Source organism: Rhodopseudomonas palustris, assembly GCF_013415845.1.
In the GTDB taxonomy this organism is placed as follows: domain Bacteria; phylum Pseudomonadota; class Alphaproteobacteria; order Rhizobiales; family Xanthobacteraceae; genus Rhodopseudomonas; species Rhodopseudomonas palustris_F.
Genome location: NZ_CP058907.1, coordinates 4,966,080 through 5,022,706 on the forward strand (window position 1 = coordinate 4,966,080; position 56,627 = coordinate 5,022,706).

The 56,627-nt window shown below is 63.7% G+C and carries 52 protein-coding genes, 2 tRNA genes and 1 pseudogene (2 of these 55 cut by a window edge); 24 read left to right on the forward strand and 31 right to left on the reverse strand.

Annotated features, from left to right (window positions below; translation table 11 throughout):
• The 5 genes from HZF03_RS22745 to HZF03_RS22765 form a co-directional block, all read left to right on the forward strand.
• Positions 1–1,369 carry the 3' portion of a hypothetical protein gene (locus tag HZF03_RS22745; protein ID WP_119017755.1) on the forward strand. 2 nt of this gene lie to the left of the window's left edge, so only the last 1,369 of its 1,371 coding nucleotides appear in the window; the start codon is cut by the window's left edge — 1 of its three bases falls inside, at position 1; it ends in the stop codon at positions 1,367–1,369.
• The gene (locus HZF03_RS22750) at positions 1,369–2,295 is read left to right on the forward strand and encodes a DNA adenine methylase (protein WP_119017756.1); all 927 of its coding nucleotides are present in this window, start codon (positions 1,369–1,371) and stop codon (positions 2,293–2,295) included. The genes HZF03_RS22745 and HZF03_RS22750 overlap by 1 nt, the downstream gene beginning before the upstream one ends.
• 259 nt (positions 2,296–2,554) lie before the next feature.
• Positions 2,555–3,277, forward strand: coding sequence for a recombinase family protein (locus HZF03_RS22755; protein WP_119017757.1), 723 nt, complete (start codon positions 2,555–2,557; stop codon positions 3,275–3,277).
• A 1,142-nt stretch (positions 3,278–4,419) separates the two neighbouring features.
• Positions 4,420–5,172, forward strand: a complete 753-nt coding sequence (locus tag HZF03_RS22760) for a hypothetical protein (protein ID WP_234832183.1) — start codon at positions 4,420–4,422, stop codon at positions 5,170–5,172.
• A 130-nt stretch (positions 5,173–5,302) separates the two neighbouring features.
• Positions 5,303–6,589 carry a hypothetical protein gene (locus tag HZF03_RS22765; protein ID WP_234832184.1) on the forward strand — a complete coding sequence of 429 codons (1,287 nt, stop codon included), beginning with the start codon at positions 5,303–5,305 and terminating at the stop codon, positions 6,587–6,589.
• Between the two features lie 798 nt (positions 6,590–7,387).
• On the opposite strand, the gene HZF03_RS22770 is transcribed toward HZF03_RS22765, so the two are convergent.
• Positions 7,388–7,624, reverse strand: a complete 237-nt coding sequence (locus HZF03_RS22770; protein WP_119017760.1) for a helix-turn-helix domain-containing protein — start codon at positions 7,622–7,624, stop codon at positions 7,388–7,390.
• A 100-nt stretch (positions 7,625–7,724) separates the two neighbouring features.
• Here HZF03_RS22770 and HZF03_RS22775 point away from each other — a divergent pair, with 100 nt between their 5' ends.
• A complete protein-coding gene (locus tag HZF03_RS22775; RefSeq protein ID WP_119017761.1) occupies positions 7,725–8,156 on the forward strand; it encodes a hypothetical protein in 432 nt (143 codons plus the stop codon).
• 9 nt (positions 8,157–8,165) lie between these two features.
• Here the strand turns inward: HZF03_RS22775 and HZF03_RS22780 are convergent, their stop codons facing one another.
• From HZF03_RS22780 to HZF03_RS22830, 11 genes are all read right to left on the reverse strand, one after another.
• Positions 8,166–9,812: a tyrosine-type recombinase/integrase gene (locus tag HZF03_RS22780; protein ID WP_234832185.1), complete on the reverse strand. Its 1,647-nt coding sequence runs from the start codon at positions 9,810–9,812 to the stop codon at positions 8,166–8,168.
• 86 nt (positions 9,813–9,898) lie between these two features.
• Positions 9,899–9,974: transfer RNA gene (locus HZF03_RS22785), tRNA-Phe, on the reverse strand.
• Between the two features lie 135 nt (positions 9,975–10,109).
• Entirely contained in the window at positions 10,110–10,292 is a 183-nt protein-coding gene (gene yacG, locus HZF03_RS22790) for a DNA gyrase inhibitor YacG (RefSeq protein ID WP_119017763.1), read from the reverse strand.
• On the reverse strand, positions 10,282–10,905 hold the full coding sequence (locus HZF03_RS22795; RefSeq protein ID WP_012497704.1) for a Maf-like protein: 624 nt from the start codon (positions 10,903–10,905) through the stop codon (positions 10,282–10,284). Before HZF03_RS22795 ends, yacG begins: the two co-directional genes overlap by 11 nt.
• A gap of 96 nt (positions 10,906–11,001) precedes the next feature.
• A complete protein-coding gene (locus HZF03_RS22800) occupies positions 11,002–12,168 on the reverse strand; it encodes an AAA family ATPase (RefSeq protein ID WP_119017764.1) in 1,167 nt (388 codons plus the stop codon).
• Between the two features lie 587 nt (positions 12,169–12,755).
• Positions 12,756–13,223: an arsenate-mycothiol transferase ArsC gene (locus tag HZF03_RS22805; RefSeq protein ID WP_119017765.1), complete on the reverse strand. Its 468-nt coding sequence runs from the start codon at positions 13,221–13,223 to the stop codon at positions 12,756–12,758.
• 58 nt (positions 13,224–13,281) lie between these two features.
• Complete coding sequence (locus tag HZF03_RS22810) at positions 13,282–13,773, reverse strand: UPF0262 family protein (RefSeq protein ID WP_011160062.1); 492 nt, start codon at positions 13,771–13,773, stop codon at positions 13,282–13,284.
• On the reverse strand, positions 13,770–15,065 hold the full coding sequence (gene hisD / locus HZF03_RS22815) for a histidinol dehydrogenase (protein WP_012497707.1): 1,296 nt from the start codon (positions 15,063–15,065) through the stop codon (positions 13,770–13,772). The genes HZF03_RS22810 and hisD overlap by 4 nt, the downstream gene beginning before the upstream one ends.
• Positions 15,066–15,188: 123 nt before the next feature.
• Entirely contained in the window at positions 15,189–15,644 is a 456-nt protein-coding gene (locus tag HZF03_RS22820; protein ID WP_119017766.1) for a DUF2948 family protein, read from the reverse strand.
• Between the two features lie 19 nt (positions 15,645–15,663).
• Positions 15,664–16,953: a UDP-N-acetylglucosamine 1-carboxyvinyltransferase gene (gene murA, locus HZF03_RS22825; RefSeq protein WP_011160065.1), complete on the reverse strand. Its 1,290-nt coding sequence runs from the start codon at positions 16,951–16,953 to the stop codon at positions 15,664–15,666.
• Positions 16,954–17,112: 159 nt separating this feature from the next.
• A complete protein-coding gene (locus HZF03_RS22830) occupies positions 17,113–17,403 on the reverse strand; it encodes a DUF3551 domain-containing protein (RefSeq protein WP_119017767.1) in 291 nt (96 codons plus the stop codon).
• 234 nt (positions 17,404–17,637) lie between these two features.
• Here HZF03_RS22830 and HZF03_RS22835 point away from each other — a divergent pair, with 234 nt between their 5' ends.
• Complete coding sequence (locus tag HZF03_RS22835; RefSeq protein WP_119017768.1) at positions 17,638–17,925, forward strand: hypothetical protein; 288 nt, start codon at positions 17,638–17,640, stop codon at positions 17,923–17,925.
• Between the two features lie 69 nt (positions 17,926–17,994).
• On the opposite strand, the gene HZF03_RS22840 is transcribed toward HZF03_RS22835, so the two are convergent.
• Positions 17,995–19,686 (reverse strand): FAD-dependent oxidoreductase, encoded by a 1,692-nt coding sequence (locus tag HZF03_RS22840; RefSeq protein ID WP_119017769.1) that lies wholly within the window; start codon positions 19,684–19,686, stop codon positions 17,995–17,997.
• Between the two features lie 32 nt (positions 19,687–19,718).
• Positions 19,719–19,928 carry a hypothetical protein gene (locus HZF03_RS22845; RefSeq protein WP_042441327.1) on the reverse strand — a complete coding sequence of 70 codons (210 nt, stop codon included), beginning with the start codon at positions 19,926–19,928 and terminating at the stop codon, positions 19,719–19,721.
• Between the two features lie 74 nt (positions 19,929–20,002).
• On the opposite strand from HZF03_RS22845, the gene HZF03_RS22850 reads away from it, so the two are divergent.
• Together HZF03_RS22850 and HZF03_RS22855 are read left to right on the forward strand one after the other, a co-directional pair.
• The gene (locus tag HZF03_RS22850; protein WP_119017770.1) at positions 20,003–20,449 is read left to right on the forward strand and encodes a nuclear transport factor 2 family protein; all 447 of its coding nucleotides are present in this window, start codon (positions 20,003–20,005) and stop codon (positions 20,447–20,449) included.
• A gap of 184 nt (positions 20,450–20,633) precedes the next feature.
• Positions 20,634–20,708 (forward strand) — tRNA-Thr (locus HZF03_RS22855).
• 220 nt (positions 20,709–20,928) lie between these two features.
• On the opposite strand, the gene HZF03_RS22860 is transcribed toward HZF03_RS22855, so the two are convergent.
• Together HZF03_RS22860 and HZF03_RS22865 are read right to left on the reverse strand one after the other, a co-directional pair.
• Positions 20,929–24,663, reverse strand: a complete 3,735-nt coding sequence (locus tag HZF03_RS22860) for a hypothetical protein (RefSeq protein WP_133303223.1) — start codon at positions 24,661–24,663, stop codon at positions 20,929–20,931.
• A 117-nt stretch (positions 24,664–24,780) separates the two neighbouring features.
• Positions 24,781–25,356, reverse strand: a pseudogene (locus HZF03_RS22865) (recombinase family protein); the annotation flags it as partial.
• On the opposite strand from HZF03_RS22865, the gene HZF03_RS22870 reads away from it, so the two are divergent.
• The 3 genes from HZF03_RS22870 to HZF03_RS22880 all read left to right on the forward strand — a co-directional run bounded on the left by HZF03_RS22870 (position 25,351) and on the right by HZF03_RS22880 (position 28,048).
• Positions 25,351–25,866 carry a recombinase family protein gene (locus tag HZF03_RS22870; RefSeq protein WP_234832186.1) on the forward strand — a complete coding sequence of 172 codons (516 nt, stop codon included), beginning with the start codon at positions 25,351–25,353 and terminating at the stop codon, positions 25,864–25,866. The pseudogene HZF03_RS22865 and the gene HZF03_RS22870 sit on opposite strands and share 6 nt — an antisense overlap.
• A gap of 379 nt (positions 25,867–26,245) precedes the next feature.
• The gene (locus HZF03_RS22875) at positions 26,246–26,635 is read left to right on the forward strand and encodes a hypothetical protein (protein ID WP_119017773.1); all 390 of its coding nucleotides are present in this window, start codon (positions 26,246–26,248) and stop codon (positions 26,633–26,635) included.
• 123 nt (positions 26,636–26,758) lie between these two features.
• The gene (locus HZF03_RS22880) at positions 26,759–28,048 is read left to right on the forward strand and encodes a DUF2130 domain-containing protein (RefSeq protein ID WP_119017774.1); all 1,290 of its coding nucleotides are present in this window, start codon (positions 26,759–26,761) and stop codon (positions 28,046–28,048) included.
• Between the two features lie 36 nt (positions 28,049–28,084).
• Here HZF03_RS22880 and HZF03_RS22885 read toward each other — a convergent pair whose 3' ends face one another.
• Genes HZF03_RS22885 through HZF03_RS22905 form a run of 5 tightly spaced genes read right to left on the reverse strand, consistent with a single transcriptional unit; the run spans position 28,085 to position 33,483 of the window.
• A complete protein-coding gene (locus HZF03_RS22885) occupies positions 28,085–29,326 on the reverse strand; it encodes an acetyl-CoA hydrolase/transferase family protein (protein ID WP_119017775.1) in 1,242 nt (413 codons plus the stop codon).
• A 26-nt stretch (positions 29,327–29,352) separates the two neighbouring features.
• Positions 29,353–30,519: an acyl-CoA dehydrogenase family protein gene (locus HZF03_RS22890; protein WP_012497716.1), complete on the reverse strand. Its 1,167-nt coding sequence runs from the start codon at positions 30,517–30,519 to the stop codon at positions 29,353–29,355.
• A gap of 52 nt (positions 30,520–30,571) precedes the next feature.
• Positions 30,572–31,861, reverse strand: a complete 1,290-nt coding sequence (locus tag HZF03_RS22895) for a TRAP transporter large permease (protein WP_012497717.1) — start codon at positions 31,859–31,861, stop codon at positions 30,572–30,574.
• An 11-nt stretch (positions 31,862–31,872) separates the two neighbouring features.
• Entirely contained in the window at positions 31,873–32,424 is a 552-nt protein-coding gene (locus tag HZF03_RS22900) for a TRAP transporter small permease (protein ID WP_165858099.1), read from the reverse strand.
• 33 nt (positions 32,425–32,457) lie between these two features.
• Positions 32,458–33,483 carry a TRAP transporter substrate-binding protein gene (locus HZF03_RS22905; RefSeq protein ID WP_119017777.1) on the reverse strand — a complete coding sequence of 342 codons (1,026 nt, stop codon included), beginning with the start codon at positions 33,481–33,483 and terminating at the stop codon, positions 32,458–32,460.
• 203 nt (positions 33,484–33,686) lie between these two features.
• On the opposite strand from HZF03_RS22905, the gene HZF03_RS22910 reads away from it, so the two are divergent.
• The 4 genes from HZF03_RS22910 to HZF03_RS22925 are packed head-to-tail and all read left to right on the forward strand — an operon-like array spanning position 33,687 to position 36,999.
• Complete coding sequence (locus tag HZF03_RS22910) at positions 33,687–34,883, forward strand: CaiB/BaiF CoA transferase family protein (protein WP_119017778.1); 1,197 nt, start codon at positions 33,687–33,689, stop codon at positions 34,881–34,883.
• Positions 34,884–34,890: 7 nt separating this feature from the next.
• Entirely contained in the window at positions 34,891–35,379 is a 489-nt protein-coding gene (locus HZF03_RS22915) for a MaoC family dehydratase (protein ID WP_338111550.1), read from the forward strand.
• Complete coding sequence (locus tag HZF03_RS22920) at positions 35,379–36,227, forward strand: HpcH/HpaI aldolase/citrate lyase family protein (protein WP_165858100.1); 849 nt, start codon at positions 35,379–35,381, stop codon at positions 36,225–36,227. Before HZF03_RS22915 ends, HZF03_RS22920 begins: the two co-directional genes overlap by 1 nt.
• 40 nt (positions 36,228–36,267) lie before the next feature.
• The gene (locus tag HZF03_RS22925; RefSeq protein ID WP_119017780.1) at positions 36,268–36,999 is read left to right on the forward strand and encodes an IclR family transcriptional regulator; all 732 of its coding nucleotides are present in this window, start codon (positions 36,268–36,270) and stop codon (positions 36,997–36,999) included.
• A 125-nt stretch (positions 37,000–37,124) separates the two neighbouring features.
• On the opposite strand, the gene HZF03_RS22930 is transcribed toward HZF03_RS22925, so the two are convergent.
• Entirely contained in the window at positions 37,125–38,168 is a 1,044-nt protein-coding gene (locus tag HZF03_RS22930) for a GMP reductase (RefSeq protein ID WP_119017781.1), read from the reverse strand.
• Between the two features lie 87 nt (positions 38,169–38,255).
• On the opposite strand from HZF03_RS22930, the gene HZF03_RS22935 reads away from it, so the two are divergent.
• Entirely contained in the window at positions 38,256–39,161 is a 906-nt protein-coding gene (locus HZF03_RS22935) for a ketopantoate reductase family protein (protein ID WP_119017782.1), read from the forward strand.
• A 1-nt stretch (position 39,162) separates the two neighbouring features.
• On the opposite strand, the gene HZF03_RS22940 is transcribed toward HZF03_RS22935, so the two are convergent.
• Complete coding sequence (locus tag HZF03_RS22940) at positions 39,163–39,912, reverse strand: thermonuclease family protein (RefSeq protein ID WP_119017783.1); 750 nt, start codon at positions 39,910–39,912, stop codon at positions 39,163–39,165.
• A 127-nt stretch (positions 39,913–40,039) separates the two neighbouring features.
• On the opposite strand from HZF03_RS22940, the gene HZF03_RS22945 reads away from it, so the two are divergent.
• Both HZF03_RS22945 and HZF03_RS22950 read left to right on the forward strand, forming a co-directional pair.
• A complete protein-coding gene (locus tag HZF03_RS22945) occupies positions 40,040–40,954 on the forward strand; it encodes a PaaI family thioesterase (RefSeq protein ID WP_119017784.1) in 915 nt (304 codons plus the stop codon).
• Between the two features lie 177 nt (positions 40,955–41,131).
• Positions 41,132–42,334: a GGDEF domain-containing protein gene (locus tag HZF03_RS22950; RefSeq protein WP_119017785.1), complete on the forward strand. Its 1,203-nt coding sequence runs from the start codon at positions 41,132–41,134 to the stop codon at positions 42,332–42,334.
• Here the strand turns inward: HZF03_RS22950 and HZF03_RS22955 are convergent, their stop codons facing one another.
• The 4 genes from HZF03_RS22955 to HZF03_RS22970 all read right to left on the reverse strand — a co-directional run bounded on the left by HZF03_RS22955 (position 42,335) and on the right by HZF03_RS22970 (position 46,679).
• On the reverse strand, positions 42,335–43,531 hold the full coding sequence (locus HZF03_RS22955) for an acetate/propionate family kinase (protein WP_119017786.1): 1,197 nt from the start codon (positions 43,529–43,531) through the stop codon (positions 42,335–42,337).
• Positions 43,528–44,943 carry a bifunctional enoyl-CoA hydratase/phosphate acetyltransferase gene (locus HZF03_RS22960; protein ID WP_011160099.1) on the reverse strand — a complete coding sequence of 472 codons (1,416 nt, stop codon included), beginning with the start codon at positions 44,941–44,943 and terminating at the stop codon, positions 43,528–43,530. The genes HZF03_RS22955 and HZF03_RS22960 overlap by 4 nt, the downstream gene beginning before the upstream one ends.
• Before the next feature lie 22 nt (positions 44,944–44,965).
• Positions 44,966–45,727, reverse strand: coding sequence for an enoyl-ACP reductase FabI (gene fabI / locus HZF03_RS22965; RefSeq protein ID WP_011160100.1), 762 nt, complete (start codon positions 45,725–45,727; stop codon positions 44,966–44,968).
• Between the two features lie 82 nt (positions 45,728–45,809).
• Complete coding sequence (locus HZF03_RS22970) at positions 45,810–46,679, reverse strand: ADP-polyphosphate phosphotransferase (protein WP_011160101.1); 870 nt, start codon at positions 46,677–46,679, stop codon at positions 45,810–45,812.
• A gap of 381 nt (positions 46,680–47,060) precedes the next feature.
• Here HZF03_RS22970 and HZF03_RS22975 point away from each other — a divergent pair, with 381 nt between their 5' ends.
• Positions 47,061–48,443, forward strand: a complete 1,383-nt coding sequence (locus tag HZF03_RS22975) for a hypothetical protein (protein ID WP_012497727.1) — start codon at positions 47,061–47,063, stop codon at positions 48,441–48,443.
• A gap of 80 nt (positions 48,444–48,523) precedes the next feature.
• Here HZF03_RS22975 and HZF03_RS22980 read toward each other — a convergent pair whose 3' ends face one another.
• The 4 genes from HZF03_RS22980 to HZF03_RS22995 form a co-directional block, all read right to left on the reverse strand.
• Positions 48,524–48,928 carry a BA14K family protein gene (locus tag HZF03_RS22980; protein ID WP_119017787.1) on the reverse strand — a complete coding sequence of 135 codons (405 nt, stop codon included), beginning with the start codon at positions 48,926–48,928 and terminating at the stop codon, positions 48,524–48,526.
• 229 nt (positions 48,929–49,157) lie between these two features.
• Positions 49,158–50,720 (reverse strand): Do family serine endopeptidase, encoded by a 1,563-nt coding sequence (locus HZF03_RS22985; RefSeq protein ID WP_119017788.1) that lies wholly within the window; start codon positions 50,718–50,720, stop codon positions 49,158–49,160.
• 243 nt (positions 50,721–50,963) lie between these two features.
• Complete coding sequence (locus tag HZF03_RS22990) at positions 50,964–51,452, reverse strand: hypothetical protein (protein ID WP_012497729.1); 489 nt, start codon at positions 51,450–51,452, stop codon at positions 50,964–50,966.
• 108 nt (positions 51,453–51,560) lie between these two features.
• Positions 51,561–51,845 carry a hypothetical protein gene (locus HZF03_RS22995; RefSeq protein WP_011160106.1) on the reverse strand — a complete coding sequence of 95 codons (285 nt, stop codon included), beginning with the start codon at positions 51,843–51,845 and terminating at the stop codon, positions 51,561–51,563.
• Positions 51,846–52,002: 157 nt separating this feature from the next.
• Here HZF03_RS22995 and HZF03_RS23000 point away from each other — a divergent pair, with 157 nt between their 5' ends.
• The 4 genes from HZF03_RS23000 to HZF03_RS23015 all read left to right on the forward strand — a co-directional run.
• Positions 52,003–53,568, forward strand: a complete 1,566-nt coding sequence (locus HZF03_RS23000; protein ID WP_119017789.1) for an ABC transporter ATP-binding protein — start codon at positions 52,003–52,005, stop codon at positions 53,566–53,568.
• Entirely contained in the window at positions 53,552–54,643 is a 1,092-nt protein-coding gene (locus HZF03_RS23005) for an ABC transporter permease (protein WP_119017790.1), read from the forward strand. The genes HZF03_RS23000 and HZF03_RS23005 overlap by 17 nt, the downstream gene beginning before the upstream one ends.
• Positions 54,630–55,547 carry an ABC transporter permease gene (locus HZF03_RS23010; RefSeq protein WP_119017791.1) on the forward strand — a complete coding sequence of 306 codons (918 nt, stop codon included), beginning with the start codon at positions 54,630–54,632 and terminating at the stop codon, positions 55,545–55,547. Before HZF03_RS23005 ends, HZF03_RS23010 begins: the two co-directional genes overlap by 14 nt.
• A gap of 81 nt (positions 55,548–55,628) precedes the next feature.
• Positions 55,629–56,627, forward strand: partial view of a BMP family ABC transporter substrate-binding protein gene (locus tag HZF03_RS23015; protein WP_119017792.1) — the 5' portion only. Its footprint extends 99 nt past the window's final position; only the first 999 of its 1,098 coding nucleotides appear in the window; its start codon is at positions 55,629–55,631; its stop codon lies off the right edge, out of view.

Genomic DNA, 56,627 nt, shown 5'->3' on the forward strand with positions numbered 1-56,627 from the left:
GTATGCCGGCTTCAAACCCGTTGAGCTAAAGCTCGGCGATATCGACCTAGACGACAAAAATCCAAGAATCGTCTCGCAGACGCCGTTGACGACACAAGGCGCCATTCTGGCCTACCTCTACGAGCACGAAGAGCTGGAAGCCTTCATCAAGCGAATTGCGTCCGAAGGTCACAACGTGGGCGCGGAACGTCCCTACGTCATCAAAAAGGGAACCCGCTATGTCGTTATTGAGGGGAACACGCGCGTCGCCGCCTATAAGGTCCTGACCGGCCTCATCAAGCCGCCCAAGGACTATGCGCAAACGGTACCCAACGTATCCGAGACCCTCAAGAAAGCACTCCTGAATGTCGTATGCACGCTGGCGCCCGATCGAGATTCGCTAATGCCCGTGATGGCCGGGGCCCATTTTGGTCGCGGCGACAAGTCCCAGTGGGGCTATCTTGGCAGCCGGCAAACGATCTACAACGAATGGAAGGCGGGCAAAACACTCGGAAAGATTGGCAAGGTTTTCAGGCTCACCCAAGGAGAAGTCAAAGACTATATCCTTGAGTATCAGTTGTACCTCAAGGCCCTCTCACTCAATTGGACGCACAAGGAGAAAGACGTCCTCCTTGCGCCAAACGTTGCCTTCAACCCACCGGTTCGCTTTCTGCAGACCAGTGGCCACAAGGACAAGATGGGCATCAAGTACGATACTGCCAATTTGAAGGTCGTGTTCGCTGGAGACGCAGATAAAAAGTTCAAGCACCTTGTGAAGAAGCTGGTCGTCAACCCGGAGCGCGGACTGGGCGCTACGGCGTCGTATGACAGCGTATTCTCCGATTATGATGAGGCCAGTTCCGGGGCAAAACCTGCGAAAACGGGACGAAGCGCGAAGACCGGAGGCGCAAGCGGCGCTAGCGGGGGCTCATCTGGAGGCGGGTCTACAGGCGGAGGCAGCGCGGGCGGAGCAACCGGCAGTGGGAGCCCCAAGCCCAAGCCCGGCGCACTCTTTGGCTACCAGCCCGGCAAGATCAATAGTGGCCTCATCACCCAGTTGCTGAAAGAGGCCAAGGAGATCAACTGCAGGAAATACCCCGCGGCCGCGACATTTTTGCTGCGCAACATCGTCGAGTCGATCTTGAAGCACATCATCGACGTTCAGGGCGGCAACAAAACTGGCAAGTCGCACGACCTGGAAGGCGCCCTCAACTACATCGCCAGCAATGCAATCGTGCTGCCTCCCGGCGATAAGAAAATACTGGCCGAATTCAAGAGGGATCATCTCGCCTATCTCAATCTCGGAGCCCATGGAAACATTATTCCAAATGAGACACGACTGGCAGCTGCTCGGGATTCAATCGATCAATTCGTAAAGAAGCATGTGTGATGATTAACTCGCCCCTTCGCTATCCCGGCGGCAAGGCAAAACTGTTCCCGTACTTCGTCGAGCTGATACGCGAAAACAAACTCTTCGGCCGCGACTACTGCGAGCCATATGCTGGGGGCGCCGGGCTTGCAATTCGCTTGCTCACCAACGGCTTTATTGACAGGGTCTTTATTAATGACCTCGACCCGTCGATCTACGCCTTCTGGGTTTCTGCGCTTTTTGATACCGATAGATTCTGCCGTCTCATTGCAAAGACCGAGATCACCATCGACCAATGGTATCGGCAGCAGAAGGTGTGGCAAAACGCCGACGTCGACAACAAGCTTGCCCTTGGATTCGCAGCCTATTTCCTTAACCGCACAAATCGCTCTGGCATCATCGAAGGAGCGGGACCCATTGGCGGCTTTGCCCAAAAAGGAAAATGGAAGATCGATGTGCGGCTAGTGAAAGACCGACAGATCGAGAACCTGAAGGCTCTGGCTGGCTACGCCAATCAAATCGAAGTCACGAATCTGGATGCCATCGACTTTCTCCAGAAAACACTGAGCAATCCAAATACCCTAACTTATCTAGACCCCCCTTACTTCGTAAAGGGTCACAAGCTTTACAAGAATTTCTACGAGCCGAAAGATCACGAAGAAATTGCTGAGTTGCTCCGCAACGAGCGGAGCGCAAATTGGGTCGTTTCCTACGACGACGTACCGGAAATTCGTGCTGCATACTCGACATTTGATCCCACAACTTATCTCCTGAGCTACAGCGCGGGCGAGAAGTCCGAAGGGCCCGAGGTCATTTTTCTAAGCGATAGCATTAAGCCGCCAGTCGTCCCCGGCTTCAGTGTGCATCATGTTCGGCGCAAGGTCGCTGCAAAGCGCCCAGTAGCCACCAAGAAGTCCCTCGCTTCGAAGGCACGTAAACAAGCTTAGAGGCACACCCCCCCGGACGAGATTTGCGAAGGGGCTTGCATCTGAGACGTGACCTTTCAGGCGCGGCGGTTCGTTTTCCCCCATGCCCCACCGGGGCAGACCAAATTCACGATGGGACGCATCGACTGCAGGTGAGAACGGCTGCTCACTCCAGACCTTAGATTCAGTTCGATGAGTCAATTTGACTCACACCACAAGCTTGCCGCCCGACTCCCTAGAGAACTACTGTATCAACGGTCGTTGACTAGGATGTAAAGCGGTGGCCCACACTCAACCTAAGTTCGTTGCCTACTATCGGGTCTCGACGAAGAGGCAAGGCGCATCAGGGCTTGGTATCGCAGCACAACGGTCCGCCGTTGCGGCTTACCTAAATGGGACATCGGGAGTCATTGCCGCTGAATTCACTGAGATGGAGAGCGGACGCCGCAGCGATCGCCCCGCATTGGAGCAAGCGCTCACCACCGCACGAATCCATCAGGCGGCACTCGTCGTCGCTAAAGTCGACCGCCTCACCCGCTCTGTCGGCTTTCTGTCCAAGCTGCTTGAGGCAGGTGTCGACGTAAGGTTTTCGGACATGCCCGCTATCGAGGGACCAACGGGCCGCTTTATGCTCCAGCAGATGGCCGCCGTCGCCGAGTTGGAAGCCGGCTTAATCTCATCAAGAACGAAGGCCGCTCTTGCTGCTGCGAAAGCACGCGGGACTAAGCTCGGTGGGAACAGGGGAGTCCGCTTAACAAACGCTGCCCGTGCGAAAGGTCGGGCCGAGCAATCCAGTAGAGCACAGAGCCGCGCCGGCGATCTGGCTCCTCTGTTGCTTCAATTGCGGTCCAATGGGATCGCATCCGCCAATGCAATGGCTGCTGCACTGACTGCAAGAGATATTCCTACGGCTCGCGGCGGCCGCAAGTGGTCGGCGGTACAGGTGCGCCGTATCATCGCCAGAATAGATGGATGGGAGCGGATGGTTTTGCCGGCGCCGTAGCCGAGAAGAACCAGCATCTCTATCGAGACGCGCCCATGGTGATCCCATAGTCAGCCCATCATGAAGGCATACCAGAGAGGCTTGACCGAACGCTTTCTTGCCATGCCGCATTTTGGGAGTTTCACCCGAAATACGCCTTTGCCATATGTTCCTCGTTGCACCGCAGAAGAGGAACCAAATGAGGGATAAATTTGGACGGGCGAGGGACGCGTTTGGACGCTGGATGTTTTTGCCGACCATTGCGTCCCGCCCGTTTAGAAGAGTTGGACGCGGAATTGCCGGCGATCCAATTTATCCTGTACTCGGGGAGCGCGGTGCCTGTGCGTGCCTCAAATACTATGAAGATGCTCTCCGATTTCTGAGGGGAGAAGCCGATGAGCCGCCATCGCTGGAAGCTGTCAGATCGGCGGCGATCCCACACGGGCCTATTTTTGAATTGTCCCTACAAGACAGTGAGGCAACGCCCGACGTTTTCGGACCTAAGGTCTACGTCTGGATTGAAGATGCTGACCGGATGGAAGAGCTCTTTGACAGGAGCCCTCGGTGGTTGGATCCAGAATATGTACCGGTTCTTTTGCTTCTCGTGGCTGCAGGTGGCAGCCTTCGCTTCAACGATTCTACGTCAAGGAAGGACAAAAACGGAGTCGCTACTCCTCCTGAGAAGAGGAGGTTCTTCCTGGCATTCGGGCGAGGCGCGGAGCAAAACATCCGGCTCCTACGGATCATAGCCGACGCTCCAGAAGGAAGCCAAGTGCACCGACGCACTCAGAAGAGCGATCCAAATTTTCACTATGACCACCGAAAGAACTGCCTCGAATTCAAGAGTGATGATTCCGTCATTCAATCTGGACGACCGGCTGGATACAGCGGCAAGGGGCGGGAGGCTGCGATTGAAGCGGCCGGCGAGCATTTTGAACGGGCAGCCGAAAGACACGGCCCTCCGGCACTGCGCCATATAGCGGACAGCCCCGCGTCATTCAGGGAGCTCCTCGGGCGATGCTTCGAGATAGCTGACCGGCTTCACGCAGAGCAGACGCGCCGACGAAAGTTGGTTCGCTAGCACCACAGCAGCGTCGCCCGCTTCCTAACCCCTGCAATGCGCTTGGACTGTCCGTGTCCCGGCGTCGATGGACTGCGCCAATATGAAAGACGCCAGACGAACGATCTCTAGAAAATCGCTACGAACGCGGATCGCGGCACTTGAAGGTCTGCCCGTGTGCGTGCTGCCATTTTGCGGCCGACCGACGATGAACGCTGCCGGCAACGGCGTTGCTCTATTCCACTGTCGCCGTCACGTCGAGCACAAGGCTCGGCATGGATCGCACTGGCACGGGACATACAGCGCAGCCGAGTTGAAACCGTATCTTGCTGCCGCAACTTCGTATGTCCGGCATCGGTCGGAGATTGACCCGTTCATCAAGGCGGCCCTCAACACCATCGCACTTCTTCTCGAAGAAGCAGGTCCCACCGAGATCGCCACGCGGCTCAAGGGTATGCCGGCGACCAAACGGGCTCGGATCGCACTGGCGCGACTTCGGGTCGCTGGCATCAAGCCGGAGCGGATCGTCGCGATCGTCTTGGCCGTCACGGCATTGATCGAGGAAGACCCTGGCTCTCACCGGACGAAGGAGTTCCGCACGGTACAGATCGCAAAGGCCCTGCATCGCCTTGCGAGCGGCTACCATCGCGTTTGGGAGCTTCAAGACGAGAGGGGCCAGCTCAAGAAGGTGGCTGAACTCCACGCCTTTCCTCGGTCATCTGGGCCTGTCCTGAGGCTGATTGGTAAGGCCGTCGAGCAGCCGTGCGAATGGGTCGTTGAGAAGCACCTATCCGCAGTCCTCGCCCTGAAGGTCAAACGATACGGACGCCATCCCGCGTTGCCTGCCGGTGCGTGACATCTTCGGGCAATTATTCTCAGCGTCGTCTTCTGTCGAGATATCAGCTGCCACAGTGATGGTACGCACATGTTGGGCATTCAAGGGGGTCACTTTGAACACCCATCGCAAGTAGAGAATCCGGCACTCAATGGACGATCAACTCAACTGGATGTGGTTCGATCCACAATTCCGGGCAGGAACTGACGACCTCGCTGCTGCAGTCAAGCTAGTTGCCGACCTGCTCATAGAATACGAACTCGCGAGCGGCATTCGTAAGCGGGCACGGAAGCTCCCCGATAAGAGGAAGTTCTACGTCGCCGTCGAAGCGTTGGCCTGCAATTTACTGCTTCTCAAGGCAACCGAAGGTGACGCCAAGCTTGCCGTGCCGCGCTCGCATGATTTCCTTTCGCAGAAGGGGCGCAACGCGAACCCGGTCTACGGGCAGCATTTCATTCAAGCGGTCGACATGATGGCAGAACTCGAACTTATCAAGAAAGACGCTACGGGCTTTCGGCACTCCGATAGGCACAAGATGCCTTCACTCATCTCCGGCGCCTTACGTCTCCCTGACTACCTGCCGCTTGATCCCCCCGATTGGCGCAGCGTCAAACGGATAGACGACCCAGCTCTAATAATTAAGAAGGAAGGGAAGGATGAGGATGGGCGAGCTCCTGCCGTGGATTTCAATGAAACGGCCAGAACCAAGCAGTGGACCAGGCAAATCGGGTGCATAAATCGCTTCTTGCAGAATGCGCAAATCGAGATCGCCGGGGGCCCCGATCAATTGGCCCTCGGGAAGGATGGGCAGATTGTTGCACCTTTCCGGCGATCACTGCGGCGCATCTTCAACAACGGCAAGTGGGGCCATGGCGGTCGCCTTGCGGGCGGCTTCTGGATGTCGATGGAGCGGGGTGAACGCAAGCGCATTCGCATTGAGGGCGAGCCAATCGCTGAGGTGGATTATAGGCAGTTGTTTCCCCGCCTCGCCTACGTGCGGGCGCAGGCTGAGCAGCCGGATGGCGACATATACGATGTTCAAGGCGATAAGACCGGCCGGGATGGCTGGAAGAAGCTGATGAATGCGCTGCTCTTCGCCGACGGCCCCCTGAAGAATTGGCCAAAAGAAACGCTTCAGCAATTCCCCGTTGGCACAAAACTTCGCGATGCTATCGAAATGCTATGCCAGAAACACCGCCCCATCGCGCCCCTGTTCGGCACGGGGCTAGGCTTCGAATTGATGCGGGCTGAGAGCGACATCATCATCGACGTGACGACACAGCTTTTCAAGCAAGGCATCACCGCGTTGCCGCTGCACGACGCCGTGCTGGTGGCCGAATCTCGTGCCGTCGCGGCACAGAAGGTAATGCAGGATGAATTTGAGCGACGGGCAGGATGCGGCTGCGCGATAGTTAAAATCAAAATTACGCCCGAATAGCAGGCACTTCCCGTCTTACGTCTCCGCTAATGGAGGGGGAAACCTAGAGGGAAGCTCGGAGTGGGGGGGCTCTAAGCCGAACTTAGCGGCTGCACAGGAGGGGGCCCTCTAAGAGGGGATGAGGTCGGTGATCACCCCGCCCATAGAGGCGCGGGCCCTAGGTCGAGCTTTCAACGTGCCAGCCACTTGGCAGCCCCGTTGATGTCGTCCGGGATGAGCGGCTAGGAGTGAAGGCGTAGCAGTACGGCAACAATGCCAACCACTAAGCCAGTTAAGGCCGCAGTGATGCTGGCCAGCCGCAATGTCATCGAGCGAATAGCCTCCTTCAGGTCTGTCTTGGTCACGAGTTCTTGCATGACAGCATCCCCAGTCAATCGAGTAGGCCTCAGCGTCCTATGAAAGTCCATAATATCCCAAGTCAGAAGAGGCGCCCTTGAAGCATCGGCTTAAGGTTCAGGCACAAAGCTCTCCCCGTTGAGAGGAGGGCAGCGCCCATCCATCGCTCCATGCCCTACCCGAAGAATGGCCCTCAAGACCCGACATCAAGTAACGTCAGGCACTAGAGAGGCAGGGCTTAAAGCCATCACCTGCGGAATGTGAGGGCCCGCCTAAAGCCTGCCTCGGCGCACCTCAGCGGTCCCACGATGCGCCCGTTCGTTGCCGATGGGGGTTGGCGCCTTGCATCTTTACCGGACTCAGCGGGCGCCCTAGAGCCGCCGTCGCAGTGCCTCCGGGCATGGGCTTGGGGTCGGGCGTTTAAAGTGACCGGGCAGACACCGGACACGATTTTGGGGACGACTAACTTCGAGCCTTGCGCGGGGGAATCAACAGCTTATCCGGGGTCGTCTTTAAGGCACCCGCGATGCGAGCCAGCACGATCACCGTAAGGTTTCGCTTTCCCCGTTCGACTTGGCTGATGTAGGTGCGATCCAGCCCGGCCTCTAAGGCTAAGTCTTCCTGAGACAGCCCGGCCGCCTTGCGGGCTCTCCGCACGGTTGCCGCCACTACGCCAACGATGCCCGTCTCGTCTTCCATGAGAGCAAGGGGCCGCGATGATGACTTTTGGTCTACGGACTATAAGTCCCATTTTGTTTGAGAGACCGTGACTTATAGTCTACAAGACGGGTGTTCTCTTATGGAGGTTGAATTGCTGAAAGACCGTCCGAAAGTCCGGATCTCTGAAATGGACCCCACCCAGCCCGAAGCTCGGCTATTTAATGCCCTCGCGACGTGGACAATGGTTTGGGGCGTGGTCGGCGGGACTGTTTGGCTCTTTGAAACAGCGCTTTCTTCACTTGACCTGCCCCGCGCAGCTGTCGCCTTACTCGTCTACGCGGCAATTCCGGTCTCGTTTTTGAGCCTCATGTATTTCTGGCCACGATACCCAAGCATCTTTGAAGCGGCCATGCGACTTCGCTACTTCGCAATTCTTGCACTTGCAGCGTGGCTCGGCGCATATGTGAGCAATATGCGTTTCTCGACATCTTACGAGGGCCGGTTGGTCGAGAAGACGGTGGATACATGCAAGAGAATTCCCCAATGCAGGGAAGCTGCACGAATTTGGTGAAGTCGAAGCTCAAACTTTTATGGACGGAAACCTAGCAATGGCGTCAGCTATCGCCCTGATGGTCACCTCGCCGTAGCCTTCCGAAATATTCCGCGGGGCGTGACCTTGGATGGCGTCCAGGACGCGCATCTCGACCTGCTCATCAATTCCCACCGTCTTGAAGCGATGCCGCCAGCCGTGGCTTGGATCGACATTCGGGTCCTGCACGACTTCGCGGACAAACATGTTCACCTTATTCCGCGCAGTCTTCACCGCTTTGCGGATGCCAAGCTCATCTGAACCCGGCGTGATGAAGAGATGGCCCGGCTTGGAGCCTTCGAGAAAACCCAAGAAGCCTAGCTCAATCACCTGCTGATGAAGCACGACGACCCTGGCCTCATCTGTCTTTACGGGCCCGGCCTCAGGCGTCACATGCACGACCCAATGGTTGCCTTCTCGGCGAACATCCTGTTTCCGGAGCTGGAGCATTTCGCCCACGCGTGCACCCGTGAACGCGCACAGCCACGGCACCCACCGTTTCGCAGCCGCAAGTTTCGGTGCCTCCCGGCCTGCTTGGTAGCCCTTCGCATGGCGTAGGATGAGCGCGGCCTCCGCATCCGAAAACCCCTTCGAGCGGAGCTTTCGAGGCTTCGAGACTTTTAGCGTGATCCCCTCGGCAGGATTGGTGGCAATCCGCCTATTCATCTTGGCCCATGCAAAAATGGTCTTCAGGCCGGCAAGGTCGCTGTCCTTGACCGTCTTGGCACTCGCGCCTTTCGCAAGGCGGACATCCTTGAAACGGAGAATGTCTTCCGGAGTCACTCGGCTTGCATCATCGTGCTCCAAGACAGCGACGAGCTTTGCCATCGTGTTCCGATAGCTTTCATAGGTGCTCGGCTTTCGCCCAGCGGCTTGGGCTTCTGTCCACCAATCTTCAACCAGCCCCTTCAGCGAAACATCCGCCTTGATGGGATCGCCTGCGCTCCGCAGAGGGGCTCGCCAATCCGGAAAACGAGTCGCCTTGGGGTCCGGGGCATAGTTGCCCTCAGCGTTTCTCTTGCGGCTCTCGAAGGCGTCCCTCATTGCCATCCAGAAGGCGGACAGAAGGATGGCCCGAGAGTCCTCGTCAACGTGACGTATCCCTTTGCTGAGGAGCAGGCGGTCTACCAGCGGCCCGAGGGGCTGCTCCAAATCCTTTGCGTCTCCGCTGGAGCCGACCCTTTCCCACATATCCACCACGGCCGCCCAATAGGCTTCGTGCTCTTCCTGAGATTCAGCGCAGCGCTTCCAACCAATTCCGGGGATGTGTTCGATGGCCACTGTCCTGGCGCCGACCTCACTGTCGGCCCAAATGCGATAGAGATCGCCGGCGAGCGCCGTTGCTTGACGGTGCGAGAGCGTGACCGGGTCATCATTTCGAAACGCCTGCCAAATCGTCTCAAGGTGGCCTGCGATTGCCGCCTGCAAGATCTTCACTTGGGCCGGATCATCCGTGCCGAGCGAAAAGGAAATCGACTGGGAGCGCTCCGTCGGGGTGACGAATTTGGTGCTGCCGCCGAACGGAATCGCGAGCCTCCGGCCAGCGATCCTGCCTTTAATGTCAGCCGGAATGCGCTGCACGAAATAGGCAGACCGCGAGCTCTTCCGCTTCATGGGACGTACCACCCGAAACAGCATTGTTACGCACCCTTGTTAGGCAGTCGGGCAAGCGCAACACACTGATAGGGCTTAACTTATTGAAGGGATGGACGTCTTCAATAAAATGGTGCCCAGGGGCGGGATCGAACCACCGACACTGCGATTTTCAGTCGCATGCTCTACCAACTGAGCTACCTGGGCGTCGTCCGCCCGGTTCGAAACCGGGGGAGCGCCGGGTTATAGTCAGACACGGCGGCGCTGTCCACCCGTCGGGACGGTGTTTTGCCGGGGAAAAATTCACCGGATCGTCGCAGAGCCGGCCCCCGGAATTTCCACTCAATCCTCTTCGTCGTCGGCCGGGCGGCCCGGAATCGCGTAGGCGCCGGACAGCCAGCGATTGAGGTCGACGTCGCGGCAGCGCTCGCTGCAGAACGGGTGCGATTGGGCGGTCGCCGGCTTGCCGCAGACCGGGCAAGGCTTGGCGCCATTCCGCTTCGGCTTGGCCGGTTCAGCCGGCATTGAGCCAGCCGTGACGGATCGGGAAACCCTCGCCGCCGAGCAGCGAAATCGTCTCGTACAGCGGCAGCCCGACGACGTTGGTGTAGGAGCCGACCAGCTTGACCACGAACGAGCCGGCGATGCCCTGCACCGCATAGCCGCCAGCCTTGCCGCGCCATTCGCCGGAGCCGACATAGCCGGCGATGTCCTCTTCCGACAGCCGCTTGAACCGCACCCGGGTCTCGACCAGGCGCTGGCGGAATGCTTCCTTCGGCGTGACCAGGCAGACCGCGGTATAGACGCGGTGGTTGCGACCCGACAGCAGCCGCAGGCACTGCGAGGCTTCGTCGGTCAGCTCGGCCTTCGGAAGGATGCGGCGGCCGACCGCCACCACGGTGTCGGCGGCGAGCAGATACGAGCCGCGCAGATCATCGTCGAGCTGGATCGACTGCAGCGCCGCCTCGGCCTTGGCGCGGGCCAGCCGGTTGGCGCAGGCGCGCGGCAGCTCGCCGCGGATCGGCGTTTCGTCGACGTCCGCCGGCCGCAGCGCATCGGGCTCGATGCCGGCCTGATTGAGCAGCGCGAGCCGTCGCGGCGAGCCGGAGGCGAGAACGAGTTTGGGGCGGCCGAGCATGCGGAACTTTTGATTCGACAGGGTGGCGGGAGAGAGCGCGGAACCTATCGGAAGGCGCGTGCCGGGACAACAGGCGCCGGGCACAGAGCAGGACAGTCAACGCGCCGGCCAGTTCCAGGATGGGCGCTCGCCGTCGCGGACCAGCGTCTCGCTCAGCTCTTTCTCGAGCACGATCTCGCGGCTGTCCGCCTCGCGGCGCAGCGCCGATACCAGTCCGTCGGCATGCGACACCACGACGATCTGCGAGCGTGTCGCGGCTGCGGCGATCAGCCGGGCGAGCGGCGCGAGAAGATCGGGGTGCAGGCTGGCCTCAGGCTCGTTGAGGATCATCAGCTCGGGCGGCCGCGGCGACAGCAGCGCGGCGACCAGCAGCAGGTAGCGCAGCGTGCCGTCCGACAATTCAGCGGCTTTCAGGGGACGCAGCAGGCCGTGCTGCTCCATCGCCAGTTCGAAATAACCGTCGGCCTCGGACACCTCGAGGCGCGCACGCGGAAAAGCATCGTCGATGGTGGCCGCGAGCGCCTCGTGATCGCCGATCTCCAGGACGGTCTGGATCGCTGCCGCCAGATCGGCACCGTCGCCGCCGAGCACCGGCGTGCGGGTGCCGATCTGCGGCCGCCGCGCCGGGGCGTCGCGATCGGTACGCAACTGATCATAGAACCGCCAGTCCCGCATCCGGTCGCGCAGCAGCAATAGTTCGAGCGCTTCACGCGGATCGGCGCCGTGAGTCATCATGCTGTCGGCGGGGCTCAGCGACCGATACACCTCGCGCCACTGGCCGCCGTCGTCACGCACCCGCACGAACGGACCGCGCCGTTCGGCGAACGCGTTGGCGCGGCCGAGCAGTTCGCCGGTCCACACGGTCTCGACCTTGATCTCCGGATCGCGCGTGAACCTCGATGCGCGCGGCCCATCCGGCGGCGGCGGCAGGCCGAGATCGATCGCGTAGCCGTAATCCGGGCCGGCGAAACCGAGCTTCAGGCTGACGCGGGTGCTACGCGTCGTGCCCTGCACCGGATGAACGCCGCGCTTCATCGTGCGCGACAGCGTCTCAGGCCCGGCCCACAGCGTCGACGGCAAGCCGCCCTCGGCGGCCAGCGATTGAATCACCCGCCCTTGCGCGATCTCGGCCAGCAGCCGCAACGCGCGATACAGGCTCGACTTCCCCGTGCCGTTGGCGCCGGTGACGACATTCAGCGGCCCGAGCGACAGCCGAACGTCGCGCAACGATCGGTAGCCCGAAACAGCAAGTCGCGTGATCATTGCGATTCTCGCGGTGTCCTAACGCTCGATGGATAGCAGATGCGGAGCGAGCGGCCAAAGCATGGAGCCGCAGTCTGCGAAGTGGGGGCTCTTCTCTTTGCATGCTTGCGCCCCTTCCCCCGCGGAACGTCATTCCGGGGCGCTCGCGCAGCGAGCGAACCTGGAATCTCGATTTGCAGGAGGCCATGCTCCACAAACTCGGGATTCCGGGTTCGCGCCTGGCGGCGCGCCCCGGAATGACGTTCTGCGGGAAGGCGAGGTTACTCAGTGCGTCGTGCGAAGGCGTGCAAGGCAAGTCACGTTTTGCCGAAACAGATTACCAGCTCTCAACTACTCGTTCCCGCTGCTGTGGCGGCCGAAGCATCATCGCATGCGATGGATGCACATGACCGGGATGACTGAGCCCGCACCATCGGCGGCGAGCTCCCTCGCCCCGCTGTTGCGGGGAGAGGGTTGGGGTGAGGGGCAGACGCAAGCACTGACTCTCGGCCTTGCTGAGGCGCCCCCTCACCCGGATCATCGCTGCGCGACGATCCGACCTCTCCCCGCGCGCGGGGAGAGGTTGCGCTGTGCCTCGCAGCGACCAACTACTCGTTCCCGCCGCTGTGGCGGCCGAAGCGTTTGTAGATGCGTTGCATCAGGGAGTCGGCGACTTCGCGGTAGGCGGCGAGCTTCTGCTCGCGGTTGCCTTCGGTGCCCGTCGGATCGTAGGTCGGCCAGTATTCGACGTCGACCGCGTGGGCGCGGGTCAGCTCCAGCGCCTTGTGGTGCGCTTCCGGCGACAGCGTGACGATCAGGTCGAAGTTCAGGCCCTCGTAATCGTCGAGCTCTTCGAAGGTGGTCGGCTTGTGCTTGGAGATGTCGAGGCCGCGCTCGGCCATCACCGCCACCGCGAAGGGATCGAGTTCCTGGGTCTTCACCCCGGCGGAGCGCACATACATCGTACGCGGCGCGATGCCGCGCAGCATCGCCTCGGCCATCGGCGAGCGCACGCTGTTCATGCCGCAGGCGAACAGTACCGCGTGCGGCAGGCCGGTCCGCGACGGCGGGATCATCACCGCCGTCCGCCGCCGCTCGGCCCACGCCAGGTTGCCCTGCGCGCGCCGCGCATCGTCAGCCCTTCCAGTGCAGCACGGAGATCAGCGTGAACAGCCGCCGCGCGGTCTCGAAATCGATACGGACCTTGCCGGCCAGCCGCTCCTGCAGCGTGCGCGAGCCTTCGTCGTGGATGCCGCGGCGGCCCATGTCGATGGCTTCGATCTTGTCGGGCGTGGCGGTGCGGATCGCCTGATAGTAGCTGTCGCAGATCATGAAGTAGTCCTTCACGATGCGGCGGAACGGCGTCAGCGACAACAGATGGGTGATCACCGGCGCGCCATCCTCACGGCGGATGTCGAACATCAGCCGGTTGCCGGTGATGCCGATATGCAGGGTGAACGGCCCCTCGCCCGCGCCTTCGGGCGCGAACAGGTTCTTTTCGACCAGATCGTAGATCGCGATGGCGCGCTCGTGCTCGATGTCCGGTCCCGAGCGCCCGATCGATTCCTCGTCGAGCGTCACCGCGACGATGCGATTGTTGGAATCGTCTGGTTCCGGATTGCTCATCGCTGATTCAGACGCAGTCCCACCGATCGCGCATGCGCATCCAATCCTTCGGCCTTGCCGAGCGCCATCGCGGCCGGGCCGAGCGCGGCGAGCTGTTCGGGCCCGCACTTCAGGATCGAGGTGCGCTTCATGAAGTCGAGCACGCCGAGGCCCGACGAGAACCGCGCCGAACGCGCGGTCGGCAGCACGTGGTTGGAGCCGCCGACATAGTCGCCGATCGCTTCCGGCGTATGGCCGCCGAGGAAGATCGCGCCGGCATTGCGGATCTTGTCGGCGAACGCTTCCGGATCGGCCGTCATGATCTCGAGATGCTCGGCCGCGATCGCGTTGGCGAGCGGGACCGCATCCTCCAGCTTGGCGACCTTGATGATGGCGCCGAACTCGTCCCACGAGGCGCGCGCGATCTTGACGCGCGGCAGCGTGGTGAGCTGCGCCGCCAAGGCGCGCTCGACGTCGGCGGCGAGTACCGCGCTATCGGTAATCAGAATCGATTGCGCATTGGCGTCGTGCTCGGCCTGCGCCAACAAATCGGCCGCAATCCAATCCGGATTGGCGGTCTTATCGGCAACCACCACGACTTCCGATGGACCGGCGATCATGTCGATGCCGACGCGGCCGAACACCAGGCGCTTGGCTGCAGCGACATAAGCGTTGCCGGGGCCGACGATCTTGGCGACCGGCGCGATCGTCGCGGTGCCGTAGGCCAACGCAGCCACCGCCTGTGCGCCGCCGATGCGGTAGATCTCGGTGGCGCCAGCGAGCTGCGCCGCGGCCAGCACCAGCGGATTGAGCGTGCCGCCGGGCGACGGCACCACCATCACCACGCGCTCGACACCAGCGACCTTGGCTGGAATCGCATTCATCAGCACCGACGACGGATACGCCGCGGTGCCGCCGGGCACGTACAGGCCGACCGCCTCGATCGCGCTCCAGCGCCAGCCGAGCTCGACGCCGAGCGGATCGGTGAAGCGATCGTCCTTCGGCAATTGCCGGCGATGGAAGAATTCGATGCGGTCGCGCGCCAGCTTCAGCGCGTCGATCGTCTCGGAATCGCACGCCTTCACGGCGGCTTCGACCTCGGCCTCGCCGACCCGCATGCCGGCGGCATCCAGCGTCAGCCGGTCGAACTTTTCGGTCGCTTCCAGCAGCGCAGCGTCGCCACGATGTGCGACATCGTCGACGATGGCCCGGGTGGCGGCCTCGATATCCGCCGCAACCTCCCGCTTCATCGCCAGGAAGGCTTTGAATTTGGAAGCGAAATCGGGACTGGCGTTATCGAGACGAAGGGGCATGTCGATTGATCCGGCAGGCGGCTGCGGCGGGGCGGCCTCTGCTCAATGGCGCGGCGTCTTACCGCCGTCAACCCTCATAACTGCGTGGTTTGGCGGACGGCGCGGGGTGGCCTTGCGGCTCGCTCAGCCGAGCCCACCGAGGTTTTCCGGCGGAGCCTCGCCGTCGCCGACACCGAGCGCATCAGGACCAAGATCGGTCAGCGCGCATTCGAGGCATTCGACGTCGAGTCGCAGCATCCCGCCGCGCGAGAACATCAGCACCACGCTGCCGCCGGGCGGCTCCGGCGCAGCGTAGAATTCGAGGCCGATCAATTCCAGCGCTTCGTTCTTGGCATTCATGTCAATCGCGCGCGACTTGCAGGCCAGCACGCGCTCGAACCGCAGCGCGGCGATCAGGCGGCCGGGCACGGGTTCGCCCGACAGCGTCTGCTCCCAATCGAGCCGGTGCAGGCCGATCACCAGGCGCTTCTCGGTTTGTCGCCAGACGATGTCGCCGATCTCGACCCGAGCGTCCTGGACGTGCGCCGAGATCACCGAAAGATCGTCCGCATCGAAAGCAAGCAGCTTGAGATCGCCCACGGCCGGCCCCTTCGCGGCATCAGCCGCTGATGCGCTCGATGTTGGCGCCGCAGGCCGACAGCTTCTCTTCGAGCCGTTCGAAGCCGCGGTCGAGATGATAGATGCGGTTGACCATGGTCTCGCCTTCGGCAGCGAGCGCCGCGATCACCAGCGACACCGAGGCGCGCAGATCGGTCGCCATCACCGGCGCGCCGCGCAACCGCTCGACGCCGTCGATGGTCGCGGTCTCGCCATCGAGCGAGATCTTGGCGCCGAACCGCGCCAGCTCCTGGACGTGCATGAAGCGGTTTTCGAAGATCGTCTCGGTGATGTGCGAGGCGCCCTTGGCGCGGGTCATCAGCGCCATCAGCTGCGCCTGCAGATCGGTTGGGAAACCGGGGAACGGCGCGGTGGTGACGGTCACCGGGCTGATGCCGGCGCCGTTGCGCGCGACCTTGATGCCGTCGTTGTTGACGGTGATGGTGGCGCCGGCCTGGGTCAGCACGTCGAGCGCCGCCTGCAGCAGCTCGGGACGGGCACCGGAAAGCTGGACCTCGCCGCCGGCCATCGCCACCGCCATCGCATAGGTGCCGGTCTCGATCCGGTCCGGCAGCACGGTGTGGCGCGCGCCGTGCAGCTTGGCGACGCCCTCGATGGTGATGCGCGGGGTGCCGGCACCGGTGATCTTCGCGCCCATCTTGTTGAGGCAGTCGGCGACGTCGACGATCTCAGGCTCGCACGCCGCATTGTCGATAATGGTGGTGCCCTTGGCGAGCGCCGCCGCCATCACCGCCACATGGGTGCCACTGACGGTAACCTTGGGGAACGCGATGGTCGCGCCCTTCAGGCCGCCGGGCGCCTTGGCAATGACGTAGCCTCCGTCGATCGTGATCTCGGCGCCGAGCTTTTCCAGCGCCATGATCAGAAGGTCGACCGGCCGGGTGCCGATCGCGCAGCCGCCCGGCAGCGAAACCTTCGCTTCGTGCATCCGCGCCACCAGCGGCGCGATCACCCAGAAGCTGGCGCGCATCTTCGACACCAGGTCATACGGCGCGGTGGTGTCGACGATGGTCTTGGCGGAGATGTGCAGGGTCTGGCCCTGATATTCGTGGTCGCCCGGACGCTTGCCGGCCGCCATGATGTCGACGCCGTGGTTGCCGAGGATCCGCTGCAACAGCGCGACGTCGGCCAGACGCGGCACATTGTCGAGAATCAGGGTCTCGTCGGTCAGCAGGGCCGCGATCATCAAGGGCAGCGCCGCATTCTTGGCCCCCGAAATCGGGATGGTGCCCCGCAGCTCGTTGCCGCCGATGATCTTGATCCGATCCATGCCGATTCCCGCTGATTTGCCGTGGAATTATACGGCAGGAGCGCCGCCCGTGGCAAAAGCGTGGAATTTGAGGCGATTTCAAGGGCGACGGGGCTCGCGCGATGCCGCGGCGGGCGATCCTGTGCCCGCAAAACCGGGTCGAAGTCCGCTAAACCCGGATCACCAGCTCTGGCCGTAGGTGCGGTAATCGCGGTGGCGCGGCTCGCGAAATGCGGCGCGCGGATTGACGATGCAGTCCGCCAGCCGGCCGGAGGCCGCGGCGCGGCATTGCCCGTAAGAGGCATAGCGGCACTCGCCCGGATAGCCATAGCCCGGCGACGTGAGGCAGTACGGATAGTCGCGCGCCTCAGCGGGCGTCGCCACCGCGAACAGGCCCGCGCCGGCGACGACCGCAGCGAATGCGAAGGCGGCGGTCCGCAGCATCGCGGCAGTCTTCCATTTCGATAGCATTGCTCGATCCTCCCGTGATCTGCCGCACCAACCCGTCATCGGCTTCGTCGTTCCGGCCCGGCGAACGGTTCGCGTCCACACTGGGTCGCCGCCGCAAGCCGGCTCGGCAATCACCTTTTGATACCACATCGCGGCGGAAGTGACCGCGTCTCCCCGTCCCCTCCCGGAACGGCCAACGGGCCCGCCCGTTGGCCTGCATCGGTGCGATCGCACCATTCACCCGATGGAGGTTCTATGACATCCCGAATGACCCGTTTGACCAGCCTTGCCGCCGCCGCGCTGCTGGCAACCACAATGGCTGCCGCCGCCCAGAGCCAGACCGACTCGCGCGGCAACGCGATGGGCTCGCAGAACGTCGGCAACGGCGCGCCTCGAACCGGCACGATGGCGCCCGGCGCCACCACCGGCATGGGCGGCAAGGGCGTGAACGGGGCCAATCACCCGACTCCGTCTTCGACCCAGGGCGATACCGGCCCGCGCGGCAACAACAACGGCACGATCAGCGGCAACGCCGGCCGCTAACCGCTCAGGCGAATCGGACTTACTCAAGAGCCCTGGCTTCAGCCGGGGCTCTTTTTGTTTCGCGGACGTTTAGCCGGCCAGGTAGCCGTGCAGCGCCGCGACCACCTGGGCGCCCTCGCCGATCGCGCCGCCGACCCGCTTGACCGAGCCGGAGCGGACGTCGCCGACAGCGAACACCCCGGGCACCGACGTCTCCAGCGCCTGTGCCGGACGCTGGCCTTCGTCGGCCGATGGCGCGCCGGTGACAACGAAGCCGGCGCGGTCCAGCGTGACGCCGCAGCCGTCGAGCCAGGCGGTCGCCGGATCGGCGCCGACGAACAGAAACAGGTTGCTGACCACCATGATCCGGTCCTCGCCGGACAGCCGGCTGCGCAGCGTCGCCTGCTGCAGGCCGCTGTCGGCCGAACCGTCGAGCGCCACCACCTCGGTGTTGAACACCAGCTCGATATTCGGCGTCGATTCGATCCGCTCGATCAGATAGCGCGACATGCTGGCGGCCAGCCCGCCGCCGCGAACCACCATATGGACCCGCGCCGCATGGCCCGACAGAAACACGGCGGCCTGGCCGGCCGAGTTGCCACCGCCGACCAGAATCACCTCCTGCTGCTTGCACAGCCGCGCTTCGATCGGCGACGCCCAATAATACACGCCGCGGCCTTCGAATTCTGCGAGCCGCTCGATCTGCGGCCGGCGATAGCGCGCGCCGCTGGCGACCACGATGGCGCGGGCGCGCAGCTCGCCGCCATCGTCGAGCGTCAGCTTGAACGTGCCGTCGTTGCAGCCGCACACCAGCGACTTCACCTCGGTCGGGATCATGATATCGGCGCCGAATTTCTGCGCCTGATTGTAGGCCCGCGCGGTCAGCGCCATGCCGGAGATGCCGGTCGGGAAGCCGAGATAGTTCTCGATCCGCGCGCTGGCGCCGGCCTGGCCGCCGAACGCGCGCTGATCGCACACCGCCACGGTGAGCCCTTCTGACGCCGCATACACCGCAGTCGACAGCCCCGCCGGCCCGGAGCCGACGATGGCGACGTCGTACAGCTTGGAACGGTCGATGTGGCCGTTCATGCGCATCGCCAGCGCCAACTCGGATTCGCTGGGGTTGCGCAGCACGGTGCCGTCCGGCGTCACCACCAGCGGCAGATCACGCGGCGTCGGCGAATAGCGTGCCACCAGCTCGGCGGCGTCGTGATCGGTCGCCGGATCGAGCAGATGGTGCGGCCAGCCGTTGCGGGTGAGGAAACCCATCAGACGCACCGCGTCCGAGGCGTTCGCCGAGCCGATCAGAACCGGGCCGCCAACGCCGCCTTGAATCAGATTGACCCGCCGCAGGATCAGCGCCCGCATGATCCGCTCGCCCAGGTCAGCCTCGGCAACCAGCAGGCCGCGCAGTCGGTCCGGTGGGATCAGCAGGCACTCGACCTCACCTTCGGCGATGCCATCGACCAGCGCGACGCGGCCTGACAATTGGCCGATCTCGGCGAGAAATTGCCCCGGCCCCTGCTCGGCCACCGGTGTGATGTGGCCCAGCCCGTCGCGCTGAGTGACCGCGACATGGCCGGACAGCACCACGAACATCCCCGGGCCAGGTTGACCGGTCTCGAACAGCCGCGCGCCGTCGGCATAGCTCCGCACCTCACCGAACCGCCGGATCCGATCGATCTCGGTCGCGGTCAGCACCGGAAAGGTCTGATCGTGGCGATCGACAGGCCTGGCCTGAGAGGCATCCGGCCGGTCGTCCTCAGAACTCGAATCCGCCATGCATCCGCCTCTTCGCGTGGTCGCGCCGGGTGTCAGTCGCCGCCAGCATCACCGCGCTGGCTGGCGGCATCATGACCGCCGGTATCCGGCGTGTCTTGCACGATCGCGACAGGGCGTGTGGGCTCCGGCTCCGCGCGGCCGCGGGCCTGCGCCTTGCGGCGTTTCAGATTGGCGCGCAACGCCTCGGCCAGCCGCTGCTCGCGACTGGAGCCTCGCGGGGGCGAATTCTGCATATCGGCCATGGTGAATACTGCTGAACTCTCGGTTCCATTGTTCGACATAATGGTTTCGGCATGTTGCCGCGAATGAGACAGCCATGACAATCGAGGCTTCGGGGATCGCGCCGGCCGCGCAGAGGACGCTGGCGCTCTGGCACGACATGTTCGTCAGCCGGGACTGCGACCGGATGCGGCCGCTGCTCGCCGACGCGGTCGTGCTGCACTCCCCGGTGGTGCGGTCGCCGATCGCCGGCCGCACCGCCTGTTTGCTGGTTCTGTGCACCGTCTCCAGTATCTTTCAAGGCTTTCGCTACCATCGCACCTATATCGGTGACTCCCAACAGGTCGCGCTGGAATTCAGCGCTGCGATCGAAACCTGGGATCTGAAGGGTATCGACCTGATGCGCTTCAACGACGACGGCCAAATCGCCGAATTCGAGGTCCTGATCCGGCCGTTGCGGGCGCTGTCGGCGCTCGGTGAGGAAATCGGCCGCCGCATCGGACCACAGCTGATGCAGCTTAAGCGCACCGATCCGGTCCGCTGAGCCTCGCGGCAGGCCGCAAACCGCCCGGCCGGCGCTCGACACGAACGATGCGACCAATTCGAGAACCTTATGGCCGGTTTTTCCCCGGCATCCGGCGCGATCCGCTTGCGCCGGCGGATGCCCTGTGGCAAGGAACGGCCGCGCCGCGCGGGAGCCCCACTGGCTGATTCCCCGCCCGGTCGTTGCTGCCGTAGCTCAGTGGTAGAGCACTCCCTTGGTAAGGGAGAGGTCGTGAGTTCGATCCTCCCCGGCAGCACCATTAAATCTCAATCAGATCAATAACTTGCCGACAGTCGCACTGGCTTGCAAGAATGTCGATTGCGCATAAATTGGCAGGACAAAGCCTGAAACTGCGTGCCCATCCGTGCCAAATCCGAGCCGCTGAACCAAGCTGTTCGAGATATGTTCTGCGCTTCTTAAAGATTGTCGGAAGCAGACGATCAACCTGTTGCATCTATTCTGCTCCCGGTGAGAATCCATCAGCTCCTCAACTTGCGCTGAGCAGCCTCAAGGTCGGCACCCTCCGCCTCAATCTCCCAGTTTCGCCCAATCGAACGCAGCAGGTCTGCCGTTCGTGGCCAAGGCTCACACGCCTTGGCGGCGTCAAAGGCCGCTTTTGCCAACGCTCGCTCTTGTTCACCGCCATCGTAGACGCCACGAAAGTGAGCGCCTCTCATATTGTATCGCTCGATTGTCAGAGCGCGTTCTATTTTGGGTGATGCGAGCCTCTCTATCTGATCTCGAACTGCCTCATGCGGCCACACCCCGCTGTCATCCGGTGGCGCATGAGCAAGAACCTTGCCGACATAAGAGTCGGTTATCTCGGCCCGCTTTGTTTCAGTGCCGATCCGCCTAAACTCGTCGATCCAGTTCGTCAGAATCTCGCGGCTCACTCCTTTGGCATCGTGGCCGGGCAATCGTTTGAAGCCGGAAAGCAGCCGGTAGCTCACTTGGGCGTTCGCTTTTTCCACGTCGGAGGCTTCGTCTCTTTGGTCGTCATCTGCTCGAAATACGTTGCGTAAAATCTGGTGAAACACGGCCGGATCTCGGGCCATCGCATCGTAAAGACGAAGTCTTCGGTCCTCGTACTCAAGCAAGGGAAAAAGCTTGTATTCTCTAGTCGCGACGTCACTCTCTGAAGCATCCTCGCGTCGGTCCAATGCCTCCAACGCCTTGGTTACGTAATAGGTTGTCATGGTATCGGCGCGGTCCGGTCTCGACTTCAACTCGGGGACAATGTCGTCCAGCAACCGGAGCAGAAGTCGAGTTGGTATCTCTGCCAGGCGGTCAAGGCATGATTGGAGTGCTTCTATCGGACGTCGATACCTTAGTCGCATCAGCGTTGACCGCAGCAACTCGGACCGAAGCCCCTTCAAATAGCGTGGAGGCAAGAGGCGCCAGTATGCAGCTTCGACGTCGCGGCCAAGGCTAGCTCCCGCTCGCCAAGTCTCACGATCATCAGGCCACGCTGCCAACAGAGCGGCGATCGTCTCCGGGCTCACTTGGCTCTCGTCACGCAACGACTCCAGCCAGATCAACGCTCGCTGGTGCCCTATGATTCCTCTATAAAGCCCCGACAAGCCAACCGTGAGACTACCGACGGGATCATCAGCAAAGCTAAGCGCCAGTAGCTCACCGAGCCTTTCCTCACCCAAATTGCATCTGCTGAGTGTCTCCAAAACTACGTACGTATGACGCACTTCCTTCGCTAAGCGCAGGACAGCGGACACTCCCTCCGCTGAAATCAGATTGAGCAAAGCCTCTATTCGCTGAGCGTTCTGGATTTTCTGATCTACATCGTCAATGAGCCCCGTATCGCTAAAGAGCTGCGCGAGCGTGACGACTTGATCGGAAGGAGCATATTTTTCAACCAAGGCCTTAAACGGGGCGAGTTCCTTTTCTGGCAGAGCCCACCCGGCACCTCGGAAGCGCTCATGTCGCAACACCTCATCTCGGACTCTAGACCAGAGCCCCTTCCGCTCCACGTCAGCTAAATTGCTGAGCAAGACGTCCAGAGCTTTTAGAGCCTTCCCACGCGGCTCGGGCGGAAACGACGACATGCCCCGAATTAGTCGCTCCCAACGCGATGGGTCATTCGAAGCCAGTTCAACCGCTCGCTCGCACAGGGACGCTTGAAACGACCAATAGTCTCGATTTGTAATTGGCTTTCTTTCAGCAGCACCAGCTTCTCTTAGTCTTGGCTTCGCTGTGGGACTCGACACCCCAAGCTCTGTCGGCAAGAGCTTCAGCAGTAGCTCCCAACCTACCTCCGGATATGTTGCAACGACTTCATCAATGACAGCGATGCGCTGGCTTCCAGAGGCGTTGGTGTTGGGAGCCCACGGGATGAAAATCTCTACCAAGCTGTTCATCGGGCGATTTGAGATATACCCTCCAGGATCAAGACGGGCGAGGCGAGCAAGAATTAGGACAGACCGCCTAAAATACTCAGGGTCCCAAGCCATAGTTTCCAAAGCCCAGAGCACACCTGTATGCATTGACGTCGGAGACAGAAAGCCTTGGCGCTCTATAAAGATCGGCTTGATGGCTGATCCATCACCCCCGAGCATGTGCTCGAGGGCCAACAACAAAGGGGATGGCGCAGCCTCTGCCAAAAGAGGCAACTCATCTCGAAGCGCCGCGAGCAACCGAGGGTCCGAGTTCAGCCCCCGCAGCTCTTGTAAAGTTCGATTTGCGAACGCTTGTCCGTTCTCTGTCCCAAGATTAACCCGAGCAATCTCGCCCCAAGCTGCAAATAACAACAAGGTGGTGGCTAGCCCCTCTCTAAGCCATGCACTGCAGAGGGAAGAATCCTTCCTGGACAGCGAGAACAATGCATTTGGATCGGGCTCAGGCTCCACTTCGGAAAAGACTTCCACCATCACAGCGCGCAGTCGCTCGGCTTGTTCCGCCCCGAGCAACTGGCCCACGTGAATGAACGCGTCCATAGGAGCACGTACTTTCCACACTGATCCTTCCAGATCGAAAGGTGGGTCCGCATCGGCTAAGTAAGTCCTGACTTCCGCTTCAAGCTGGGAGCAATCAATTCCGGCCAGGCGTGTCACGAAGTCCCTGTCCCGGGGGTTGCTGGAATCCCAAGCACCCGCGAGGATCGCGGGCAACAGCTGGGTTCCTTTTTGGGTCCAAGCCGGAGGATCGTACGACCCCCCTGGAATCAGACGAGCGAGCGCCGTCAAGCTGCGGCCACTATATCTCGCATAGGTGAGGGCAATGTTGTCATCTAGCCCCATCGAGCGCATCGCCATGCCCATGGCATGCGCAGTTGGCCTCGTTAGATTGAAAGCACCGACGGCTCGCTGATGCCTTCCAAGTGGGACGAGCGTGGTACCCATCGCCGAGAATTGCGACGGCGATTTTGCCGCATCTTGCCTCAAGAGGAGAACCAATTGCCCCCTCCGGGGCAGCTGACGGCCGGCCGCGCTTGAGTCTACGACTACGGTTCTCGCCTCCAAAAACAAACGCTGGTCAAGAGCAGATTTTCTAATAGCCGCAACGGCAAACGCCAGAGCTTCATCGGGGGAGTCGGCCGCAACTACTACCGCGTTTTCCGACTTTGAAAGCTCCTCAATCAGGCGACCGGCTTCTTTTTCGCGCTCGCAAAGTAGAACGTCTTCTGTAATCGGCGGACTGAATCTTCCCGCAAAATCGACCCAATACTCTTCTGTGCTGAGCACCCCATTAACCGGAACCGTCTTTATAGTGTTTCTCGCATGCCAAGCAGAGACGGCAGGGTTTGCTTGAAGCCAGGTTTCGAGCTGCATGCCGTCTATGTAGCGGACGTCTTTCCAATGAGACTCCTTCTTTCGGGCATTCACAAAGTCCTCAATTTTATTGTCTTTGTTCGAGCTATCCCACGTTCGTGGGGAGACAAAAACGTATGTGCTGTTTCTTTGTACGTCCTCAGGAGTTTCAGCGGTGCGCTTGGCGAAATCACCTATTGCTTTACTTTGGTAATCGACATTCGTACCGAATTCCCAGAATGATTCCCCCAAGGGCACGTTCAGGGCGTCTACCGAACTTACGAGATGACCATCGAACCCGCGAACTTGTCCCTTGTCTCCGCTCGGAAACCGGATCGAAGCGATGTCCGGGACCGACGCCCGAATAAGATCAGAGACAATCTGCGGCAGCTCTGTGCGAGCTAGAAGGGTTCTTGCCCATTGCTCAAGCTGGCTGGCGGTTATCCATTTCATCAATGCTCACGCCTTCGAAAGAATTTTTGCTGAATGGTGCGACAACTCTGATGGAAGTTCTTTGCTTGATCGATCATCTCCAGAAACGAGAATCATCCGAACAAGGCAGCGGAACAATTATCTCAAAAATGATGATCGCTCACCATCGTTTGTCGCTCCCCAGTTTGCGAGCATCCTTTCTGCCTCGGCCGGCTCTCGCTTTATCCTGTAGATCGCCTGCCTGCTCAGGCCGGTACTTCGTGACACCGCTGATGGTCCCACCCCTTGCGCGACCATTTCCAGCACGGTGGCAAGCTGTTCCCGCGTGAAGCTTGGTTTTCGCCCGCGGTAGCGCCCCTCCTTCACCTTTGCCGCATCGATACCGGCGCGCTGAGCCTCTTTCGTTGCTTCAGCCTGAGCCTGGGCAGTGGCGGCCATGAACGCAATCAATGCGTCCCAAACGGCTTGATCCATCGGGTCCTTCGTTGCGCCATCAAAGGTCAGATTGTTGATGACCGTACGTACGACGACGCCCGTTCGCATGAATTCCCGAATGGTGTCGCAGACGTCCGCGTAGTTGCGGCCTAGACGATCCACCCAGCGGACGAGCAACATATCGCCACGGCGAAGAAGGTCGAATAGCCGGTGCCCCTGAGGCCGGTCCTTCAGCATTGTGCTGACGCCGGAGACGCCCTGATCGGCAACAACGTGGTCGACCAGAACCTCGCCCTACAGGAAGCGGCGCTTCGCGCTGCGGGGTGCGACCTGATCCGATCGGAGAAGAGGTCCGGCACCACGACCACCGGCCGGGCTGAGCCACAGACCGTGTTGGACTTTCTTCGCGACGGCGATGTGCTCATGGTGACGCGGATCGACCGCTTGGCCCGCAGCATCGGCGACCTGCAAGACATCGCCCGCACCGTAAGGGCTAAGGGCGCGAGCCTCAAGGCCACTGAGCAACCGATCGACACCAGCACCGCAGCGGGCAAGGCGTTCTTCGACATTCTGGGCGTGTTCGCCGAGTTCGAGACGAACTTGCGGAAGGAACGCCAACTGGAGGGGATCGCCGATGCCAAGGCCCGAGGCGTCTACAAGGGCCGCAAGCCGGGCATCGATCCGGCGAAGATCAAGGCGCTGAAGGCCGAGGGCATGGGGCCGTCAGCCATCGCGAGGGCGCTGAACATCGGCCGGGCGTCGGTCTATCGGGCATTGGAGGCAGGTTGACGCTCATCGGCCGATCAGTGTTTTTCGATCGCAGCCGCCCGCCTCGGCGATTGCCCGATATGGGAGGGTGACAACTGCGCCCGAGACTGATACACACATCGCACTGGCCAGCTGAAAAACGTCAACGATTTCAGTTAGAAAAGCGCTTCCTGCCAAAGTTCATCCTGTCCGGCAGCACCAGCGATTTGTAGGCAACCTTCTCAGGCTAGGTCACTCCCAAACATCTTCACACTTGGCGCGCTCGCTTTCGCGGGCTTGCATCGGCGTTCGCGATGGCAGGATACTGCGTGCTGCGGGGAGAGCATGCCGATGCGTATTCCGGTTGAAATTCAGCCGTGAGTGGAATCTCATACGGCATTGCCGCTGGTGAGCCGCCGAGATGTTTCAGCTGTTTTCGCGTGCCAAAACCGCCAATCAGTTCCGGGCCCGCAACGCGGCGCGGGATGCGGAGACCGATGCGGCGCGGGTGGGTTCGATCGGCTCCGCGATCGAAGCGGCGCTGCTGGCAGCGCAGGCTGAACATGCCGGCCTGAGCGAGCGGCTCCGCGACGTGGTGGCGCGGGCGGCGATCACCGTCGGCACCGAGACCGACGAATATATCGACCGTGCCCCTGAGGACACCGCACTGCAGAACCATTTCAGCACCGAGATCGCCAATGGCGAACGCCGTCTGCGCGAATTGGCGACCAGCATGGGCCATTACCGGTTTCTCAGGACGGTGCTGGCAACGCGTTTCCCCGAGCACACGGCCGCCGACGTCGCGAAGTAGCCGAGAGATCGCCATCGAGCCGGCCGGCTCATCGGTGAGTGCCGCGCTCTTTATCCGTGAACATTCCATGAACTTTGGCTAGACTTGCCGCATCGCTCTCGAGCCACGAGATTCGCACATCCCATGACCGATCTGACCATCACATGCCCGAACTGCGCCTCGTCGGTGCCGCTGACGGAGTCCCTGGCGGCGCCGCTGCTGAAGGATACGCAGGCCAAATACGAGCGGCTGATCAAGCAGAAGGATCAGGACATCGCCGGGCGCGAGCAGGCGCTGCGGGCGCAGCAGGCGGAGGTCGAGAAGGCCAAGGCGGCGGTGGCGCAGCAGGTCGCCGATCAGGTGACGGCGGCGCGGGCGCGGATCGCCGCGGAGGAAGCCGCCAAGGCGAAGCGCCTCGCCGAAAACGACCTCGCCGATAAAGCACGGCAGCTCGCCGAACTGCAGGAGGTGCTGAAGAGCCGCGACGCCAAGCTCGCCGAGGCGCAGCAGGCGCAGGCGGAGTTTGTGAAAAAGCAGCGGCTGCTCGAGGACGAGAAACGCGAGCTTCATCTGACGATCGAGAAGCAGGTCCAAGCCGGCCTCGAAGAGGCACGACAGAAGGCCCAGCAGGCCGCCGAAGACAATCTGCGGCTCAAGGTCACCGAGAAGGAAGAGCAGATCGCCGCGATGCAGCGGCAGATCGAGGATCTGAAGCGCAAAGCCGAACAGGGTTCGCAGCAATTGCAGGGCGAGGTGCTGGAGCTCGAACTCGAAGCCTCGCTGCGCGCCAAGTTTCCGCACGACCAGATCGAGCCGGTGCCGAAGGGCGAATTCGGCGGCGACGTGCTGCAGCGGGTGGTGAGCGCCGCGGCGCAGCCGTGCGGCAGCATCCTGTGGGAATTCAAGCGCACCAAGAACTGGTCGGACGGCTGGCTGACCAAGCTGCGCGACGACCAGCGCAAGGCCAAGGCGGAGCTGGCCCTGATCGTCTCCAACGCGTTGCCGAAGGGCGTGCACACCTTCGACCATATCGACGGCGTCTGGGTCACCGAAGCGCGCTGCGCGATTCCGGTGGCGATCGCGCTGCGGCAGTCGCTGATCGAGCTCGCCGCTGCGCGCCAGGCCGGCGTCGGCCAGCAGACCAAGATGGAGCTGACCTACCAGTACCTCACCGGCCCCGCATTCCGGCAGCGGATCGAGGCGATCGTCGAAAAGTTCACCGAGATGCAGAGCGATCTCGACAAGGAACGCCGCTCGATGATGCGGATGTGGGCCAAGCGCGAGGCTCAGATCCGCGGCGTGCTCGAGGCCACCGCCGGGATGTACGGCGATCTGCAGGGCATCGCCGGCAAAGCGCTGGCCGAGATCGACGGCATGGCGCTGCCGATGCTGGAAGACTTCAGCGACGACGACGGCGACAGCGAAGCGGCGTAAGGCCGGTTCTACGCGCCCGCGCGTAGACGGGTAGACTTAGGCGATCATCCGGGCCTGCTCGGCGAGCCGGTCGCGGTGCTCCGGCGCGGCGATGGCGATCATCTGGCGCGCGCGCTCGGCGAGGCTGCAACCGCGCAGCTCGGCGACGCCCCATTCGGTGACGATGGCGTCGACGTCGGCGCGCGGCGTCGTCACCGTCTCGACACGCGCGACGATGCGGCTCGACCCGTCCGGCGCCGTCGCCGGCAGCGCGATCAACGCCCGGCCACCGGGCGAGGCATTGGCGCCGCGGACGAAGTCGAGCTGGCCCCCGATCGCGCCGATCGCGACGCCGTTCAACGTCTCGGCATTGACGCTGCCGTCGAGCCCGACCTGCAGCGCCGAGTTGATGGCGGTCAGCCTGTTGATCTGTCCCAGCACGCCGTGATCGTGGGTGTAGGCGGCCGGCTGCATCAGCACCGACTTATTTTGATGAGCGAACCGATACAGCCGCCCCGTGCCGATTAGCTGGTTGGTGATGGTGACGCCAGGATCGATGCCCTTCCGCGCATTCGTGACGGCTCCGCGTTCGATCAGCTCGACCACCGCGTCGTTGATCAGGCCGGAATGGATGCCGAGGTCGCGGGCATGCGCCAGCGACGACAGGATCGCATCCGGAATCTTGCCGACGCCGAATTGTAGCGTGGCGCCGTCGGCGATCAGTTCGGCGGCATTGGCGGCGATCTTGCGCGAGACGTTGTCGAGAGCGCCGGACGGCAGTTCGAGCGGCCCGCGCCGAGCAGCGGCGCGGTGATGGATCGGGACGTCGTTGGGCCACTCCGCCCCATACGTAAACGGCGCGTCCGGATTGATCTCGGCGATCACCAGCCGGGCGCCGCGTGCGGCGTCGATCACGTAGTCGCACGACAGGCTGGCGCTGAGGCGGCCATCGGGCGCTTCTGCGAGCTGCACCAGCACCACGTCGACGCGGTGCCGGCCGGCGGCGAAATCGGCGCAGAACGCCGAGTAGTTGCTGGGGATCACGTCGAGCCGGCCGGCGCGCGCCAATTTGCGGGCGTTGCCGATCACGCCGTAGCTGACGAACGACACGTTCGGCGGCGCAGCCGAGAACGTGTCCGAGAACACCGGCCCGACCATCAACCGGAATGGCGGCAGATCGGCCGCCTGTGCCATCAACGCCTCAGTCAGCGTCAGCGGCTCGGCGGTCGCCTGGCCGCACACCACGAGATCGCCGGCGCGGATCAGGCCGGTGAAGTCGATCGGCGTATCAGCAGGCATCTGCGACCTCGCGCCGCGGCACGCGATCAATACGATTTCGCCAGGCCGAGCACCTTTTCGGCGATGAAGCTGAGCGCGAGCTGTGGACTGACCGGCGCGATGCGCGGGATCATCACTTCGCGCAAATAGCGCTCGACGTGATACTCCTTGGCGTAGCCGAAGCCGCCATGGGTCATCACCGCCTGCTCGCAGGCCTGGAAGCCGGCCTCGCCGGCCAGATACTTCGCCGCATTGGCGGCGGCGCCGCACGGCATGCCCTGATCGTATTGCCACGCCGCCGACATCACCATCAGCCAGGCAGCTTCGAGCTCGACCCAGTTCTTCGCCAGCGGATGCTGGATCCCCTGGTTCTGGCCGATTGGGCGGTTGAACACGATGCGGGTCTTGGCGTAGTCGGCGGCACGCGACAGCGCCAACTTGCCGAGCCCGACCGCCTCGGCCGCGATCAGGATCCGCTCCGGATTCATGCCTTCCAGGATGTAATGGAAGCCCTTGCCCTCCTCGCCGATCCGGTCCTCGACCGGGATTTCGAAATCCTCGAAGAACAATTCGTTGGAGTCGACGATCTTGCGCCCCATCTTCTCGATCTCGTGCACCTTGATCCTGGTGCGATCGAAGTCGGCGTAGAACAGGCTGAGGCCGTGGGTCGGTGACTTCACCTCTTCCAGCGGCGTGGTGCGCGCCAGCAGCAGGATCTTGTTCGCGACTTGCGCGGTCGAGATCCACACCTTCTGGCCATTGACGACGTAACGGTCGCCCTTGCGCACTGCGCGGGTCTTGAGCTGGGTGGTGTTGAGGCCGGTGTTCGGTTCGGTCACTGCGAAGCACGCCTTGTCGCGGCCCTCGACCATCGGCGGCAGCATGCGCTGGCGCTGCTCCTCGGTGCCGAACACCACGACGGGATTGAGACCGAACACGTTGATATGCACCGCCGAGGCGCCCGACATGCCGGCGCCGGATTCCGAGATCGCGCGCATCATGATCGCCGCCTCGGTGATACCGAGGCCGGAGCCGCCATAGGCTTCCGGCACGCAGATGCCGAGCCAGCCAGCGTCGGCCAGCGCCTTGTGGAAGTCGTGCGGGAAGCCGCCCTCGCGATCCTTCTTCAGCCAATAGGCGTCGTCGAAGCCCTCGCAGATCTTGGCGATGGCGTCGCGGATGGCTTCCTGCTGATCGGTGAGTGCGAAGTCCATGACTGGCTCTTTGTGTTGTTGTTTGACGGACGGGCGGGGCTTGCGCGACGCCTTACGGCGCCATCTGCGACGGCAGCCACAGGATGATGCTCGGGAACGCCACCATGATGGCGATCGCGATCAGGTGCGCGATGAAGTGCGGGAAGGTGCCGTGGAACACTTCGGCGACCGGCCGCTTGGCGTAGCGCGCGACGATGAAGCAGTTCAGCCCGACCGGCGGCGTGATCATGCCGACCTCGGCGGTGACGATCTTGATCACGCCGAACCAGATCGGATCAAAGCCGAGCGACTTGATCAGCGGCATGACGATCGGCACCGTCAGCACCAGGATGGCGATCTGGTCCATGAACGAGCCGAGCACGATGTAGCCGCACAGGATCAGCGTGATGATCACCCAGCGCGAAGTCTCCAACGAGCCGACCCAGGCGACGAGGTCCTGGGTGACGTGGGTGAGCGTGAAGAAGTATCCAAAGATCGAGGCACCGACCAGGATCGTCACGATCATGCAGGTGCCGTAGCTGGCGCTGAGCAGCGCCTTGTACAGCGTCCTCGGGGTCACCTTACCCTTGGAGATCGCGAGCACGAGCGCGCCCGCGGCACCGAGGGCCGAAGCCTCGGTCGGGGTCGCGACTCCGAGATAGATGGTGCCGGTGACCAGCGAGAACAGCGCCAGCATCGGGCCGATCTGCCACAGCAGCACGAAACGCTCGCGCCACGGCACCGACGCGACCCGAGGCGCACGTGACGGATCGAGCCAGACCAGGATGTAGATCGTCGCCATGATGGTCGCGGTGACCAGCGCAGCGGGAATGATCCCGCCGATCAAGAGCTGGCCGATATTCACTTCGGCGAGCAGGCCGAAGATCACCAGCGCCACGCTGGGCGGGATCAGCATCGCCAACGTTCCGGAGATCGCCACCACGCCGGCCGCCATCTTCGGCTCGTAGCCCTGCTTGATCATCGCCGGCAGGCTGGTCGACGACAACGTCGCCGCCGATGCCGTGCTGGTGCCGCAGATCGCGCCGAAGCCGGCGCCGGCGAGTGCGGTCGCCATGCCGAGGCCGCCGGGGATACGGCCGACCCAGGCCGAAGCGGTCTTGAACAATGCGTCGGCGACGCCGGACAGCAGCACCAGTTCGGCCATCAGCAGGAACATCGGGATGGTGATCAGCTCGTAGGACGACACCGTCGACAGCGGCGCAGTCTCCAGGATGCCGAACAACGTGCCGATACCGCCGACCATCAGCAGGCCGACCGAGCCGGAGAAGGCCATCGCAAAACCGACCGGCGTGCCGATGGCGAGCAGGACGAACAGCAGGCCGAGGACGATCAGGGTGGTCATGTCGGCCGCCGTTATTCGAAGGACTTGGCTTCACCGACCCCGACCAGGGGCGGCAACGGGTAGAGGTCACGGCCGGTGACGAGGCTCGCCACATGGCCCGCGAGCATCAGCAGCAGCCGCAGCACCAGCACGCCGCAGCCGAACGGCACCAGCGCCGCCGAAATCCAGGTCGGCCACGGGATCGCGCCGGCGAGCACGTCATTCTGCTGGAAATTGTCGAGCGCGCGGTCGAAGCCGACCTTGCACAGCAGCACGAACACGAACAGGCCGGTCAGCGCGGTGACGATCTCGGCGAGGCGCCGCCCCGCCGGCGAGAACCGCGGCACCAGAATGTCGACGCCGACATGGACGTGCTCGCGCAGTGCGTCCGATAGCGTCAGGAAGAACACGCCCGCCATCAGATACAGCCCGATCAGATCGTAGGTGAAGGAGAACGGACGGTTCAGCGCGTAGCGCATGAACACGTCCGCCACCACCAGCACCATGATCGCAAACATGAAGGTGACGGCGATCAGCGTCAGCGCTCGTTCGAGCGCGGCAAGAGCGGCACTGGCTCGTTGCATCACGCAGTCTCCACTGTTTTTCCAGGAGGACGCTTACTTGCTCGCACCAGCGGCGAGCAGGCTCTGAAACTCTTCGAGCGCCTGCGTGCCTTGCTTGCCGCGGGAGTCGACGCCCGCGGCCCATTCCTTGGCGACGCCTTTGAGCTTGTCCTTCATCTGCGCCTTGGTGGCGTCGGGAATCGGGTCGAAGGTCACGCCTGCATCGTTGAGCTGCTTGCGGGTCTGCAGCTGCTCCTTGTCGACGTCCGAACACACCTTCGGCTCGATCGCCTCCGAGGCTTCTTCCATCGCCTTCTTGACGTCGTCCGGCAGCTTGGCCCATGCTCGCTCGCTGATCGAATAGGCGACGATGAAGGAGCCGAAGCTGACCCCGTCGGTGGCATGCTTGACCAGCTTGTCGAGGCCGTAGGACGCGATGCTGTCGGCCGGGAACAGGACGCCATCCATCGTCCCGCGCGCCAGCGACTCATAGGCGTCGGGCGCCGCCATGCGCACCGGCACGGCGCCGAGCGCGCGCAGCGTCAGGTCCTGCGCGCCGCCGGTCGAGCGCAGCTTCAGGCCCTGGATCGTGTCCATCGAGTCGACCTTCTGCTTCACCGTGAACACCTGATACGGCGGCAGCACCACGGCCATCAGCAGCTTGATCTTGTTGGGCGCGTATTCCTGCTTGGCGAGCACGCCGTCGCGTGCGCTCTTCCAATAGGCCATCGTGCCCTGGCAACTCGTCGTGAACGACTCCGGCAATTGCGCCACTTCGGACAGCGGCATCTTGTCGGACGCATAGGACGGGGCGATGTAGCCGATGTCGACGACGCCCGACTGGGTCAGACGCAACAGGTCGGTGGCCTTGCCCATCTGCTGGTTGGGATAATAGCTGAAGGTCACCGCGCCGTTGGTGCGCTTGGTGACGTCGTCCATCCACGGCTTCAACATCAGGCGGACGAGGTAGTGCCCGGCGGGAAATGAGTCGGCAACCTTGAGTTCGAGCGCCTGAGCAGGCGCCAAAGCCATCGTCACCGGCAGCGACAACGCCACCGCCCAAGCCATGCTTGTCCGCATCCGAAGTCCTCCCTGTATCCGCCCGCAGCAGCGGGTGGAACGCGGCTTGTGCCGCTTTGATGGAGGGATCGTACATACAGGTGAATTTTTTCGTCAATATGATGGACAACGCATGGAGCTATGCGCGGCACGGGCATCCAAATCGATTGACCGGGTTATTTTTTGAATTCTAGCTACACGAATGTGAATTGAAGGATCGCGCGTTGGGACCTCTGTCTGGCATCACGATACTCGACCTGACCTCGGTGCTGATGGGGCCGTACGCCACCCAGACGCTCGCCGACATGGGAGCCGACGTCGTCAAGGTCGAAAGCCCGGAGGGCGACATCGTCCGCCACATCGGTCCGGGCCGCACGCCCGGCATGGGGGGGATGTTCCTCAACACCAATCGCGGCAAGCGCAGCATCGTCATCGACCTCAAGCAGAACGACGGACGAGAGGCACTGCTTCGGCTCGCCGCACGGGCCAATGCGCTGATCTATAATGTCCGGCCGCAGGCGATGGCGCGGCTCGGCCTGAGCTACGAGCAGGTCGCTGCGGTCAATCCGGGCATCGTCTATCTCGGCGCGTTCGGCTATGGCCAGGACGGCCCCTACGCGGCCAAGCCGGCTTATGACGATCTGATCCAGGGCGCCGCCGGCGTGCCGACACTGCTCGCCGCGGCCGGCGACGGCACCCCACGCTACGTGCCGATCACCATTGCCGACCGCATCGTCGGGCTGATGGCGGTCAATGCCATGCTCGGCGCGCTGATGCATCAGCAGCGCACCGGCGAAGGCCAGCGCATCGACGTGCCGATGTTCGAATCGATGGCGTCGTTCGTCCTGGTCGATCATCTCGGCGGCCTGACCTACGAGCCGCCGCTCGACCATGGCGGCTATGCACGGCTGCTGTCGCGCTCCCGCAAGCCGTATCAAACCAGCGACGGCCATCTGTGCGTGCTCATCTACAACGACAAGCAATGGCGCAGCTTCTTCGAGGCGATCGACCGCACCGACTTCCTGGCCCAGCCGCGCTTCGCCAACCACGCGGCGCGCACCCGCCACATCGACGAAATCTACGAAGAGATCGGCGCAATCTTCCTGACCCGCACCACCGCAGAATGGCGCGAACTGCTGGAGCGTGCCGACATTCCGGTGATGCCGATGCACAGCATGGAGTCGATCCTCGACGACCCGCATCTGCGCGCGGTCGGCTTCTTCGAGACCGTCGAGCACCCGGTCGAAGGCCGTGTCCGCCAGATGAAGGTGCCGTCGACCTGGAGCGCGACGCAGCCGCAGCCAGGCGGCCCGGCACCGACGCTCGGCGGTAACGGCCGGGACATCCTCACCGAAGCGGGGTTTTCGTCCGCTGAGATCGAGCGCCTCGGCCACAGCAAGGCGGTGCACCTGCCCGACTGACACCGGCCTGCGGGCCCAATTGAATCAAAGGGAGACGACGATCATGGCGGGGATGTACTTCGAGGAATTCGAGGTCGGCCAGGAATTCCAGCATGCGCTGACGCGCACGGTCACCGAGATGGACAATACGATGTTCAGCCTGCTGACGCTGAACCCGCAGCCGCTGCACATCGATGCGCATTTCGCCGAGAAGACCGAGTTCGGCCAGCGCATTTTCAACAGCCTGTACACGCTAGGCATCATGATCGGCATGACCGTCTATGATACGACCCTCGGCACCACCGTCGCCAATCTCGGCATGACCGACGTGACCTTCCCCAAGCCCGTTTTCCATGGCGATACGCTGCGCGCGACCACCAAGGTGCTGTCCAAGCGAGAGTCGAAGTCGCGTCCGAACGCCGGCATCGTCGAGTTCGAACACCACGCGCTGAACCAGAACGACGAGATCGTCGGCAAGTGCCGGCGCACGGCGCTGATGCACAAGAGGCCGGCGTGATGCGCTCGATGCTATTCGTGCCGGGCGACAGCCCGCGCAAATTCGAGAAGGCGTCGCAGGGCGGCGCCGACGCACTGATCATCGATCTCGAAGATTCCGTCGTCACCGAGAAGAAGGACGATGCTCGCGGCCTGACCCGCACGATGCTGCAGGCGCCGCGCGGCCAACAGAAGCTCTACGTCCGCGTCAACGCGCTCGACACCGGGCGCACGCTCGGCGACCTCGCCGCCGTGATGCCGGCGCGGCCCGACGGCATCGTGCTGCCGAAATCGCGTAGCGGCGATGACGTGCGCAACGTCGCGCTGTGGCTCGACGCCTTCGAAGCCGCCGCGGGTATCGAGCTTGGGACAACCCGGATCGTCGTGGTCGCCACCGAGACCGCAGGCTCGATCTTCGGGCTCGGCAGCTACAAGGACTGCTCGCCGCGGCTCGCCGGATTGATGTGGGGCGCGGAGGATCTCGCCGCCTCGCTCGGCGCCACCGAGAACGGCTCGGGCGGCGTGTTTCACAGTCCGTACCGGCTCGCGCGCGACCTGTGCCTGATGGGCGCGGCGGCGGCAGACGTTACGGCGATCGACACCGTCTATACCGACATCGACAATCTTGCAGGCTTGCAAGCCGAGACACGCGCGGCGCGGCGCGACGGCTTCACCTGCAAGGCACTGATCCACCCCAAGCACGTCGATATCGTCAACGCCGCCTTCGCTCCGACCGAGGCCGAACGGAGCTGGGCCGAAAAGGTGATCGCGGCGTTCGCAGACAATCCCGACGCCGGCACGCTGCGACTCGACGGCAGAATGCTCGACAAGCCGCATCTGCGCGCCGCGCAGAAGATTCTCGGACTATGACAAGCGCGGGTGGCCGGGCCGGCCGCCCCGAGGGCTCCTGATGATCGTTCGCCAAGCCGCCAATGTTCTGGAGATCCTGGAATACTTCGCGCGCGTGAAGAAGCCGGCGACGCTGGCGGAAATCGCCGACCATTTCGGCTGGCCGCGCTCTTCGACCTTCAACCTGCTGACGACGCTGGCCGAGAAGGGCTATCTCTACGAACCGCGGCCGCGGGCCGGTTATTATCCGACGCCGCGCTGGCTGGTGCTGGCCCGTGAAGTCGCGGAAGTCGAGCCGCTGCCGGGCTGGACCCACGCGCTGATCGCCGCGCTGTCGACCGAGACCGGCGAAACGGTTGCGATCGCGGCTCCGGCCGGGGTGATGGCGGTATTCATCGACGTCGTCGAATCCGCCGCCGCGATCCGGTACTTCGCCAAGGTCGGCCACCGCGTGCCGATCCATGCCACGTCGAGCGGCCGCGCGCTGTTGCTGCAATACTCCAAGGACGAGCGTGACTCGCTATATCGCAAGATCGAGTTCAAGCAATACAACCACACCACCCCGATCAGCATCGAGGCGGTCGAGGCTGAACTGCGCAAGTCTGTCGAGCGCGGCTACTGCCAGAGCTTTGCCGACTACAGCCGCGACCTTGCAGGCGTTGCGGTGCCGCTGCCCGTCGGCGAGCGTCGGCTGTCGGTCGTAGTGGCCGGCCCGGAATATCGCATCGGCGATAAGACCGCGGCGATAGCCGTCACGCTGCAGCAGTTCGTCGAGCGGTTTCGCGCGGTGTAGACCTTCTGCGCCGCGGCCGACGAACTCCATCGTTGCGAGGAGCGAAGCGACGAAGCAATCCAGCTCGGTGCAGGAAGCTCCTGGATTGCGTCGCTCGCAAAGACCGGAGAGGCCCTTCTCACTGATCAGCGGTCGAACACCGTGTTGCGCTGCGCGTTGACCAGGATGAACGTGGTCCGCTTCGGAATTTCCTTCAGGTTCTCAGCGCCGATATAGGTCATCGCCGAGCGCAGGCCGCCGGCGATCTTTTCGACCGTGGCGTGCACCTCGCCGCGATACGGCACCTCGACGGTCTTGCCTTCCGCGGCGCGATAATCGGCGACGCCGCCGTGATACTTGTTCATCGCGGTCTCCGACGACATGCCGTAGAATACCATGCTGGTCGGGGTCTTCTGCCCATTCTGCTCGGCGTAGCGCAGTTCGCCGCCGCATTCGTCGTGGCCGGCCAGCATCCCGCCGAGCATCACGAAATCCGCGCCGCCGCCATAGGCCTTGGCGAGATCGCCGGGGACCACGCAGCCGCCGTCCGAACAGACGTGGCCCTTCAGCCCGTGCGCCGCATCGGCACATTCGATCACCGCCGAGAGCTGCGGATAGCCGACACCCGTGAGATCGCGCGTGGTACACACCGAGCCTGAGCCGATGCCGACGCGGACAATGTCCGCGCCGGCGATTACCAGCGCTTCGGTCATCTCGGCGGTCACCACCGTGCCGGCCATGATGATCGCGTCCGGGTTCTCGTCGCGCAGCCTGGCCACCGCACGCACGAAGGCTTCGGTGTAGCCGTTGGCGACGTCGATGTTCAGCATCGGCACCTTCACCTTGGCCTTCACCGCAGCGAGCCGCTCCCAATCGGCCGAACCGGTACCGACGGTGACGAACACGTTGGCGTCCTCGTCGCCGGCAAGATACTCGGCCAGCCGATCCGGATGATGGAACTTGTGCAAGGCGACCAGCGCGCCGAACGGTTTGAAGGCCTTCGCCATCTCCAGCGTGCCGATGGTGTCCATGTTCGAAGCGATCAGCGGAAAGCCGGTCCAGGCCCGGCTGGAATGGCGGAAGCGGAGGCTGCGCTTGATATTCGCCTCGAAACGCGACGACAGCACCGAACGCTTGGGCCGGATCAGCACGTCGCGAAAGTCGAGCTTCGGGTTCAAATCGATGTGCACGCACGCCACTCCCGGTTTCATCGGCCGAACGCCGACCTTAAGAAGGAAACATTGCGCATTGGTTGGCGCACGGGAAGGGAGAACAGGATGCAAGTGGCGGTGATGGGGGCCGGTGCGGTCGGATGCTATTTCGGCGGGCTGCTGGCGCTGGCTGGCCATGACGTCACGCTGATCGGGCGGCCGAACCATGTCGCCGCGATCGAAGCGAACGGTTTGCGGCTGGAGACCAAGACCGGCACACAGATGATCCCGCTGAAGGCCGCGAGCGATCCGAGCGCGATCACTCCGCCCGATCTGGTGCTGTTCTGCGTCAAATCCGCCGACACCGAAGCTGCGGGCCGCGCATTGCAGCCACGGCTGAAGCCGGACAGCGTCATCCTCAGCCTGCAGAATGGCGTCGATAACGCCTCCCGGCTGCAGGCCGCGATTGGCCATCCTGTGATCGCCTCGGTGGTGTATGTCGGCACTGAAATGGCCGGGCCGGGTCACGTCCGGCATCACGGTCGCGGCGAACTGCTGATCGGCGCCTCGACGCAGAGCGACGTGATCGCGGCCACGCTGACTTCGGCCAAGATCCCGACCACGGTCGCACCCGATATCGATCAGGCGTTGTGGTCGAAGCTGATCCTGAACTGCGCCTACAACGCGCTGTCGGCGGTCGCCGACCTGCCTTACGGCGCGCTGCTGGCGATCGACGGCACCGAGCAGGTGGTCCGCAACGTCATCGAGGAATGTATCGCGGTGGCGCGCGCCTGCGGCGTCAGTATCCCCGACGATGTCCTCACCAAGACGCTGGCGCTGCCCGGCGCGATGCCGAGCCAGAAATCGTCGACCGCCCAGGATCTGGCGCGCGGCAAGCCGAGCGAGATCGACTTCCTCAACGGCACCGTCGCGCGGCTTGGTGCCGCGCACGGTGTGCCGGCCCCGACCAATCTTGCATTGACCGTCATGGTCAAGCTGGTCGAGTCCCGCCGCGGCAGCGGCGCCTCGTGAGTTACGGCGTCAGCTTGATCCGGCAGTTGTAGGCCTTCCGGTAGCCAGCTGCGCGGGCATCGTCTTCCGAGCAGAACCAGCGGTTCGGCTTGGTCAGGCTGGCGTAACTCGGGCAGCCGCGCAGCTGATACACGCCGACATTGCCGGTGATGCGGGCGCGGCGTGCCAGCTTGCCCTTGATGGTGCAGCCCGGCAGCATCGCCGGCTGATCGGGAAACATCGCCTCGATCAGCTCGCTGTGTTTGTCCTCGCGGCAGGCGGCACCGCGCAACGGGGCGTCTTTGTCCCAACGCCGGAAATCGTTCGGCGCGACGAAGCAGCCCTGCCACAGCCCCTTGCGCTCGTCTTTGGCCTTGGTCTCATCGCCGGCAAAACGATCCTTGCCGCTGGCGGCGGCATTGAGGGCGAAGCCGTCCTGCACCAGCCGGCGGCTGAGGCTGTCGGCCTCGCCGGCAATCGCGCAGGTGCCGAGCCGGCGCCCCTTGAAGACCGGGTCCGGCCCGAGATCGCGGCAGGTGACGCTGCGGCCGCCGATCAGCTTGACCAGCGCTTCGCGGGCTTCGAGGCCGCAGGCCGATGGATCGGCGAACTGGTTGACGCAGCGCTGATCGAGCTCGGGCGCATCGACCCCTTCCAGCCGGAAGACCTTGTCACCGAGCTGCAGGGTGTCGCCGTCCTTCACCACCGCTTCCGCGGCCAAGGCCGGCGCTGCCAGCGACAGCCCCAGCACCATCACGATCAGTCGACGCATTCCCTAATCCTCGTCCCGTCTGCCGGCCGCTCCGGCCGGTCACAGTCATACCAGCCGTGCGCCGAAATGGTAGTCGTGCAGCACCGGACGGCTTTGCGGCTTCGCAAGCGCTTGCTAGAACCAATTCATGTCCGACCAATCGATCCCTGATCCGGTAATGTCGTTCGACGACAAAGCGCGGATGATTCAGAACCGCCGTTCGATCCACGGCGCCATCATCGGCCTGCAGCTCGACCGCTACGCACCCGCGGAAGCGTGGAGCAGCCTGCCCTATCACCCGGTATTCGTCGGCGACGTTTCGACCGGCGTGATCCATGGCGGGGTCGTCACCGCGATGCTCGACGAGAGCTGCGGCATGGCGGTGCAGCTCGCGCTGCCCGGCACCACCGCGATCGCCACGCTCGACCTGCGGATCGATTACTTGCGACCGGCGACACCCGGACAGGTGATGCGCGCGCACGCGCATTGCTATCACCTCACCCGTTCGATCGCGTTCGTCCGCGCGACTGCGTATCAGGACGCCGAGGACGTTCCGATCGCCACCGCCACCGCGATGTTCATGGTCGGCGCCAACCGCACCGATATGCTGCGGCAGACGCCGAAGGTGACGATGGACTCCGCGCCCGAGCTGGTTGCCCCCGAAGATCCGGACGGCGGACCGCTCGCGATCAGTCCCTATCCACGCTTCCTCGGCATCCGCGTCGATGGCGATGCCCAGGCGATGATGCCATACGCCCCCAAACTGGTCGGCAATCCGATCCTGCCGGCGCTGCATGGCGGCGTGATCGGGGCGTTCTTAGAGACCGCCGCGATCGTCAGCGTGCGCCGTGAGATCGGACTTGCTACGGCGCCGAAGCCGATCGGGCTCACCGTGAACTATCTGCGTTCGGGCCGGCCGCTCGACACCTTCGCCAAGGTCTCGATCGTCAAGCAGGGCCGCCGGGTGGTTGCGTTCGAAGCGCAGGCCTATCAGCGCGATCCGGCCGAGCCGATCGCGTCGTGCTACGGCCACTTCAAGCTGCGCTCCGGCCCGGCGGCGTAAACCGCAGCCATCCTTGCTCTAATTCGCCGCTGCCGTTCAGCGATTAAGCGGTGATTCACCACGCTCCGGCAGGCGAAACCGGTTTCACGCTGGATTCAGCATTGTGGGAATAGGTATCGCGCTGTCGCAACGGGCGCAGGTCTGACGCGGCACATTGCTGCGAGATCGACACCTCTGATGACCGCGAACAGCAAGATCGCGAACGCCGTCTACATCGAATTCGTTCGGTTGCTGTACACCGCGCGCTGGCCCATCGTTGTGGTGGGCTGTGCGATGCTGACCACCGGCCTCGCGGTCGCCTGGCAGACCCGCGACGTGGTGATGGCGGTGATCGGACTCACCGGCATGGCCGTGACGCTGGGACGGCTCGCGTTGTGTTTCGCGTTCGACCACGCGGTCGCAAAACACCCACTCGATGTCGAGACCGCGAAGCAATGGGAACGCCGTCTCGCTGTCGGCGTGATCTCGACCGGCGTCTGCGTCGGTGCCTTCGCGGTGCGTTGCTTCCTGCTGTCAGATCTGGCGGCGCATATGATTGCCGGCGGTCTGGTGTTCGGCTATTGCGCCGGCACCACCACGCGATTTTCGATCCGGCCATGGATCGTGCAGGCCTCGCTAGTGGTCTCAGTGACTCCGGCGGTCGCGGCGGCGCTGTGGAATTTCGACCTTCTGCACGTGGCTCAGGCGGTGTTGTTCCTGCTGTTCGCCTTGGGCGGCCTCGAACTGATCGACTACATCCACGCCACCACCGCCGAGCAACTCACGCTACGCGCCGAAGCAACCCGGCTCGCCCGTGCCGACGCGCTGACAAACCTGCCGAACCGGCGGCATCTGGTCGAACATTTCAACGAACTCGCCAAGCGCCTGGCCCGCCATGGCGAGAGCTTCGCAGTGATCAGCCTCGATCTCGATTTCTTCAAGGAGGCCAACGACCGGTTCGGCCACGCGGCCGGCGATGAGATCCTGCGCATCGTCGCCGGACGGATGACCGAGCTGCTGGCCGACGATGACCTCGCGGCGCGGATCGGCGGCGACGAATTCGTCGTCGTGCAGGCCAACGTCTCGGATGCGGCAGAAGCGGACGACCTCGGCCGCCGCATCGTCGCGGCGCTGTCGGAGCCTTATGCGATCGCCGGCGAAGCAGTGATGCTCGGCGCCAGCTTCGGCCGCGCGTGGGCGCCGGCCGATGGCGTCACGCTGGACGAGTTGCTGCACAAGGCCGATGAGGCGTTGTATGCGGTGAAACGCAATCGGCCCGGCCGGGTCCGCGAGGTCGCCTCCGGCGCTGATCATGTGCCGCTGGTGCCGGCGATCGACACCCTGCCGGAGCACGACCAGACGGCCCCGGCGATGCGACCGACTAACGCCGACGCCGGCTGATCAGCGCCCGCCGTCGGCAAGCCGCCAGACATGGCGAGCGATCATCAGATCTTCATCGGTCGGGATCGCCCAGGCCGACACCTTGCTGTCCGGCGCGCTGATCCGCCCCGCCCCCGACAGGCTCGCATTGGCATCCGGATCGAGCGTCACGCCGAGCCAGGCCGCCTGCTCACACACACGGCGCCGAATTTCCGAGGCATGCTCGCCGATGCCGCCGGTGAACACCAGTGCGTCGAGCCCGCCGAGCGCGGCGGCGAGCGAGCCGAGCTCGCGGGCGATCCGATAGACGAACAATTCGATCGCCTCGCAGGCGTGCGGATCGTCGCTCGCCAGCAGCGTGCGCATGTCGTCGCTGATGCCGGAGACGCCGAGCAGGCCGGACTCGCGATACAGCAGATCTTCGATCTCGCGCGGCGTCATGCTCTTCTCTTCGAGCAGATACAGCACCACACCCGGATCGAGCTCACCGCAACGGCTGCCCATCATCAGGCCGTCGAGCGCGGTGAAACCCATCGTGGTGGCGATGCTGCGGCATCTCAGCATCGCACACATGCTGGCGCCGGCGCCGAGATGCGCCACCACCACCCGACCATCGGCGACCGCCTGTCCGGCGACGTCCGGCAGCCGGCCCGCAATGTACTCGTAGGAAAGCCCGTGAAAGCCGTAGCGGCGGACGCCCTGTTCGGTCAGCTCGCGCGGCAACGCGAAGGCGGTGGCGACCTCAGGGAGACGATGATGGAACGCTGTATCGAAACACGCGATCTGGGTCAGCGACGGATGCAACTTGGCCAGCGCCTCGATCGCCGACACGTTGTGCGGCTGGTGCAACGGCGCCAGCCTATCGAAGGCGCGAAGCTGGGCGATCACTTCAGGCGTCACGTCCACCGGTCCGTCGAACAGCGCGCCGCCATGAACTACGCGATGGCCGACCGCACTCAGCCGGTGCTCGGGAAACGTCGTTTCGATCCAGCCGATCAGCACCGCCATCGCGTCGTCGTGGCTGGTGCCTTCCGGCAGGTAGGTATCGTAACGCGTCGAGCCGTCGCTGTTCACCACCTTGAAATGCGGCCGGTGACCAAGGCTGCCGATGCCGCCTTCGCAGATCAGATGATCGGCAGTCGGTTCGGTGTGCGCTTCATACAGCGCAAATTTGATACTCGAAGACCCCGCATTGAGGACCAGCAGTACGTCGCTCATGCGGCACCTCCGGAAACGCGCGGCGGCGCCGCGGTGTTGTGGCGAGCGAGCAGCAGTGCGATCGCGCAAGACCCGAGCCGCGCCAGCGTCTTGTCGGCGCGGCTGGTCAGGATGATCGGCACCCGCGCGCCGAGCACGATCCCGGCAACGCGGGCATGTGCCAGATATTCGAGCTGCTTGGCGAGCATGTTGCCGGCCTCGAGGTCCGGCACCACGAAGATGTCGGCACGCCCCGCCACCTGCGAAACGATACCCTTGGTCTTGGCAGCCTCTTCCGACACCGCGTTGTCGAAGGCGAGAGGCCCGTCGAGGATGCCACCTTTGATCTGGCCGCGCTCGGCCATCTTGCACAATGCGGCGGCATCGAGCGTCGAGCGGATGCTCTCGGTGACGGTTTCGACCGCCGACAGGATCGCCACCCGCGGCTCGGCGATCCCCAGCGCATGCGCCAGATCGATCGCGTTCTGGATGATGTCGCGCTTGTCAGCGAGCGTCGGGTAGATGTTGATCGCCGCGTCAGTGACCAGCAGCGCGCGGGGATAGTCCGGTGCGTCAATCGCATAGACGTGGCTGATACGACGCGCGGTACGGAGACCGCGGGTACGATCGACCACCGCGTGCATCAGCTCGTCGGTGTGCAGCGCGCCTTTCATCACCGCCTCGACCTCGCCGGCCCGCGCCATCGCCACCCCGGCTTCGGCAGCGGCCGCGCTGTGCTCGACCGCAACGATCTCGTAGCCGGCAAGATCCACCGCGGCCTGGGCGGCGGCGGCGCGGATCTTGGCTTCCGGTCCGACCAGGACCGGCACGATCAGCCCCTCACGCGCCGCCTCGACAGCGCCGAGCAGCGAGGCGGAATCCACCGGGTGCACCACCGCGGTGCGGATCGGCTGCAGCCCGCGCGTCATTTCGATCAGCCGCTCGTAGCGCTGCGCGGTGCGATTGAGATCAATTTCCGGCAGCAGCACCCGCGGCCGCGAGATCTTCTCGACCGGCGCGATCACTTCGGCGAGGCCGGTGATCACCTCTTCGCCGCGCTGATTGGTAGCGCGGCAATCCAGCAGCAGGCGTTTCTTGGCCGCGTTCTTCTCTTTGACCGTGACCGTGACGGTCACGGTGTCGCCGAGCAGCACGGGCCTTGCGAACCTCAGCGATTGATCGAGATAGATCGTGCCGGGTCCGGGCAATTGCGTGCCGAGAAGAGTCGAGATCAGCGCCCCGCCCCACATGCCGTGCGCCACCACCTGATGGAACATGTCGCTCTTGGCGAACGCCGCGTCGACATGCATCGGGTTGACGTCGCCGGACATCACCGCGAACACCTCGATGTCGCGATAGGTCAGCGTGCGAACCAGACTGGCGGTGTCACCGACCTCGATCTCATCGAAGGTACGGTTTTGGATCTGCTCCATCATTCTCTCCAGCCCGATCCGATCAGCCGATCACATGATAACCGGCGTCGATGTACTCGATATTGCCGGTTAGCGACCGCGCGCTGTCACCGACCAGAAAAGCGGCGACCGCGCCAACATCCTCGATGCTGACGAGCTGATGCGCCGGCAGCCGGGCGCGGGTGCGCTCCAGGAGTTCGTCGAACCGCGCGATGCCCGACGCGGCGCGCGTCATCAGTGGCCCCGGGGACAGCGCATGAACGCGGATCTTTTTCGGCGCCAGTTCGGCCGCGATGTAGCGCACCGAGCTTTCCAGCGCCGCCTTCACCGGACCCATCAGGTTGTAGTCTTCGACCACTTTCTCCGAGCCGTAGAACGACACGGTGAGCAGGCAGCCGCCGTCCGGCATCAGCGGCTCGGCGAGCTTGGCCATGCGGATGAACGAATGACACGACACGTCCATCGCCATCGCAAAGCCGGCCTGCGAGCAATCGACCACGCGGCCGTGGAGATCTTCCTTCGGCGCGAACGCGATCGAATGCAGCAGGAAATCGAGCCGGCCCCATTGCTGGGATATCCGTTCGAACACGGCTTCGAGCTGGCCAGGCTCGCGCACGTCGCACGGCACCACGATCGGACAGCCGAGCTGTTCGGCGAGCGGGACAACGTGAGGCGCGGCCTTGTCGTTGAGATAGGTGACGGCGAGTTCGGCGCCGGCGTCGCGAAACGCGCGCGCGCAACCGAATGCGATGCTCTGATCGTTGGCAATGCCGACGACCAGACCCTTCTTACCCTGCAAGTTCATTTGTTCTCCGTAACCTCAGCACCGTGTCATCACCATGACAGGTGCATTCGACCAACCGCCGGGCGCGGCTGGACGCCGCCCTTCACTTCAACAATTGCTGGCGCATCTGTAATAGCTCTTTGCGCCGGGCGGGCGTGGTCTCCGGATAGCTCATTTTGAGCGATTCCATCGTCTCGGCGATCACCTGCGAGACGATCAGTCGCGCATTCTCCTTGTCATCCGCCGGAACGGCGTACCACGGAGAGTCCTCACTGGAGGTTTCGCTGAGGCACTTCTCGTAAGCATCCATATAGTCGTCCCAGTACTGACGCTCTTCGAGATCGGCAGCACTGAACTTCCAGTTCTTCTCCGGCTCGTCGATCCGCGCCAGGAAGCGCTTGCGCTGTTCGTCCTTCGACAGGTGGAGGAAAAATTTGACAATCCGGGTACCGTTGGCGTGCAGATGCTGCTCCAGATTGCGGATCGAACGATAGCGTTTGTGCCAAAACGATTTGCCGAAATTCTCGCCGTTCGGCACCGCCTCGCTCTGAAGGATGTCCGGGTGAACCCGGACAATCAGCACTTCCTCGTAGTAGGACCGGTTGAAGACGCCGATCCGGCCACGCTCGGGGAGATCCCGGGTGGTCCGCCACAGAAAGTCGTGCTGCAGCTCGGTGGCGCTGGGGTGCTTGAAGCTGAACACCTGGCAGCCCTGCGGATTGATCCCCGACAGCACATGCCGGATCACCCCATCCTTGCCGGCGGCGTCCATCGCCTGAAAGATCAGCAGCACGGCGTGGCGGTTACTGGCGTAGAGCAACTGCTGCAGATCGCTCAGCCGTTCGACCTGGGTGCGGAGCAATTCATGGTAATGCTCTTTGGATTCATAGAACGGATCGACCTTGGTGGGCCATTTGCCGAGGTCGACTTTCTCGCCTTCCCCGACCCGGAACTGCTTGGTCTTGATCTTCATTCCCGTCCTTTCGACGTCCTGAACACGGGCTCCGGCCGGCCCGCCGCCCCGGCGGTCTTCCCGTTCAGGGGAATTATAACCATCTCGGCGGCGTCGCCACCACCGCCCGATGGCCAATGAACTCAGTCAGGCTTCGTTCATCAAAGGCGCCCTATGGTTGCAGCCGCTCGGGCATGGGCACCGCAGGGTGCACACCCGACATAAAGCGACCTCATTTGTACTTCATCTGCGCCCGGCCTGAGGGCTTATCTGGCGGCCTGAAGCGCTTGTGTAGTCAACGGAAATCACTATGGTGCGGGCCGCCGCGGACGGCCTCGGTTGCCGAATTGAGCCGGCACCCGTCGCTTCCGACGGTCCACAGCGCTGATAAGAGCGGTCGAGATGGAGACTTCTATTCCCGGTAAGGTTCTCGCCGCGCAAGCGCGCCGGAGCAACGCGGCGCGGATCGCGCTGTTTGTACTGCCACTGCTAATGCTGGCCCCGGCGATCTGGAACGGCTATCCGCTGCTCCAATACGACACCGGCGGCTACCTCGCTCGCTGGTACGAGGGTTACCTCGTCATCAACCGCGCGACCTCCTACGGCATCTACCTGCATCTTGGTGAGCAGACCCAGTTCTGGCTCAACCTCGGCTTTCAGGCCATCGTCTCACTGTGGCTGATCCAGCTGACGCTGCGGGTATTCGGTATCACGAAACCGTTCGGGCTCGCCGCGATCGGCGTGGGATTGATCGCCACCACGGCGCTGCCGTGGATCACCAGCATGCTGCTGACCGATATCTTCGCCGGTCTGTCGGTGCTGTCGCTGTTCCTGCTGATCGCCTATCGCGACCAGACCTCGGTGGTCGAAAAGATTCTGCTGTTCGCCTTCACGGCGTTCGCCGCCTCGACCCACAGCGCCACCATGATCGTGCTCACCGGCGTGTGCGGCGCTGGCTGGCTGCTGCTGCCCTGGCTGCGCGGCCGGGTTACCGCGTCCGGCCTGACCCTGGCCAGCTCGGCCCTGGTGATCGGCGCGCTGCTGGTGCTCAGCTGCAACTACGCGCTGTCGGGCAAGTTCACCTGGACCCCGGGCGGCTCCGGCGTCGCGTTCGGCCGGATGCTGCAGGATGGCATCGTCAAGCGCTACCTCGACGACAACTGCCCCCGCCAACAGCTCAAGCTGTGCCCCTACAAGGACGAGCTGCCGCCGACCGGCGACGACTTCCTGTGGGGCGGCAACAACATGTTCGACAAGCTCGGCCGCTTCGAAGGCATGAGCGACGAGATGGAATTCATCTCCAAGCAGGCCGTGACCGCCTATCCGTGGATGCAGTTCAAGGCCGCCACCAAGGCGACCTGGGATCAGCTGGTGCATGTCGCCACCGGCGAAGGCACCAACGGCTGGCTGCCGCACACCTACGGCATCATCGAGCGCTATCTGCCCGAGCAGAGCAAGGCGATGCGGGCCGCCAAGCAGCAGCATTGGGATATCAATTTCGACGCTGTGAACATGGTCCACGTGCCGGTGGCGCTGGGATCGATGGTGCTGATGCTGGTGATCCTCGGCTCGGCGCTGTGGCGGCACCGCCTCGACGACGTGACGCTGCTGGCCGGCACGGTGACGCTGGCGCTGCTCGGCAACGCGCTGATCTGCGGCATCATTTCCGGCCCGCACGACCGCTATGGCTCACGGATCGTCTGGATCGCGACCTTCACCGCCATGATCGCGGGGATCAAATACTTCATCGACGATCGCAATTCGGCTGACGACGGCGCCGATTAGCGGCGCCATCAAATAGTCGCTACGAACAAAAGCCGCGCGGAGCGATCCGCGCGGCTTTGTCGTTTCAGATCGCCTAACCGTTATGGGCAGGCGTGACGCCGGCCATCGTAGCCGAGATACGTGCCCGAGGCCGGGTCATACGAGCGGAAACGCTGCGAGCAGTACGCGTCGGCGTCGACCGCGCCGGCTTGCGCCTGGCTGTTGGCGATCGCGCCGCCGATGATCGCACCGGCCGCGAGGCCGCCGATCGCCGGGCCCCAGCCATAGCCACCGTGCCGATAGTAACCGCCGCCGCGGTGGCCATGCCAACCGCCACCGCCATGCCAGCCGTGATGATGATGGCGCCACTGCACCTGCTGTGTAGTTACCGGTGCCGGCTGGGCGGCAGCGCCCACCATCAACGGAGCGGCCGACGCCGGAACGGACGCCACGGCAATCGAGCCCAGCACTAGCGCGGCCGCGGGAAGGATACGCGTTGTCATCATTGAAACTCTCCTTGTTCTGAGAACTGATCGACCACGTTTGCGACCCAGCAACGGCCGGCAGACGGTCTGCCGAGACAACGGTCGGTACCAACGCCCGTTCCGTCGGCGGGGGTGCGGCGGAGTGCGCGGTACCGCATCGTACGGTTCACTCACCGATGACCCTCTCAAACGAACAAGGGACGGCGCGAAGCCGTCCCTTGCCGGAACTCACCAGATGGAGCCGTTCAGCTCAGCCCTTCGCGATCGGCACGGCGACGAAGCGTGCCGCCGAATCCGCCGTCTTCACCCGCATCAGCACGGTCTTCTTGCCGTCCTTGCCGGCCTGTGTGAGCGCGTTGCGGACGTCACCGGTATTGGTCACCGCCTTGCCGCCGACGTCGAGGATGATGTCGCCGGTGCGCAGGCCCTTGTCGGCGGCCGGCCCGTCCGGATCGACGCCGGTAACGACCACCCCGTTCTTGCCGGCACCGTCGACGTCGCTGGCCGGCGCCACGCGCAGGCCGAGATACGGACGGGTAGCGTCACGATCGCCGCTGCTGTCGGCGACCTTCTGATGATCACCGGGCATTTCGGCAAGCGTCAGATCCATCGTCTTGGACTGGCCGTTGTGCAGCACGTCAAGCTTCACCGAGGAGCCCGGCGCCAGCGTGCTGATGGTGCGGGCGAGCGCGCGGGAGTCCTTGACCTCCTTGCCGTCGACCGCCGTGATCACGTCGCCGGCCTTGATGCCCGCCTTCGCGGCCGGGCTGCCGTCCTGCGGACTGTCGACCAGAGCGCCGCGCGCCTGCTTCATGCCGAGACTGTCGGCGATCTCCGCCGTGACCGGCTGCACCTGCACGCCGAGCCAGCCGCGGGTGACGTAGCCCTTGTCCTTGAGCTGCGACACCACCAGCTTCGCGGTCGCCGCCGGGATATCGAAGCCGATGCCGACCGAGCCGCCCGATGGCGAATAGATCGCGGTGTTGACGCCGATCACATTGCCATTGGTGTCGAACGCCGGACCGCCGGAATTGCCCTTGTTGATCGGCGCGTCGATCTGCACGTAGTCGTCATAGGGGCCCGAACCGATGTCACGGCCGCGCGCCGAGACGATGCCCGCCGTCACCGTGCCGCCGAGGCCGAACGGATTGCCGACAGCGATCACCCAATCGCCGACGCGCGCCGGCGCATCGGCGAAATTGACGTGCGGAAAATCGGTTTTGCCGTCGACCTTGATCAGCGCCAGATCGGTCTTGTCGTCGGTGCCGACGACCTTGGCGGTGTAGATAGTGCCGTCGTCGGTCGTCACCTGCACCGACTTGGCGTGATCGACCACGTGATTATTGGTGACCGCGTAGCCGTCGGCGGTGATGAAGAAGCCGGAGCCTTCGCCGGTGATCATCTGGTGCCGCTTCGGCATGCCTTCAGGACCGCGGAAGCCGAACTGACGCTCGAACTGCTGGAACGGTGCAAGGCCCCGCGGCATCTGCATCTGATCGCCGTCACCATCGTCACGCACCAGCGGCGTGGTCTGGCGATCGTCGTCGATCTTGACCCGCACCGAAATCACTGCCGGCTTGACCTTGTCGACCAGATCGCCGAACCCGGCGGGCGCCGGCTTGCCGTTTTCAGCCGCATAGGCCGGCGACGTCAGCGACGGCATCTCGCGGGTGAGAAATCCGGCGCCGCCGAGCGCCACCACCATGCTCAAGCCGGCAGCGGAAGCCAACAGCGAGAGACGCCGCGGCCTCAACACCTTGCGGATGTGAGCCTCGGTTTGAGCTGATACGTGGTCGAAATGGTCGCCTTCCATGACATGGTCTCCATCTGGTCGATCGTGAGCGTGAAACGATGAGACTGAATATAGGAGAGCGACCTTACGGCGAGCTGTGCCTGATATTAATCTTCGGCAAGATGCTATCACGCGCACGCGAGCACAGACTGGAAAGCTTGCGCGGAGAGATGCAGAGGAAAAGGCGATTACTTACTATTCTGTAAGATAGATCAAATGCGCGAGTGGCGGCGTATGCGCTGGCACACGCCGTCTTAGGCTCGCTTAGCGGCGCTTCATCGAGACCGAGATCTGCCGCACGTCATTGCCTTGCGGCACGATCGTGACCGACTGCGACGTGCCGCGGGTCACGACCGACAACGAGGCGTTGAAGCCCGGTCCTCCCACCTGCGCCGAGAGGCTGCCGCCACGCATCGTGCCCGACACATTGCCGGTAACGTTGCGGGTCGCCTCGCCCCAGGTACCGGAGATGCGGCCGCCGGATTCTTCGACGTTGCTCGAGATGTCGAACTTGTAGCTGTCGCTGGCACAGGTCAGCTTCTGCTGCATCAGACGGCCGCCGCCGCCGACCGCATACGACGCCTGGCAGCGAATCCGCTCGGCCGAGCCGTCCGACATCTGCACGCGTCCATTACCCGCCCAGTAGCCGGCCAGGCCGTCGAAAGCGCCCGCAGCGACGCCCGCAGTCGGTGCGAGCAGCAGCGCACCAGCGAAGCCGGCGGCGAGGACGGGAGCGGCGAAACGAAAGGTCATGAGGGCCTCCGGAGGGCGAACGACAGCAAGCGGCGCGGAACCCCGCCGCGCGGGTCTTGCACAACGATCCTGCCGGCTTTCGGTTTCATCGGCCTGCCGGCCGCGGCTCTAACCGAGCAACAGCGCAATCAACGTGCCGACGACCACGCCGGCGCAGGCACCGGACAGGACGAAAACCGAGCCCCACAACAGAAAATAGCCGACCACCGCACCGAGCGTCTTGTCGAGGTGATCGCCGTACATCCAGAACGACGCCGCACAGCCTGCGAGGACGATCGCCGCGACCGCGACTCTGAGCCACAGCGCCTGGCGCGATGCACGTGCGACGAACCAAGCCCCCCACCCGACGACGGCGGCGAGCAGCACCCAGGCAATGATCAAACGGACGGCCATGATGGTTTCCAGGGTATAGAGGACGACCTAAGCCGTGGAGTCGACGAACGGATGACGGATCGCCGCCGCGGCGGATTTCAATTACATTATCGGCGCGCGGGCGTCCTTGCCCGGTCGTGGACCTTACGGAATTACCCTGCCGCCGATGTGATGGTGAATGGCTCCCCCTTCTGATTCCGATCCGCGCGAGCCGTCGCCGCCGCTGTTTCAGGGGCGCGGGCTGACCAAGCGATTCGGAAGCTTTGTCGCCAATCAAGCGATCGATCTCGACATCGCCGGCGGCGAGGTCCACGCGTTGCTCGGTGAGAACGGCGCCGGCAAGTCGACGCTGGTGAAGCTGATCACCGGGCTGCTGCAGCCGGACGACGGCCGGATGATCTGGCGCGGGACGCCGATCGCGTTCGCGGGCCCGGCGGAAGCGCGAGCTTACGGCATCGCCGCGGTGTCGCAGCACTTCGCCCTGTTCGACAATCTCACCGTGGTCGAGAATGTCGCGCTTGGGCTCGATCGCCGCATCTCGGTCGGCAGGCTGGCGACGGAGCTGGAGCAGATCTCGCAGCGCTACGGCCTGCCGCTCGATCCCAAGCGCGAGGTATGGCGACTGTCGGTCGGCGAGCGGCAGCGCATCGAGATCGTCCGCGCGCTGCTGCAAAACCCGCAGCTTTTGATCCTCGACGAGCCCACCGCCGTGCTGACACCCGCGGAAGCCGATAGGCTGTTCGACGTGCTGGAACGGCTGAAGGCCGATGGCCGCGCGCTGCTGTACATCTCTCACAAGCTCGACGAGGTGAAGCGCCTCGCCGGCGTCGCCACCATCCTGCGCGCCGGCCGCGTCGTCGGCAGCTGCGACCCACGCCAGGAAAGCGCCGCCTCGATGGCCCGGATGATGGTCGGCAGCGACGTGACGGCGCCGAAGCAGTCCAGCCATTCGATCGGCGGCCCGTTGCTGAGCGTCAGCGGTCTGACGCAGCGTCCTGACGATCCGCATGGCGTGACGCTGCGCGACATCGCGCTGGAGGTGCGCAGCGGCGAGATCGTGGGTATCGCAGGCGTTGCCGGCAACGGCCAGGACGAGCTGTTCGCGGCGCTGTCCGGCGAGACGCAGGTCGCGCAATCGGACGTGATCCATATTGCCGGCGAGGCCGCCGGAAGCCTCTCGATCAACCAGCGGCGCCGGCTCGGCGCCGCTTTCGTGCCAGAACAACGGCTCGGCCACGCCACCGTGCCGACGATGAGCTTGTCTGACAACGCGCTGCTGACCGGACACGCGACCGGCGCGCTGGTGAAGTTCGGCCTGGTCAACCGCGGCGCTGCGCTGGCGCTGGTCGATCGGGTCAGCGAGGCCTTCGACGTACGCAAAGCCAGCCGAGATCCGGAGGCGGCGCGGCTGTCCGGCGGCAATCTCCAGAAATTCATCGTCGGACGCGAGATCCTGCGGCAGCCCCGTCTGCTGATCGTCGATCAGCCGAGTTGGGGGCTGGATGCCGGCGCCGCCAGCGCGATCCGCCAAGCACTGCTCGATCTCGCCGCAAGCGGCGCGGCAGTGCTGGTGATCAGCCAGGACCTCGATGAGCTGATCGAGATCGCCGATCGCATCGCGGTGATGTTTCACGGAAGGCTATCGCCGCCACGCCCCGTCAGCGAGATCGGCCGCGATCAGCTCGGGCTGTTGATGGGCGGCAGCGGCTGGCCGACGGAGGTGCGCGATGTCGCTGGTGCTTGAGAGGCGCAGCGAACGATCGGTGGCGCTCGCGCTTGCCTCGCCGCTGCTGGCGATCGCACTGACGCTGGCGACCATGACGATCGTGTTTGCCGCGCTCGGCCAGAATCCGGCCGCAGCGCTGGCAGTGTACTTCATCACGCCGCTGACCGACGGCTATTCGCTGCAAGAGATCGCGGTGAAGGCCTCGCCGCTGGTGATGATCGCGGTCGGATTGGCGCTGTGCTATCGCGCCAATGCCTGGAACATCGGCGCCGAAGGCCAATTGCTGATCGGCGCGATCGCCGGCAGCGGCTTGGCGGTGATGATGCACGGGACCAATCCCGGACCGTGGCTGCTGCCGGTGATGCTACTGGCGGGAGCGCTGGCCGGTGCCGCCTATGCGCTGATCCCGGCGCTGTGCAAGGTGAAGTTCGGCGCCTCCGAAATCCTGATCAGCCTGATGCTGGTCTATGTCGCGGGCCTGCTGCTCGACTATCTGGTGCGCGGGCCGTGGCGAGATCCCGCCGGATTCAACTTCCCGACGACCGCCGAGTTCGACTCCGCCGCGACGCTGCCGCTACTGATCGCCGGCAGCCGCGTCCATGCCGGTCTGATCCTGACGCTGATCGCCGTTGCCGCGGCAACCGTGTTGCTCGGCCGCACGCTGAAGGGATTCGAAATCCGCGTGGTCGGCACCGCCCCGCGCGCGGCGCGGTTTGCCGGCTTCAATGCCGACCGCCTGGTGCTGACGACGTTCGCGATCTCCGGCGCCCTGGCCGGCCTTGCCGGCATCATCGAAGTCGCCGGCCCGATCGGGCATCTGCAGCCGGACATCTCGCCGGGCTACGGCTTCACCGCGATCATCGTGGCGTTTCTCGGCCGGCTCAATCCGCTCGGCATTCTCGCCAGCGGACTGTTCCTGGCACTGACATTCATCGGCGGTGAGCAGGCGCAGATCGCCCTCAAACTACCGCAGGACATGACCGGCGTGATCCAGGGCATCCTGCTGTTCTACGTGCTCGCCTGCGACTCGCTGATCCTGTACCGCATCCGCTGGCGCAGCCCGCAACGAAAGGCGTTGCATGGGCCTCATTGAAGCAATCCTGCTGTCGATCGTCACCGCCTCGACGCCGCTGCTGCTGGCGGCGAGCGGTGAGCTGATTGCCGAGCGCGCCGGCGTTCTCAACCTCGGTGTCGAAGGCATGATGCTGATCGGCGCGGTGTGCGGCTTCGCCGGTGCCTGGGCGACCGGCTCGACCGCGATCGGCGCGCTGTGCGGAATCGCAGCCGGCGTCGCGCTTTCGGCGATGTTTGCGCTGGCTACGATCGGGCTTGCGATCAATCAGGTCGCGGCCGGCCTGGCGCTGACGATCCTCGGCACCGGCCTCGCCGGCCTGATCGGCGCGCCGTTCGTCGGCGAGAACATCATTGCCGCACCGCATCTGTGGCTGCCATGGCTCACGGACGTGCCGCTGATCGGCAAGCTGCTGTTCGGCCAGGATGCGCTCGTGTATCTGGCGATCGGGCTGATCGCCGCGATCGCCTACGTGCTCGCCCGCACCCGCACGGGATTGATCCTGCGCGCGGTCGGCGACGATCCAGCCTCGGCGCATGCGCTGGGCTACAATGTCGCGGCGATCCGGACGCTGGCGGTGCTGTTCGGTGGCGGCTGTGCGGGGCTCGCCGGCGCCTATCTGACGCTGGCCTATACGCCGTTCTACGCGCCCGGCATGACGGCGGGTCGCGGCTGGATCGCGTTGGCGCTGGTGGTGTTTGCCTCGTGGCGGCCGGGCCGGCTGGTGGCCGGTGCCATCCTGTTCGGCGCCGTCTCGATCCTGCAACTGCACGCCCAGGCGATCGGCCTCGGCGTGCCATCTCAACTTATGTCGGCGCTGCCCTATCTTGCCACGGTGCTGGTGTTGGTGCTGATCTCGCGCGTCCGCCGGGGCGGGTCGGTGGCGCCGGCGGCGCTCGGAACCGCCTTCGTGCCGGAGCGCTAGAGACGAGATCCGGGAGCCGCGCGCGGCGGGGGCGCGGGACTCGCAAATTACGATCCCCCGAACGGTGAAGCGGAGAATCGGATGAACAAGGCGATCATGGCGGCGCTGGTGCTGGCGGCCAGCTGCGCGGGGCTGTCGGCGGCGACGGCCCAGGACAAGCCGGACAGCAAACCGGACAAGCTGAAGATCGGCTTCGTCTATGTCGGCCCGGTCGGCGACTTCGGCTGGTCGTATCAACACGATCAGGCGCGCCAGGCGATCATCAAGGAATTCGGCGATCGCGTCGAAACCACCTTTCTGGAGAAGGTCGGCGAAGGTCCCGACGGCGAGCGCTCGATCGAGCAGCTCGCCCGCGCCGGCCACAAGCTGATCTTCGCGACCTCGTTCGGCTACATGGATTCGGTGATCAAGGTCGCCAAGAAATATCCGGACGTGAAATTCGAACACGCCACCGGCTACAAGCGCGAGCCGAACGTCTCGACCTATGCGGGACGGTTCTACGAAGGCCGCACCATCCAGGGCACGATCGCCGCGAAGGTCTCGAAGAAGGGCGTGCTCGGCTATATCGGCTCGTTCCCGGTGCCCGAAGTGATCTCCGGCATCAATGCCACCATGCTGGCGGCGCAGAAGATCAATCCGAACATCAAGATCAAGATCGTCTGGGTGAACTCCTGGTTCAATCCCGGCAAGGAAGCCGACGCGGCCAAAGCGCTGATCGATCAGGGCGCCGACGTGATCATGCAGCATACCGACAGCGCCGCGGCGATGCAGATCGCCAACGACCGCGGCATTCATGCGTTCGGCCAGGACTCCGACATGATCAAGTTCGGACCGAAGGCCCAGCTCACCGCCATTGTCAACAACTGGACGCCGTACTACGTGTCGCGCGTCAAAGCGGTGATGGACGGCAACTGGGCATCGCAGGATGTATGGGAAGGCCTGAAGGACAAGATGATCCAGATGGCCCCCTACACCAACATGCCCGACGACGTGAAGAAACTCGCCGCCGACACCGAGGCCGGCATCGCCGCCGGCACCATCAAGCCGTTTGCCTGCCCGATCGTCGACCAGGATGGCAAG

Coding starts and splice junctions, on each gene's coding strand:
- HZF03_RS22835 (WP_119017768.1), top strand. CDS start 17,638: ATGACATCCCGAATGACCCGTTTGACCAGCCTTGCCGCCGCCGCGCTG.
- HZF03_RS22840 (WP_119017769.1), bottom strand. CDS start 19,686: ATGGCGGATTCGAGTTCTGAGGACGACCGGCCGGATGCCTCTCAGGCC.
- HZF03_RS22750 (WP_119017756.1), top strand. CDS start 1,369: ATGATTAACTCGCCCCTTCGCTATCCCGGCGGCAAGGCAAAACTGTTC.
- hisD (WP_012497707.1), bottom strand. CDS start 15,065: ATGCCCCTTCGTCTCGATAACGCCAGTCCCGATTTCGCTTCCAAATTC.
- HZF03_RS23000 (WP_119017789.1), top strand. CDS start 52,003: ATGGCTCCCCCTTCTGATTCCGATCCGCGCGAGCCGTCGCCGCCGCTG.
- HZF03_RS22880 (WP_119017774.1), top strand. CDS start 26,759: ATGACCGATCTGACCATCACATGCCCGAACTGCGCCTCGTCGGTGCCG.
- HZF03_RS22955 (WP_119017786.1), bottom strand. CDS start 43,531: ATGAGCGACGTACTGCTGGTCCTCAATGCGGGGTCTTCGAGTATCAAA.
- HZF03_RS22860 (WP_133303223.1), bottom strand. CDS start 24,663: ATGAAATGGATAACCGCCAGCCAGCTTGAGCAATGGGCAAGAACCCTT.
- HZF03_RS22795 (WP_012497704.1), bottom strand. CDS start 10,905: ATGCTCGGCCGCCCCAAACTCGTTCTCGCCTCCGGCTCGCCGCGACGG.
- HZF03_RS22925 (WP_119017780.1), top strand. CDS start 36,268: ATGATCGTTCGCCAAGCCGCCAATGTTCTGGAGATCCTGGAATACTTC.
- HZF03_RS22845 (WP_042441327.1), bottom strand. CDS start 19,928: ATGGCCGATATGCAGAATTCGCCCCCGCGAGGCTCCAGTCGCGAGCAG.
- HZF03_RS22905 (WP_119017777.1), bottom strand. CDS start 33,483: ATGCGGACAAGCATGGCTTGGGCGGTGGCGTTGTCGCTGCCGGTGACG.
- HZF03_RS22765 (WP_234832184.1), top strand. CDS start 5,303: ATGGACGATCAACTCAACTGGATGTGGTTCGATCCACAATTCCGGGCA.
- HZF03_RS22950 (WP_119017785.1), top strand. CDS start 41,132: ATGACCGCGAACAGCAAGATCGCGAACGCCGTCTACATCGAATTCGTT.
- HZF03_RS22850 (WP_119017770.1), top strand. CDS start 20,003: ATGACAATCGAGGCTTCGGGGATCGCGCCGGCCGCGCAGAGGACGCTG.
- HZF03_RS22800 (WP_119017764.1), bottom strand. CDS start 12,168: ATGATCACGCGACTTGCTGTTTCGGGCTACCGATCGTTGCGCGACGTT.
- HZF03_RS22875 (WP_119017773.1), top strand. CDS start 26,246: ATGTTTCAGCTGTTTTCGCGTGCCAAAACCGCCAATCAGTTCCGGGCC.
- HZF03_RS22975 (WP_012497727.1), top strand. CDS start 47,061: ATGGAGACTTCTATTCCCGGTAAGGTTCTCGCCGCGCAAGCGCGCCGG.
- HZF03_RS22945 (WP_119017784.1), top strand. CDS start 40,040: ATGTCCGACCAATCGATCCCTGATCCGGTAATGTCGTTCGACGACAAA.
- HZF03_RS22935 (WP_119017782.1), top strand. CDS start 38,256: ATGCAAGTGGCGGTGATGGGGGCCGGTGCGGTCGGATGCTATTTCGGC.
- HZF03_RS22985 (WP_119017788.1), bottom strand. CDS start 50,720: ATGGAAGGCGACCATTTCGACCACGTATCAGCTCAAACCGAGGCTCAC.
- HZF03_RS22810 (WP_011160062.1), bottom strand. CDS start 13,773: ATGAGCAATCCGGAACCAGACGATTCCAACAATCGCATCGTCGCGGTG.
- HZF03_RS22995 (WP_011160106.1), bottom strand. CDS start 51,845: ATGGCCGTCCGTTTGATCATTGCCTGGGTGCTGCTCGCCGCCGTCGTC.
- HZF03_RS22960 (WP_011160099.1), bottom strand. CDS start 44,943: ATGGAGCAGATCCAAAACCGTACCTTCGATGAGATCGAGGTCGGTGAC.
- HZF03_RS22900 (WP_165858099.1), bottom strand. CDS start 32,424: ATGCAACGAGCCAGTGCCGCTCTTGCCGCGCTCGAACGAGCGCTGACG.
- HZF03_RS22980 (WP_119017787.1), bottom strand. CDS start 48,928: ATGATGACAACGCGTATCCTTCCCGCGGCCGCGCTAGTGCTGGGCTCG.
- fabI (WP_011160100.1), bottom strand. CDS start 45,727: ATGAACTTGCAGGGTAAGAAGGGTCTGGTCGTCGGCATTGCCAACGAT.
- HZF03_RS22760 (WP_234832183.1), top strand. CDS start 4,420: ATGAAAGACGCCAGACGAACGATCTCTAGAAAATCGCTACGAACGCGG.
- murA (WP_011160065.1), bottom strand. CDS start 16,953: ATGGATCGGATCAAGATCATCGGCGGCAACGAGCTGCGGGGCACCATC.
- HZF03_RS22970 (WP_011160101.1), bottom strand. CDS start 46,679: ATGAAGATCAAGACCAAGCAGTTCCGGGTCGGGGAAGGCGAGAAAGTC.
- HZF03_RS22890 (WP_012497716.1), bottom strand. CDS start 30,519: ATGGACTTCGCACTCACCGATCAGCAGGAAGCCATCCGCGACGCCATC.
- HZF03_RS22895 (WP_012497717.1), bottom strand. CDS start 31,861: ATGACCACCCTGATCGTCCTCGGCCTGCTGTTCGTCCTGCTCGCCATC.
- yacG (WP_119017763.1), bottom strand. CDS start 10,292: ATGCCGGCTGAACCGGCCAAGCCGAAGCGGAATGGCGCCAAGCCTTGC.
- HZF03_RS23005 (WP_119017790.1), top strand. CDS start 53,552: ATGTCGCTGGTGCTTGAGAGGCGCAGCGAACGATCGGTGGCGCTCGCG.
- HZF03_RS22775 (WP_119017761.1), top strand. CDS start 7,725: ATGGAGGTTGAATTGCTGAAAGACCGTCCGAAAGTCCGGATCTCTGAA.
- HZF03_RS22940 (WP_119017783.1), bottom strand. CDS start 39,912: ATGCGTCGACTGATCGTGATGGTGCTGGGGCTGTCGCTGGCAGCGCCG.
- HZF03_RS22920 (WP_165858100.1), top strand. CDS start 35,379: ATGCGCTCGATGCTATTCGTGCCGGGCGACAGCCCGCGCAAATTCGAG.
- HZF03_RS23010 (WP_119017791.1), top strand. CDS start 54,630: ATGGGCCTCATTGAAGCAATCCTGCTGTCGATCGTCACCGCCTCGACG.
- HZF03_RS22885 (WP_119017775.1), bottom strand. CDS start 29,326: ATGCCTGCTGATACGCCGATCGACTTCACCGGCCTGATCCGCGCCGGC.
- HZF03_RS22780 (WP_234832185.1), bottom strand. CDS start 9,812: ATGCTGTTTCGGGTGGTACGTCCCATGAAGCGGAAGAGCTCGCGGTCT.
- HZF03_RS22770 (WP_119017760.1), bottom strand. CDS start 7,624: ATGGAAGACGAGACGGGCATCGTTGGCGTAGTGGCGGCAACCGTGCGG.
- HZF03_RS22990 (WP_012497729.1), bottom strand. CDS start 51,452: ATGACCTTTCGTTTCGCCGCTCCCGTCCTCGCCGCCGGCTTCGCTGGT.
- HZF03_RS22830 (WP_119017767.1), bottom strand. CDS start 17,403: ATGCTATCGAAATGGAAGACTGCCGCGATGCTGCGGACCGCCGCCTTC.
- HZF03_RS22805 (WP_119017765.1), bottom strand. CDS start 13,223: ATGATCCCGCCGTCGCGGACCGGCCTGCCGCACGCGGTACTGTTCGCC.